The 57153-nt window shown below is 36.5% G+C and carries 56 protein-coding genes, 19 tRNA genes and 1 riboswitch (1 of these 76 cut by a window edge); of the genes, 8 read left to right on the forward strand and 67 right to left on the reverse strand.

Features of this window, described 5'->3' with window-relative positions; genetic code table 11:
- The 13 genes from H3R21_RS03180 to H3R21_RS03240 form a co-directional block, all read right to left on the reverse strand.
- On the reverse strand, nt 1-226 hold the 5' portion of the coding sequence (locus H3R21_RS03180; protein ID WP_046306316.1) for a ClbS/DfsB family four-helix bundle protein. It extends 308 nt beyond the left edge of the window; only the first 226 of its 534 coding nucleotides appear in the window; its start codon is at nt 224-226; the stop codon falls past the left edge of the window.
- A 91-nt stretch (nt 227-317) separates the two neighbouring features.
- A complete protein-coding gene (locus tag H3R21_RS03185; RefSeq protein WP_187157637.1) occupies nt 318-1217 on the reverse strand; it encodes an ABC transporter ATP-binding protein in 900 nt (299 codons plus the stop codon).
- Nucleotides 1207-2286 carry an ABC transporter ATP-binding protein gene (locus H3R21_RS03190; protein WP_198182965.1) on the reverse strand — a complete coding sequence of 360 codons (1080 nt, stop codon included), beginning with the start codon at nt 2284-2286 and terminating at the stop codon, nt 1207-1209. Before H3R21_RS03190 ends, H3R21_RS03185 begins: the two co-directional genes overlap by 11 nt.
- An 8-nt stretch (nt 2287-2294) precedes the next feature.
- Nucleotides 2295-3203 carry an ABC transporter permease gene (locus H3R21_RS03195; RefSeq protein ID WP_074425665.1) on the reverse strand — a complete coding sequence of 303 codons (909 nt, stop codon included), beginning with the start codon at nt 3201-3203 and terminating at the stop codon, nt 2295-2297.
- A 1-nt stretch (nt 3204) separates the two neighbouring features.
- Nucleotides 3205-4137 carry an ABC transporter permease gene (locus H3R21_RS03200; RefSeq protein ID WP_198182967.1) on the reverse strand — a complete coding sequence of 311 codons (933 nt, stop codon included), beginning with the start codon at nt 4135-4137 and terminating at the stop codon, nt 3205-3207.
- A gap of 68 nt (nt 4138-4205) precedes the next feature.
- The gene (locus tag H3R21_RS03205) at nt 4206-5828 is read right to left on the reverse strand and encodes a peptide ABC transporter substrate-binding protein (RefSeq protein ID WP_198182969.1); all 1623 of its coding nucleotides are present in this window, start codon (nt 5826-5828) and stop codon (nt 4206-4208) included.
- 287 nt (nt 5829-6115) lie between these two features.
- Nucleotides 6116-7738 (reverse strand): peptide ABC transporter substrate-binding protein, encoded by a 1623-nt coding sequence (locus H3R21_RS03210; RefSeq protein ID WP_198182971.1) that lies wholly within the window; start codon nt 7736-7738, stop codon nt 6116-6118.
- Nucleotides 7739-7753: 15 nt separating this feature from the next.
- On the reverse strand, nt 7754-8569 hold the full coding sequence (locus H3R21_RS03215) for a PfkB family carbohydrate kinase (protein ID WP_198182973.1): 816 nt from the start codon (nt 8567-8569) through the stop codon (nt 7754-7756).
- 10 nt (nt 8570-8579) lie between these two features.
- Nucleotides 8580-9557, reverse strand: a complete 978-nt coding sequence (locus H3R21_RS03220) for an SIS domain-containing protein (protein WP_198182975.1) — start codon at nt 9555-9557, stop codon at nt 8580-8582.
- Nucleotides 9558-9773: 216 nt separating this feature from the next.
- Entirely contained in the window at nt 9774-10427 is a 654-nt protein-coding gene (locus H3R21_RS03225; RefSeq protein ID WP_046306301.1) for an amino acid ABC transporter permease, read from the reverse strand.
- Nucleotides 10428-10443: 16 nt separating this feature from the next.
- A complete protein-coding gene (locus H3R21_RS03230; protein WP_074425671.1) occupies nt 10444-11082 on the reverse strand; it encodes an amino acid ABC transporter permease in 639 nt (212 codons plus the stop codon).
- A complete protein-coding gene (locus H3R21_RS03235) occupies nt 11079-11894 on the reverse strand; it encodes a glutamate ABC transporter substrate-binding protein (protein ID WP_074425672.1) in 816 nt (271 codons plus the stop codon). Before H3R21_RS03235 ends, H3R21_RS03230 begins: the two co-directional genes overlap by 4 nt.
- A gap of 11 nt (nt 11895-11905) precedes the next feature.
- Nucleotides 11906-12643 carry an amino acid ABC transporter ATP-binding protein gene (locus H3R21_RS03240; RefSeq protein WP_046306293.1) on the reverse strand — a complete coding sequence of 246 codons (738 nt, stop codon included), beginning with the start codon at nt 12641-12643 and terminating at the stop codon, nt 11906-11908.
- Nucleotides 12644-12972: 329 nt separating this feature from the next.
- Between H3R21_RS03240 and H3R21_RS03245 the strand changes: the two genes are divergently transcribed.
- Nucleotides 12973-13416, forward strand: coding sequence for a GAF domain-containing protein (locus H3R21_RS03245; RefSeq protein WP_198182977.1), 444 nt, complete (start codon nt 12973-12975; stop codon nt 13414-13416).
- Between the two features lie 92 nt (nt 13417-13508).
- Here the strand turns inward: H3R21_RS03245 and H3R21_RS03250 are convergent, their stop codons facing one another.
- From H3R21_RS03250 to H3R21_RS03260, 3 genes are all read right to left on the reverse strand, one after another.
- Nucleotides 13509-16178 (reverse strand): calcium-translocating P-type ATPase, PMCA-type, encoded by a 2670-nt coding sequence (locus H3R21_RS03250; RefSeq protein ID WP_198182979.1) that lies wholly within the window; start codon nt 16176-16178, stop codon nt 13509-13511.
- A 178-nt stretch (nt 16179-16356) separates the two neighbouring features.
- Nucleotides 16357-17529 carry a nucleoside transporter C-terminal domain-containing protein gene (locus H3R21_RS03255; RefSeq protein WP_198182981.1) on the reverse strand — a complete coding sequence of 391 codons (1173 nt, stop codon included), beginning with the start codon at nt 17527-17529 and terminating at the stop codon, nt 16357-16359.
- A 10-nt stretch (nt 17530-17539) separates the two neighbouring features.
- Entirely contained in the window at nt 17540-18733 is a 1194-nt protein-coding gene (locus tag H3R21_RS03260; RefSeq protein WP_198182983.1) for a metallophosphoesterase, read from the reverse strand.
- A gap of 207 nt (nt 18734-18940) precedes the next feature.
- Here H3R21_RS03260 and H3R21_RS03265 point away from each other — a divergent pair, with 207 nt between their 5' ends.
- The gene (locus tag H3R21_RS03265; protein WP_198182985.1) at nt 18941-20302 is read left to right on the forward strand and encodes a PTS transporter subunit EIIC; all 1362 of its coding nucleotides are present in this window, start codon (nt 18941-18943) and stop codon (nt 20300-20302) included.
- A gap of 75 nt (nt 20303-20377) precedes the next feature.
- On the opposite strand, the gene H3R21_RS03270 is transcribed toward H3R21_RS03265, so the two are convergent.
- A complete protein-coding gene (locus tag H3R21_RS03270) occupies nt 20378-22780 on the reverse strand; it encodes a phosphoketolase family protein (protein WP_198182987.1) in 2403 nt (800 codons plus the stop codon).
- Between the two features lie 256 nt (nt 22781-23036).
- Between H3R21_RS03270 and H3R21_RS03275 the strand changes: the two genes are divergently transcribed.
- Complete coding sequence (locus tag H3R21_RS03275; RefSeq protein ID WP_198182989.1) at nt 23037-23801, forward strand: DeoR/GlpR family DNA-binding transcription regulator; 765 nt, start codon at nt 23037-23039, stop codon at nt 23799-23801.
- Between the two features lie 4 nt (nt 23802-23805).
- Entirely contained in the window at nt 23806-24183 is a 378-nt protein-coding gene (locus H3R21_RS03280; RefSeq protein ID WP_198182991.1) for a bacteriocin immunity protein, read from the forward strand.
- A gap of 60 nt (nt 24184-24243) precedes the next feature.
- On the opposite strand, the gene H3R21_RS03285 is transcribed toward H3R21_RS03280, so the two are convergent.
- From H3R21_RS03285 to H3R21_RS03310, 6 genes are all read right to left on the reverse strand, one after another.
- A complete protein-coding gene (locus H3R21_RS03285) occupies nt 24244-24969 on the reverse strand; it encodes a GntR family transcriptional regulator (RefSeq protein ID WP_046306281.1) in 726 nt (241 codons plus the stop codon).
- Nucleotides 24970-24981: 12 nt separating this feature from the next.
- Nucleotides 24982-25902, reverse strand: a complete 921-nt coding sequence (locus tag H3R21_RS03290) for a nucleoside hydrolase (protein WP_198182993.1) — start codon at nt 25900-25902, stop codon at nt 24982-24984.
- Nucleotides 25903-25965: 63 nt separating this feature from the next.
- Nucleotides 25966-26661, reverse strand: a complete 696-nt coding sequence (gene rpiA / locus H3R21_RS03295) for a ribose-5-phosphate isomerase RpiA (protein ID WP_198182995.1) — start codon at nt 26659-26661, stop codon at nt 25966-25968.
- Between the two features lie 124 nt (nt 26662-26785).
- Entirely contained in the window at nt 26786-27256 is a 471-nt protein-coding gene (locus tag H3R21_RS03300) for a DNA starvation/stationary phase protection protein (protein WP_046306275.1), read from the reverse strand.
- Nucleotides 27257-27361: 105 nt separating this feature from the next.
- A complete protein-coding gene (locus tag H3R21_RS03305; RefSeq protein WP_198182997.1) occupies nt 27362-27946 on the reverse strand; it encodes a hypothetical protein in 585 nt (194 codons plus the stop codon).
- A 110-nt stretch (nt 27947-28056) separates the two neighbouring features.
- On the reverse strand, nt 28057-28674 hold the full coding sequence (locus tag H3R21_RS03310) for a nitroreductase family protein (RefSeq protein WP_198182999.1): 618 nt from the start codon (nt 28672-28674) through the stop codon (nt 28057-28059).
- Nucleotides 28675-28772: 98 nt separating this feature from the next.
- Between H3R21_RS03310 and H3R21_RS03315 the strand changes: the two genes are divergently transcribed.
- The gene (locus H3R21_RS03315; RefSeq protein ID WP_046306268.1) at nt 28773-29087 is read left to right on the forward strand and encodes a helix-turn-helix domain-containing protein; all 315 of its coding nucleotides are present in this window, start codon (nt 28773-28775) and stop codon (nt 29085-29087) included.
- An 86-nt stretch (nt 29088-29173) separates the two neighbouring features.
- Here H3R21_RS03315 and celB read toward each other — a convergent pair whose 3' ends face one another.
- Both celB and H3R21_RS03325 read right to left on the reverse strand, forming a co-directional pair.
- Nucleotides 29174-30535, reverse strand: a complete 1362-nt coding sequence (gene celB, locus H3R21_RS03320) for a PTS cellobiose transporter subunit IIC (protein WP_198183001.1) — start codon at nt 30533-30535, stop codon at nt 29174-29176.
- Between the two features lie 84 nt (nt 30536-30619).
- Nucleotides 30620-31120 carry a PTS cellobiose transporter subunit IIA gene (locus tag H3R21_RS03325; RefSeq protein ID WP_198183003.1) on the reverse strand — a complete coding sequence of 167 codons (501 nt, stop codon included), beginning with the start codon at nt 31118-31120 and terminating at the stop codon, nt 30620-30622.
- Nucleotides 31121-31271: 151 nt separating this feature from the next.
- On the opposite strand from H3R21_RS03325, the gene H3R21_RS03330 reads away from it, so the two are divergent.
- Nucleotides 31272-32717: a 6-phospho-beta-glucosidase gene (locus tag H3R21_RS03330; RefSeq protein WP_074425688.1), complete on the forward strand. Its 1446-nt coding sequence runs from the start codon at nt 31272-31274 to the stop codon at nt 32715-32717.
- Nucleotides 32718-32899: 182 nt separating this feature from the next.
- Here H3R21_RS03330 and H3R21_RS03335 read toward each other — a convergent pair whose 3' ends face one another.
- The 10 genes from H3R21_RS03335 to H3R21_RS03380 form a co-directional block, all read right to left on the reverse strand.
- Complete coding sequence (locus tag H3R21_RS03335) at nt 32900-33259, reverse strand: PTS lactose/cellobiose transporter subunit IIA (protein WP_046306262.1); 360 nt, start codon at nt 33257-33259, stop codon at nt 32900-32902.
- Nucleotides 33260-33273: 14 nt separating this feature from the next.
- Nucleotides 33274-33609, reverse strand: coding sequence for a PTS sugar transporter subunit IIB (locus H3R21_RS03340; RefSeq protein ID WP_046306261.1), 336 nt, complete (start codon nt 33607-33609; stop codon nt 33274-33276).
- A 127-nt stretch (nt 33610-33736) separates the two neighbouring features.
- The gene (locus H3R21_RS03345) at nt 33737-33973 is read right to left on the reverse strand and encodes a hypothetical protein (protein WP_198183005.1); all 237 of its coding nucleotides are present in this window, start codon (nt 33971-33973) and stop codon (nt 33737-33739) included.
- A gap of 228 nt (nt 33974-34201) precedes the next feature.
- The gene (locus H3R21_RS03350) at nt 34202-35206 is read right to left on the reverse strand and encodes an SIS domain-containing protein (protein ID WP_198183007.1); all 1005 of its coding nucleotides are present in this window, start codon (nt 35204-35206) and stop codon (nt 34202-34204) included.
- 21 nt (nt 35207-35227) lie between these two features.
- Nucleotides 35228-36064 (reverse strand): PTS system mannose/fructose/sorbose family transporter subunit IID, encoded by an 837-nt coding sequence (locus H3R21_RS03355; RefSeq protein WP_198183009.1) that lies wholly within the window; start codon nt 36062-36064, stop codon nt 35228-35230.
- A complete protein-coding gene (locus tag H3R21_RS03360; protein ID WP_109715199.1) occupies nt 36054-36839 on the reverse strand; it encodes a PTS sugar transporter subunit IIC in 786 nt (261 codons plus the stop codon). The genes H3R21_RS03355 and H3R21_RS03360 overlap by 11 nt, the downstream gene beginning before the upstream one ends.
- Nucleotides 36840-36851: 12 nt before the next feature.
- Nucleotides 36852-37325: a PTS sugar transporter subunit IIB gene (locus tag H3R21_RS03365; protein ID WP_198183011.1), complete on the reverse strand. Its 474-nt coding sequence runs from the start codon at nt 37323-37325 to the stop codon at nt 36852-36854.
- 21 nt (nt 37326-37346) lie between these two features.
- Entirely contained in the window at nt 37347-37772 is a 426-nt protein-coding gene (locus tag H3R21_RS03370; RefSeq protein ID WP_198183013.1) for a PTS sugar transporter subunit IIA, read from the reverse strand.
- 121 nt (nt 37773-37893) lie between these two features.
- On the reverse strand, nt 37894-38622 hold the full coding sequence (locus H3R21_RS03375) for a GntR family transcriptional regulator (protein WP_198183015.1): 729 nt from the start codon (nt 38620-38622) through the stop codon (nt 37894-37896).
- Between the two features lie 2 nt (nt 38623-38624).
- A complete protein-coding gene (locus H3R21_RS03380) occupies nt 38625-39095 on the reverse strand; it encodes a hypothetical protein (RefSeq protein ID WP_198183017.1) in 471 nt (156 codons plus the stop codon).
- 292 nt (nt 39096-39387) lie between these two features.
- On the opposite strand from H3R21_RS03380, the gene udk reads away from it, so the two are divergent.
- Complete coding sequence (udk, locus tag H3R21_RS03385; RefSeq protein ID WP_046306251.1) at nt 39388-40029, forward strand: uridine kinase; 642 nt, start codon at nt 39388-39390, stop codon at nt 40027-40029.
- Between the two features lie 47 nt (nt 40030-40076).
- Here udk and H3R21_RS03390 read toward each other — a convergent pair whose 3' ends face one another.
- From H3R21_RS03390 to H3R21_RS03405, 4 genes are all read right to left on the reverse strand, one after another.
- A complete protein-coding gene (locus H3R21_RS03390) occupies nt 40077-40565 on the reverse strand; it encodes a cupin domain-containing protein (protein WP_198183019.1) in 489 nt (162 codons plus the stop codon).
- A gap of 42 nt (nt 40566-40607) precedes the next feature.
- Nucleotides 40608-41354, reverse strand: a complete 747-nt coding sequence (locus H3R21_RS03395) for a tyrosine-protein phosphatase (RefSeq protein WP_198183021.1) — start codon at nt 41352-41354, stop codon at nt 40608-40610.
- 127 nt (nt 41355-41481) lie between these two features.
- Nucleotides 41482-42060 (reverse strand): ECF transporter S component, encoded by a 579-nt coding sequence (locus tag H3R21_RS03400; RefSeq protein ID WP_198183023.1) that lies wholly within the window; start codon nt 42058-42060, stop codon nt 41482-41484.
- A 45-nt stretch (nt 42061-42105) separates the two neighbouring features.
- Nucleotides 42106-42196: riboswitch (TPP riboswitch) on the reverse strand.
- A 59-nt stretch (nt 42197-42255) separates the two neighbouring features.
- Nucleotides 42256-43338: a M42 family metallopeptidase gene (locus H3R21_RS03405; RefSeq protein WP_046306244.1), complete on the reverse strand. Its 1083-nt coding sequence runs from the start codon at nt 43336-43338 to the stop codon at nt 42256-42258.
- 245 nt (nt 43339-43583) lie between these two features.
- Here H3R21_RS03405 and hpt point away from each other — a divergent pair, with 245 nt between their 5' ends.
- Entirely contained in the window at nt 43584-44150 is a 567-nt protein-coding gene (hpt, locus tag H3R21_RS03410) for a hypoxanthine phosphoribosyltransferase (protein ID WP_046306242.1), read from the forward strand.
- Nucleotides 44151-44203: 53 nt separating this feature from the next.
- On the opposite strand, the gene H3R21_RS03415 is transcribed toward hpt, so the two are convergent.
- The 28 genes from H3R21_RS03415 to H3R21_RS03550 form a co-directional block, all read right to left on the reverse strand.
- Nucleotides 44204-45541 carry a hemolysin family protein gene (locus H3R21_RS03415; protein WP_046306240.1) on the reverse strand — a complete coding sequence of 446 codons (1338 nt, stop codon included), beginning with the start codon at nt 45539-45541 and terminating at the stop codon, nt 44204-44206.
- Nucleotides 45542-45617: 76 nt separating this feature from the next.
- Nucleotides 45618-46274 (reverse strand): nitroreductase, encoded by a 657-nt coding sequence (locus H3R21_RS03420; protein ID WP_198183025.1) that lies wholly within the window; start codon nt 46272-46274, stop codon nt 45618-45620.
- Between the two features lie 429 nt (nt 46275-46703).
- Complete coding sequence (gene smpB / locus H3R21_RS03425) at nt 46704-47162, reverse strand: SsrA-binding protein SmpB (RefSeq protein WP_198183027.1); 459 nt, start codon at nt 47160-47162, stop codon at nt 46704-46706.
- A 9-nt stretch (nt 47163-47171) separates the two neighbouring features.
- Entirely contained in the window at nt 47172-49502 is a 2331-nt protein-coding gene (gene rnr / locus H3R21_RS03430; RefSeq protein ID WP_198183029.1) for a ribonuclease R, read from the reverse strand.
- Between the two features lie 71 nt (nt 49503-49573).
- Nucleotides 49574-49807 carry a preprotein translocase subunit SecG gene (gene secG, locus H3R21_RS03435; protein WP_046306231.1) on the reverse strand — a complete coding sequence of 78 codons (234 nt, stop codon included), beginning with the start codon at nt 49805-49807 and terminating at the stop codon, nt 49574-49576.
- A gap of 70 nt (nt 49808-49877) precedes the next feature.
- Nucleotides 49878-51941 carry an LTA synthase family protein gene (locus tag H3R21_RS03440; protein ID WP_198183031.1) on the reverse strand — a complete coding sequence of 688 codons (2064 nt, stop codon included), beginning with the start codon at nt 51939-51941 and terminating at the stop codon, nt 49878-49880.
- A gap of 69 nt (nt 51942-52010) precedes the next feature.
- The gene (locus tag H3R21_RS03445; RefSeq protein WP_198183033.1) at nt 52011-53036 is read right to left on the reverse strand and encodes a lysylphosphatidylglycerol synthase transmembrane domain-containing protein; all 1026 of its coding nucleotides are present in this window, start codon (nt 53034-53036) and stop codon (nt 52011-52013) included.
- Nucleotides 53036-54079: a glycosyltransferase family 4 protein gene (locus tag H3R21_RS03450; RefSeq protein ID WP_122034422.1), complete on the reverse strand. Its 1044-nt coding sequence runs from the start codon at nt 54077-54079 to the stop codon at nt 53036-53038. Before H3R21_RS03450 ends, H3R21_RS03445 begins: the two co-directional genes overlap by 1 nt.
- On the reverse strand, nt 54072-55247 hold the full coding sequence (locus H3R21_RS03455) for a glycosyltransferase family 4 protein (protein ID WP_198183035.1): 1176 nt from the start codon (nt 55245-55247) through the stop codon (nt 54072-54074). Before H3R21_RS03455 ends, H3R21_RS03450 begins: the two co-directional genes overlap by 8 nt.
- 117 nt (nt 55248-55364) lie before the next feature.
- Nucleotides 55365-55449, reverse strand: a tRNA-Leu gene (locus H3R21_RS03460).
- Nucleotides 55450-55493: 44 nt separating this feature from the next.
- A tRNA-Cys gene (locus H3R21_RS03465) sits at nt 55494-55564 on the reverse strand.
- Nucleotides 55565-55585: 21 nt separating this feature from the next.
- A tRNA-Gln gene (locus tag H3R21_RS03470) sits at nt 55586-55657 on the reverse strand.
- Nucleotides 55658-55664: 7 nt separating this feature from the next.
- Nucleotides 55665-55737, reverse strand: a tRNA-His gene (locus tag H3R21_RS03475).
- 13 nt (nt 55738-55750) lie between these two features.
- A tRNA-Trp gene (locus H3R21_RS03480) sits at nt 55751-55821 on the reverse strand.
- A 4-nt stretch (nt 55822-55825) separates the two neighbouring features.
- Nucleotides 55826-55907, reverse strand: a tRNA-Tyr gene (locus H3R21_RS03485).
- Nucleotides 55908-55914: 7 nt separating this feature from the next.
- A tRNA-Phe gene (locus H3R21_RS03490) sits at nt 55915-55987 on the reverse strand.
- 6 nt (nt 55988-55993) lie between these two features.
- Nucleotides 55994-56067: transfer RNA gene (locus tag H3R21_RS03495), tRNA-Asp, on the reverse strand.
- A gap of 3 nt (nt 56068-56070) precedes the next feature.
- Nucleotides 56071-56144, reverse strand: a tRNA-Met gene (locus H3R21_RS03500).
- Nucleotides 56145-56181: 37 nt separating this feature from the next.
- Nucleotides 56182-56255 (reverse strand) — tRNA-Ile (locus tag H3R21_RS03505).
- 13 nt (nt 56256-56268) lie between these two features.
- Nucleotides 56269-56342 (reverse strand) — tRNA-Met (locus H3R21_RS03510).
- Nucleotides 56343-56372: 30 nt separating this feature from the next.
- Nucleotides 56373-56446 (reverse strand) — tRNA-Pro (locus H3R21_RS03515).
- 5 nt (nt 56447-56451) lie between these two features.
- Nucleotides 56452-56525: transfer RNA gene (locus H3R21_RS03520), tRNA-Arg, on the reverse strand.
- Between the two features lie 9 nt (nt 56526-56534).
- A tRNA-Leu gene (locus H3R21_RS03525) sits at nt 56535-56620 on the reverse strand.
- A 10-nt stretch (nt 56621-56630) separates the two neighbouring features.
- Nucleotides 56631-56702, reverse strand: a tRNA-Gly gene (locus H3R21_RS03530).
- A gap of 11 nt (nt 56703-56713) precedes the next feature.
- Nucleotides 56714-56786, reverse strand: a tRNA-Thr gene (locus H3R21_RS03535).
- Between the two features lie 36 nt (nt 56787-56822).
- Nucleotides 56823-56904, reverse strand: a tRNA-Leu gene (locus H3R21_RS03540).
- 12 nt (nt 56905-56916) lie between these two features.
- Nucleotides 56917-56989 (reverse strand) — tRNA-Lys (locus H3R21_RS03545).
- A gap of 4 nt (nt 56990-56993) precedes the next feature.
- Nucleotides 56994-57066: transfer RNA gene (locus tag H3R21_RS03550), tRNA-Val, on the reverse strand.
- Between the last annotated feature and the right edge of the window lie 87 nt (nt 57067-57153).

The following is a 57153-nucleotide window of genomic DNA, read 5'->3' on the forward strand; positions in this document are numbered from 1 at the left end:
TACTATCAATCCAGTCAATTAATAATTTTTGCCATTCATATAAATGAGCTAATACATCTCTAACGTTGTGGTCGCGTTTCCAATGTGCTTCTTTTAATTTACTAGTATCAAAATCAAAGTCAGCTGTACGTGCCTCTTCAGGTAATGAAGCAATTAAATCAACTATCTTTTGATATGCTGTATTACTTGCTTCAATTAAATCAGTTTTATTTGTTGGTCGTGCCATCGATAAACTCTCCTATAAACTTGTTTTACGTTTCGACCAGCCAAGTATAATTAAATAAGTAAACTTTTGCAATTGTTATTTAACCGTACTTCTACGACCACGAGCCATCATCCAAAACCATGTGTCCGTTGCCAAGATCAACCATCGTCTTATTTACATATTGATGCCGATGTGCATGATAATCAGACAGCTGCTTTTTCTGCTCAGCAATCGGATCTGTAATCGGAATTGCGGTCAACAAACTTTTAGTATAGGGATGCTTCGGGTGATCAAAGATTTCATCTGTAGGACCTGACTCAACGATGTGCCCTAAGTGAATAACGCCAATGTGACTTGAAATGTGCTTAACCATTGCTAAATCATGCGCAATAAATAGCATCGCACTTCCAGTTTCTTCTTGAATATGTTGCAGCAAGTTAACAACCTGAGCTTGAACAGAAACGTCAAGGGCTGAAATTGCTTCATCGGCAATAATTAAGCGGGGCTGCATAATAACAACACGTGCAATGCCGACTCTTTGTCTCTGCCCACCAGATAGTTCTTGTGGGTAACGGTTGATAAAAGAGCTATCGAGACCAACGACTTTTAGCATTTTGAGAACGCGCTCTTGCTTTTCCTCTTTACTTAATTCTGGATAATGGATATCTAGGCCAAGCTTTATAATGTCGCCAACTTTTTTCCTTGGATTTAACGATGACATCGGATCTTGAAAGATCATCTGCATATCTTTACGTAATTTTGAAGTACGCTTTTTATCTAAAGTGCCACCTATCTGTTCACCTTCAAAAATCACTTCACCGTATGTTGGTTTGTAAAGTCTGATAATTGAACGACCAATTGTCGTTTTCCCACTACCGGATTCACCAACAAGGCCAAAAGTTTCCCCGCTAGCAATATTAAAAGAAACATCATCAACGGCTTTAACTACTTTTTTCTTCCCAATTGGAAAATACTGTTTTAAATGGTGTACTTCAAGAATATTATTCGCCATCAGTTTCAGCTTCTTTCTTCATTTTTTCAATTCTCCTTTTAAGTACCGTCGGTATTTCTACTTTAGGTGCTCTTTTATCGAGAAGCCAAGTAGCAGCATAATGATGATCATTAATTTCAAACATTGGAGGTTGTTCTTTAAAGTCAATATTTAATGCATACTTGTTTCGTGGTGCAAAAGCATCACCAACAACTGGTTGGGTTAAGTCTGGAATTGTCCCAGCAATTGTTGGCAATTCTTTAACCGATTCATTTACATCAGGTACTGATTCAAGTAGTCCCCAAGTATATGGATGACGTGGGTCAAAGAAAATATCTTCAGTTGTGCCAGTTTCGACAATCTTACCAGCGTACATAACATTAACATTAGTAGCAATATTGGCCACAACACCAAGGTTATGTGTAATAAAAATCACTGATAACTTACGGCTTTTTTGAATGTCCTTAATCAAATTTAGAATTTTAGCTTGAATTGTTACATCAAGGCCTGTTGTCGGTTCGTCACAAATCAATAAACTAGGATTACCCGATAACGCAATCGCAATAACAATTCTTTGCCTCATCCCTCCTGACAGTTGATGTGGATACTGTTTCTTTACCACGTCAGCATTTTGAATTCCGACTGTCTCAATTAATTCTAGAACACGTTTATTTAATTGTTCCTTATTAATTTGGGGATTCGATGCTTTTACTGCCTCGGCAATCTGCTTTTCAATTTTCATTGTTGGATCAAGTGAAGTCATTGGGTCTTGAAAGACCATGGCAATTTCCTTACCCTTAATCTGACTTTGGACTTCTTTAGGACTTATCTTTAAAAGGTCAACTGTCTTTTGTCCATTTTCAGTTTGGTAGGTAAAGTTAATTTCACCTGATTTAATTACTTGATTGGCTTCCTTTTCACCCATAATCGGTTTAACGCTAGCTGACTTCCCACAACCAGATTCACCAACTAAAGCAACAGTTTCCCCTTTATTTACCTTGTAGTTAATCCCTCTAACTGCTTGTACATCACCGTGTTCGGTATGATACTCAACTTGTAAGTTTTTTATTTCTAGAACTGTTTCAGTCATGGTTTCACCTAGCTTCCTTCAATCGCATCACGTAAGCCATCAGCAATGATATTGAAACTTAACATGATTAAGGCCAAAAATAGGACTGGGAAGAATACCATGTAAGGATAAACGATCGCCTGCGTATAACCATCATTAATCATTGTTCCCAATGAAGCTAGTGGAGCAGGAACACCTAAACCAATAAAGGCCAAGAATGCTTCCAAAAAGATTGCATTTGGAATTGACAGCATGAAAGTTGTAATAATCTGACCAAGTGTATTGGGCAAAATTTGCGAGAAAATAATCTTAAAATTAGATTCCCCCATTGTTCTGGCCGACAAAACATATTCGCGCGACTTCAATTCAAGTACTTGAGCCCGAACTATTCTACTCATGTTAATCCAACCAACAATCATCATCGCCGTAATAATACTAATTAGTCCTGGTTTCATTACCAAAACTAAAAGCGTAACGATAATAATCATTGGAATTGTACTTAAAATTTCAGTAATTCGTTGCATGAATAAATCAATCTTGCCACCAAAGTATCCTGAAATAAGTCCGTAGCTCGTACCTATTACTAAGTCGATAGCCATCGCAACCAAGGCAACTCGTAATGAAACGGAGGTTCCGGCTGCTACCCTAACAAAAATATCTCTCCCTAAATTGTCTGTACCAAACCAATGGCCATTTGTACCTGGAGCTAAATTTGATTGATTTGGATAAGGTGTAGTTGGAGAAAACTGGCTAAAATGCGGTGCCAAAAAGGCAATTAACGTAATAATAACCAGTACCACAACACTGACAACTGCTCCCTTATTTCTTAAAAAGCGATGCCAAATTAATTGACCGTATGAATATGACTTACCCGAATAATGGTCCTCGACTTCGGGATTTTGGGCAAATTCAAAATCATTGTTTTTATTATCTGTCATCTTATTCACCCTCATCTAATCTAATCCGTGGATCAATTAAACCGTATAAAATGTCAACAACTAGCATGATACCAATGAACAAAACTGCATAGAAAAATGTGATTCCCAAAACAACATTGTAATCATTAGCTTGAATTGCACTGATGTACAAAGTTCCTAAGCCAGGAATAGCAAAAGCTTTTTCAATAACCATACTACCGGCAATTAAATCGATCATTAATGGTGCTAACACAGTAATTACGGAAATCAAAGTGTTCCTAATTACATGGTGCATAATTAATTGATACTTCTTAATTCCCTTTGAATCTGCTAATCGATAATAGTCTGAATCCATAATCGTAATCATGTCATTACGGACATATCGTTCGATACTTGCCATTGTAAATGTACTCAATGCAATTGTTGGCAAAATACTTGAAACAAATGGTTGAGTTTGTTGGTAAGTTCCAGGTAAAACCATTAATTTGTATGAGAAGATTAGCGAGATAATCAAGGCCACAACGAAGTTGGGTAAACTAATTCCTAATACCGAGATTCCTGTCATTAGGTTATCCCAGATGGTGCCTTTTTTAACTGCTGCAAGAACACCCATGAAGAAACCAATAATTGAACCTAATACAGTTGCTTGTAAACCAATTTGTAATGAAATCTTGAAGTGTTGAAAAATCATGGTTGTTACTGGAGTGTTTACTTGAACTGTGTATGAAACACCAAAATCACCAGTAATCATATTTTTCAAATAATTAAAGAACTGTAGCCAAATCGGTCCATCTAGCCCGTATTTGCGGTAAAGGGCAGCAACTTGAGCGTGTGACATTTTTTCATCATTAAATGGAGAACCTGGCATCGCCTTTTCCATTACAAATAAAATTAATGTAATTAAGAATAAGGTTACTACCGCGATTAAAAGTCTTTTCAAGACATATTTCTTCAAGTTCTTCCCTCCCTTTCATCTAATCAAACAGAGCTGAGATTAAATCCCAGTTCTATTTGTTTTCTAATTTATTTTATATATACATATTTAAAGACTAGTGGGACACCAGAGATATGCATTGGCATATCTTTAATGTTTGTTCGTCTTAAGACTGGTGCACCTGCTTGATATAATGGTGGACAAGCTGCGCTATCAACTAAAATATTATTTGCTTTTAATAGTAGTTGATATCTCTTAGAAAGATCAGTTTCTTTGTTTGCTTGTGCAATCAAACAATCGTATTCCGGATCTGACCATTTCGCATAGTTGCTAGCGTTACCAGTAACATACATATTTAATACTGCTGATATATCACCATAGTCTGGTGCCCAACGAGAAATACCAGCATCAAAGTTAGATTTGGCCATTTTATCTAACCTAGTTTTCTTTGAAACCTGCTGTAAGTTTACCTTCATTCCAGGTAAGTTTTTCTCAACTTGAGCTTTAATATAAGCAGCAACATTTGAATATGACGGATCACTATCATCATAAAGCAAAGTGAATGATTTTAATTTAGTTTCTGATTTAGCCTTATTCCAATACTTTTTAGCGTCAGCTGGGGAATACTGTGATAAATTAGTTGTTGATTCATCAGCAAAGTCTTTACCAGTTTTTGGATTTTTGCCAAGTTTTCTCATTACCATCGAATGAACAGGAACTGAACCATCTTTCAAAATATGAGTAGTAATTTCTTTCCTATTAAGGCTAACTGAAATTGCTTTACGCAAATTAGCATTATTTATGCCAGGTTCTTTCATATTAAATATTAAGTAGTGGTTGAAGTTGCTAATCTCATCAACAAAGTTCTTATCTTTATGATATTTTGAAACCAGTTGGCCACTCAGACGTACATGGTCAGCATTACCGTTCTCAAAAGCAATCGCTGCTTTTTCTGGATCGGTTATTACATCAAGCTTAATTTCTTTAACCTTAACATTTTTAGCGTCCCAGTATTTTGGATTCTTTACAAGCTGTACTGTATTGTCTCCCAGCTTCCAGTCTTTAATTTTATATGGTCCTGTTGCAATCACATGACTTGAATCTTGACCAAATTTTGTGCCTGTTTTTTCAAAGTACTTTTGATTAACAGGAGCAAATGGCGCAAATGCTAAAATTCTGCTCAAAAATGGAACCGGATGATCAAGTTCAACAACCAAAGTCTTGGGGCCTGTAGCTCTCACACCTAAAGCACTTGTAGGCTTCTTACCTAGAGTAATTGCATCAGCATTTTTAATTCCCGCAGCACCTAGTTCAAAGTTATATGGTGACGCATTTTTAGGATCTGAAAATCTCCGCCAACCAAATACAAAATCGTTAGCTGTCACTGGATCACCATTTGACCACTTAGCATCTTCACGAATTGTAAATGTTTTTGTCAAACCGTGATTACTTGTTTTAACTTTGGATGCTAATCCAAATTGTGGCTTATCATGTGCATCCATTGTATATAAGCCTTCAGTTGTGTTAGCTACGGTAACGATAGCTGACTCTTGATATGCTACTGCGGGATCCAGAGAATCAACAGGAGTATTTTCTACCACCGTAATTTTACTTTGATTTTGTGTGCCTGAATTCGAACTCTTCTGACAACCAGTCAGTAACATTCCAACGCAGGCAATTGCAGTTGAAACGATTGCTGCACTTCTTTTCATAAATTTCACTCTTTTCTAAATGCTTCGAACTAGGGAGAATTACTTAAAACCAAATGACTTTAATTTGATCAGTTTCAAAGAAATAAAGATCTCTTTGAAATCTACCCAAGATCTTAATAATTGTTCAGCGCCTTATATGATAAGATAATAAGATATTTTTAATCTGTCAACCTTATTTCTTAAAATAATTTAATATATTTATTATATTATTTGGTGAGAACTAATTATCTCGATCATATTTTGTGAGTAAAAAAGAGGCCTAGGCCTCTTTTTTACAGTCATTCAATTTACTTAATCGATGCATACTTGAAGAAGTATGGAACACCTGCAATATGCATTGGTAAGTCTTGGATGTTAGCTCTCTTTAAGACTGGAGCACCATTTTGGTACAATGGCGGACAAGAAGCACTATCAATTAAAATATTATTTGCCTTTAGTAAAAGTTGATATCTTTTAGCTTGATCTGTTGTCTTGTTTGACTCTGCCATTAACTTATCAAATTCAGAGTTAGCCCATTTACCGTAGTTACTATCATTCTTACTTTGATACATACTTAAAATTGCTGTTGGATCAGCATAATCTGGCCCCCAACGTGTAAGTGTAACGTCGTAAGTTGCTTTTGACATTTTATCAAGTCTAGTCTTCTTGGAAACTTGTTGTAAATCAACTTTCATTCCTGGAAGATTCTTTTCAACTTGTGCCTTCACATATGCGGCAACGTTAGCGTAAGCAGGATCACTATCATCATACAATAAGGTTATTGATCTTAAGTCAGTCTTTGACTTAGCTTTGTTCCAGTACTTCTTTGCATCAGCAGCTGAGTACTCTGACAAATCAGTCGTAGACTCATCGGCAAAATCCTTACCATTTGAAGGATTCTTAACTAAATCTTTCATTACCATTGAATGAACTGGAATAGAACCGTCTTTCAAAATATGTTTGGTAATTTCCTTACGATTAATGCTACTAGAAATTGCCTTACGTAAATCCTCGTTATCAAGGCCAGGTTTCTTTACATTGAACATAAGGTATTGGGTAAAGTTACCAACTTCATTTTCGTAGTTTTTATCCTTACGATACTTAGCAACAAGTTGTCCGCTAAGGTGAACATAGTCAGCACTACCATTTTCAAAAGCAATAGCTGCTTTTTCAGGATCAACAATTACATCAAGTTTTACTTCGTTTAGCTTAACGTTTTTAGCATCCCAATATTTCTTGTTTTTCACTAATTGGATACTGTTATCGCCAAGTTTCCAGTCCTTAATCTTATATGGACCTGAAGCAATCAAGTGATCTGAATCTTGAGCGAATTTCTTACCTGCTTTTTCGAAGTACTTTTGGTTGACTGGTGCAAAGTCACTAAATGCAAGTAGCTTGTTCATATAAGGTACTACATGATCTAATTCAACAACTAAAGTCTTTTCACTTGTAGCTTTAACGCCTAATGAATTAACAGGTTTCTTTCCTGCAACGATGTCATCAGCATTTTTAATTCCTGCTACACCTGGTTGGAAGTTGAAAGCTGATGCGTTCTTAGGATTAGCTAAGCGACGCCATGCAAAGACAAAATCATTTGCAGTAATTGGATCGCCGTTTGACCACTTAGCATCTTCACGAATCGTAAAGGTCTTCGTCAAACCATGATTACTTGTCTTCACGCTTGAAGCCAAACCAAGCTGAGGCTTATCGTTTGCATCAATTGTATAAAGACCCTCAGTTGTGTTGGCTACAACTACAGACGAGCTGTTTGAATAGGCCAAGATTGGATCTAGCGAATCCACTGGGGCATTTTGTACAACTGTAATTTTATCTTGCTTTTTTGAACTAGAATTGCCTTTGTTCTGACAACCAGTTAACAGCATACCGAAGCATGCAACGGCTGCTGTAGCAAGTACTGCACCTTTTTTCATGTTCATCACTCTTTTCTAAAAAGATTTCTGGTGACCAAAGCCTCCAGATAATTGACAGGTAACTGCAGCATTTTTGCTTGCAGTTTCTGCCGCTAATACTAAATTATTCTTATCTAAGTAAGAAACTAGAAAACCAGCAATAAAACTGTCACCTGCACCCATCGTGTCGACAACTTTTATTTTTTGCGGTTCTTGGTAATAAGATTCTTGTGAAGTTAGCAAAAATGCAGGTTTTTCTCCCCTTGTAATAACAATAACTTCTGGACCTAAGGTTAAATATCTTTTGGCAAATTCTACAGCTTGGTCATCACTCATTTCAGACCCAGAGAAAAATGCAAAATCAACATTAGGAAGTGTCTTTTTAAAGTAGTCCTCATCCCGAGAAATAGAAAAGTCAAAGGAAACTTTTACTCGTTTATGTAATTCTGGTAGATACTCATCAATTCCAGAATCAATTCCTGCATGAACAACGTCGAAACCATCGATTGTTGTAAAGTCATCAGGAGTTAATCGTAAGTTTAATAAGTGTAAGCCTGAGTTCTTCGGACCGGCTTCAAAGGTTCGATCGCCTTCAGCAGTTAGGAAAACTCGTGGCTGCGCCGTAGGAGCATAAACTTTACGACAGTTAACTAATTCAACCTGCTCTTCTTTTAGTGATTCTTCAATATGGCTAGCACGATCGTCATTACCTAAAATGCCGAGATAAGCAGAAACTTCTGCTCCAGCTTTTTTTGCATCAACAGCAACATTGACGCAATTTCCACCAGGAAAATAAATTCTCTGCTTAACATAGGTGTCAGCTACATTATCTCCAATTGAAATTATCTTCATTGGATTAACACTAATAATCTAAGTGCCACATGTAACGACGGGCTTCTAGAGAATGTCCTCTTTCATATGAAAAACCTTCAGCAAGCTGACGGAAGACTACACCTGAAAGAATCTGTGAATAATATTCTTTAAAATCGTCATCAATTTCGTGCATATCAAAGTCTGCATTATCAATTACATAGACTTTGTCACTGTGCTTCTTAGCAAAGTCAACTGCACGTTGGTCCATCTTGCGAGTAACACCCATTCCTTCACAAATAATGAAAGGAACGTCAAAGTCGGTAATTTCAAATGGACCATGGAAGTATTCAGCTGAGTCAATGCAGCTACTGTTAATCCATTGCATTTCTTGGAGCCAGCATGCTGAAAATGAGTATGTCTCACCCAAGTTAATGCCTGAGCCAATTGCGTAAATCAACTTCTCACGCTTTAATTCACTGGTCCACTTCTTAGCTGTATCACCGAATTGTTGGCGAGTTCTTTCAGCAATTGCTTCCAAGTCGTCAAGTGCTTTCAATCCCTTGTCATACTTAGCATCACCAGTCACAGCCTTTAACAGACCAAAAATAAAGCCGTAAAGTACACCGGTGTTTAAATCAGAAGCGTCTGTACCTTTTCCCCAGCTGTAATGCAAAGTATAGTCAGAGTTCTTCTCCAAGTCTGAATCAGGTGTGAAGGCAATTCCAATTGTTAAAGCGCCTTTTTCTTTAGCAAATTTGGCAGCTTCATTAGTTTCTGGAGTACTACCTGAATGAGAACAAGTTACAACTACACTATGCTCGCCCAAGTCATGGGGATCACGTGTGGTAAATTCACGTGATGGCAAAATAGTTGCAGGAATGTCACACTCACGGTTAATAATGTACTCTGCTGGTTGCATGAAAGCCATTGAGCCACCACATGCAGCAAAGTAAATATGATTGATGCCGTCAATTTTTTGACAAGCTTTAATCGCATTTGTTATTTCGTCTTGATATTGTTTCTTCATTGTTTACCTCTTATCTATTAATTGTTATATGATGTTATATAATAAGATAAGTGTATATTTTTAATCTGTCAATACTTTTTCTAAAAAAAATCTAATTAATAGTTTATTTATAATCGGATACTCAGTCATAAAAAGCTTTATATCAACAAAAACACACAAAAAAAGGATTTCACAGTGTGAAATCCTTTTTAAGAAAATAAATCAAAATATTTAATTTTAAGTCAAATGTTTTCCAATTACGTTGCCAATCACTGAAAGTGTAAAGCAGACGATGAAGTATAGTACTGCTAAAGCAGCAAACATTGGCAAAATATAATTAGAATTTTGTCCATAAATAACTTGCGCATGCTGCATCATTTCTGGAACAACGATAATTGTTGCCAATGACGTATCCTTAATTAGCGAAACGAATTGACTAATAATTGTTGGAATCATGTTCTTATATGCCTGTGGCAATACAACATGCCATAATGCTTGAACAAAGGACATTCCCGTTGATCTTGCACCTTCCATTTGTCCGGTAGAAACTGATTGAATTCCCGAACGAACAATTTCTGCAATCATGCTTGATTCAAAGACCGTCATAGCAATAACTGCCGCCGGAATCGTTTCTGGTCTTAACCCAAAGTTTGGCAAGCCAAAGTAGGTAAAGAAGATAATTAAAAGTAACGGCACGTTACGGATAATATCAATTATAAAACCAACGATTTTTGAGACAAACTTGATTTTTGAATATCTAATAATTCCCAAAATTGAGCCAATAATGAAACTCAAAATAACTGAAATTACTGAAATATAGATAGTAACCCAAAGGCCCATTAATAGAAAGTGCACGTTTAGCCATGAAAAGGCGCTAATCCAATTTTGCATTTCACTGAACCTCCTCTCAGGCTAATTTCTTTTCCAAATACTGCATGTAGTAGCTAAGTGGTAATGTAATAATTAAATACAAAACCCCAACGACTAAATAGCTGTTAATCTGGTCAAAAGTAGTCGAAGCAATTGAGTTTGCTTGGTACATTAAATCAAATCCTGCAACGAAGGCAAGAACTGATGAGTTTTTGACTAAGTTAACAAACTGGTTCCCAAGTGGTGGAATAACGATCTTGAATGCTTGTGGCAAAATAATGTAACGCATTGCTTGCCAATAAGTCATACCTGTAGAACGAGCACCCTCCATTTGTCCACCAGAAACAGATTGGATACCTGAACGAATTGTTTCAGCAATAAATGCAGAAGTATAAAGCGTTAAACCAATTGTTCCTGCTGTAAAACCATTAATCTTCATCACGTATTTAGGAATAACAAGATAGAAGAACATCGTAATTACTAGTAAAGGAATGTTACGCAATATTTCTACGTATGCACGTCCAATGAAGCGAGCTATCTTACTAGGAACAACTTCCATAATTGCAAACACAGTTCCTATAATCAAACTGAAGAATAATGCAATCACACTTGAAAGTATCGTCCAGCCCAAACCAACAAATAATTGACCACTGAATTTTGTAAAAATATCAATCATCGGCGATACAGCTCCTTGTACTTAAATCCTGGAACATCGCCAAACCACTTTTTAATTAAGCGATTGTATTCACCATCATGCTGCATCTCAAGAACTGCCTTGTCAACAGCCTTGGTAAATCCGGTTTGTCCCTTATTAACCGCAACACCATAAGGTTCAACGGTGAAGGTGCCACCACGAACTTCATAGCCTGGGTTCTGAACTGCTAACCCAAATAAGATACCATTGTCAGTAGTCAAGGCATCACCTTGACCTGATTTCAGTGCGTTCATAGCTTGAGCATAATCTTGAAGCTCAATAACTTTTGCTCTAGGAGCTATCTTTTTAATGTTTTCTACTGAGTTAGCACCAACTACCCCAATTACAGTCTTACCATTTAAATCTTTGGCACTTTTAATTGAGGAATTTTTAGCAACTAATATTGACTGACCGGCATCAAAGTATGAGTGTGAAAATGAAATAATCTTTTTACGCTCTGGAGTAATCGTCATCGTAGCAATTATTGCATCGACATTACCATTCTTCAGAAGCGGTATTCTTGATTGTGACGTAGTTGTGACAAATTCTGCCTTGCCTTTGGGCCCTAAGATACGCTTAGTAATTGCTTTGGCCATGTCAACATCAAAACCTTTTTGTTGACCATCGCGGACATCAATCAAGCCAAAAAGTTTAACATCACCTTTAACACCCCAAGTAATCGTATTAGACTCTTTAACATTATCTAAAACAGATTGATCACTTAGGCTCTTACCACATCCAGTTAGCATCAATACACATGCTAGTAAAGGAAGCAACCAAAATTTCTTTTTCATAATCGGCCTCCTTAGTGAGAGATGATCTTACTCAAGAATTGTTGTGCCCGTACTGTCTTAGGTTGTTCAAAGAAACTTGCGCTATTCTCATCTTCAACAATTTGACCTTGGTCCATGAAGATAACTCGGTTGGCAACCTCTTTAGCAAAGCCCATTTCGTGGGTAACAATCAAGGATGTCATTCCGCTCTCATTTGTAACTTTCTTAATAACTTGCAAAACATCATCAATCATTTCTGGGTCAAGCGCACTAGTTGGTTCATCGTAAAGAATAAGCTTAGGACGCATGGCCAATGTTCGAGCAATGGCAACACGCTGTTTTTGACCACCTGAAATTTGTGAAGGCATATTGTGTGCCCATTTTTCCAGACCAACCATTTCGAGCAGTTCCATTGCTCGTTTTTTGTTTTCTTCTTCTGGAATATGGCTAACAATTCTTGGTGCCAACATAATATTTTCAAGTACATCTTTATTTTTGTACAGATTGAAGTGCTGGAAAACCATTCCAACATCACTTCTAAGAATGTTAAGGTTAGTCTTTGGATCAGACAAATCATGACCGTTAACAATCAATTGACCTTTTTGGATTGTTTCAAGGCCGTTCACGGTACGTACTAAAGTACTCTTACCTGAACCTGATGGTCCAATTAAAACCACCGTCTCCCCTTCATCAATTTCCAAATTAATGTCGTGCAGTGCATGAAAATGGCCATAATATTTTTGCACGTCATGGAACTCTATCATCGACATTGTTATCGCCCCTTTCATTATCTTGCAATAAAATAAGTCATTGAGACCATTTTACTATAGCCGTTAAGATTTTTAAAAATTATACACCTTTTTTAATGAAAATTTATACAATTTTGTAATTTATTTCTTACAAATCACAAAGTTTCTTAGGTACCAAATCATTGCTAAATCTTATGTTAGCAATGATTTTAGCGCTATCACACATTTCATTATAGCTTCTTTTTAACGGCTTGTTCAATCTTACACATTTGAAATCAAAAAGTAAATACTTTGTTTGACTTTTAAAAGCTACCCACTTAGTTTAGACTTATTCAAAAAGGAGAAAGCAAATGGACAAACTTGAACGTTATCAACTGCTACTTAAACAAGCTCAAAGCTTACTTGAAGATGAGCACGATTTGATTGCCAATATGAGTAATATCAGTGCCCTTCTGTTTAATAATCTGCCTGATGTCAGCTACGCTGGTTTTTATCGTTATCAAAATAACGAATTAATTTTGGGACCTTTTCAGGGTCCTGTTGCATGCATGCACATTGCAATAGGCAAAGGTGTTTGCGGTACAGCCGCCAAAGCAAGAGAAACGCAAATTGTCCCTGATGTTCATAAATTCGCTGGCCATATTGCTTGCGATGCTGCTACCAATTCAGAAATCGTCATTCCAATCATGAAAAATGAAGTTTTGATTGCCGTCTTAGACCTTGATAGCAAGGACTTCGCATGTTTTGATAATATTGACGCTGAATACCTAACTAAAATTGCCAACTGTATTTAAACTAGCTTTTTAAAATTAATAAATGCAAAAGAAAAACTGGTAAACTACTACTTTTATAGCGTAATTTACCAGTTTTTTAGTTATTATTTTGACTATTTTTGACCTGCTTGACGTTGGAAGAATTTGACAATTTCAACAATGATAATCATACAAGTTCCTGCACCTAGGACAATTAACCATTGCATGCCATTTAATTCAGTAACATCAAAGAACTTAGTCATAAATGGTAGTTCTACTGCAGCCATTACTATTGCTGAAATAAGGATAGCCCAGTTAAACCATCTATTTGTAAGTGTATGCTTAGAAAATATTGATTGATGGATATATTTTGAGTTAATCGCATGGAATAATTGGATTAATCCTAAAGTCAAGAATGCCATAGTCAATGCATCCGCATGCTGTAAGTTAGCACTGTTAACATGAGGACCAAATTTCAAGCCTAATTGATAAGTTGCTAAAACTAAAATACCTTCCAAAATTCCTTGGTAGACGATTGAACTAGAAACACCACCACTAAAGAAATTGGATTTTCGACCACGTGGAGCCCTCTTCATGATGCCTTTTTCCACTGGTTCAAGTCCAAGCGCAATAGCTGGTAATGTGTCAGTAACAAGGTTGATCCAAAGAAGTTGAACGGGTGCCAAAATGTCCCAACCAAGCATCGTCATCATAAACACTGTCAAAACTTCACCAACATTACAACTCATCAAGTACAGAATTGCCTTTTGAATATTGCTGAAAACTTTACGACCTTGCTTAACAGCTTCAACGATTGTGGCAAAGTTATCGTCGGCCAAAATCATATCGCTAGCACCCTTGGAAACTTCAGTACCTGTAATACCCATACCGATACCAATATCGGCTTGCTTCAAACTAGGAGCGTCATTAACACCATCACCTGTCATCGCAACAATTTTGCCTCGGGCTTGCCATGCCTTAACAATTCGAACCTTGTGCTCTGGCGAAACACGAGCATAAACGCTGTAATCAGGTACATGTTCTTGCAAGTATTCATCGCTAACCTCATCAAGTTGAGCACCAGTAACCACACGTTCATCTTGGCCTGGTTTTAGAATTCCAAGTCGCTCAGCGATTGCTTGTGCAGTCACTTGGAAGTCTCCAGTAATCATAACTGTTCTGATTCCTGCATCATGTGCTTCTGCGATTGCTTTTTTAGCTTCAGGTCTTTCTGGATCGATCATTCCAACCAAACCGACAAAAATCAAATCTTGTTCAACGTTATCAGTTGAAGGAGCATCGTATAGCTGATCAACTGTCTTATACGCTAAACCTAAGACTCTTAAGGCTCTTCTTGCCATTTTTTGGTTAGAAAGTAAAATTTCTTCTTTTTGTTCAGCAGAAATCGGTTCTACCTTGCCATTAACTTCGATTTTAGTAACTCGTTTAAGTAATTGATCAGGGGCACCCTTAACGGCAACAAAATATTGTCCACCATTTTCATTAACCGTACTCATTAACTTACGGCCAGAATCAAAAGGAACTTCTTGAACTCGCTTGTGCTGGTCAAGTAGCTGATGAACATCAATCTTTTGATCTAAAGCATATTGAATAAGTGCAGTTTCAGTTGGATCTCCCAGCAATCTATTTGTGTCATCGAGCTTAGAGTCGTTAGCTAAAACCATTGATAACAACGTAGGGTTATCTTCAGAAATCTTCTGGTCCGCTTGATGAGCTTCATTGTCATAGTAGACCTGCTCAACTGTCATCTTATTTTGAGTTAATGTACCAGTTTTATCTGAACAGATAATATCAGTTGCACCCAAAGTTTCAACTGCAGGTAATTTACGCACAATCGAATTGTGCTTAGCCATTACTTGCGTTCCCAGCGCCAAAATGATGGTAACAATTGCAGGTAATCCTTCTGGGATTGCCGCAACTGCTAACGAAACTGCAACTAAGAACATATCAATTGCTAATTTTTGTGTTGGCTCTGTACCCTGCTTGGTAAAGAAACCGACAACGAAAACAACCGCACAAATCAGCAAGATCATAATAGTTAATGTCTTACCTAATTGGTTAAGGTTGCGCTTAAGTGGTGTATCGGTTTCATCGGTATTATTAAGCATAGTAGCAATTTTACCGACCTCAGTATTCATTCCAATTTCAGTGACAATTCCTTCACCACGACCGTAGGTAACATTTGTATTGGCAAACGCCATATTATCCTGATCGGCTAAAGCAACTTTATCCTCATCAATTTGGTCGTGCTCTTTATCAACTGGTACTGATTCCCCAGTTAATGCAGACTCCTCAATCTTCAAGCTTTCAGTGATTGTCAAACGCAAGTCTGCGGGAACGACATCTCCAGCTTCAAGTAAAACAATATCACCTTGCACTAATTCGGTACTTGGAATCTCAACCACTTGCCCATTTCTTCGCACATGCGCATTCGGCGTGGCCATTTTTTTCAGAGCATTAATTGCTTCTTCAGAACGAGTTTCTTGGAAAACACCCAAAACAGCGTTCAGGATAACAACAACCATGATAATCGCAGCGTCTGTCCACTCTTGAGCGACAAAACCTGATAAAAGCGCAGCAATGATCAAAACAATGATCATAAAGTCTTTAAATTGTGCAATAAAGCGTTGCAACATACTGGTTTTCTTCTTAGCAGCAAGACTATTAGGACCATATTTTTCCTGAAGCTGCTTTACTTGCTCCGAATTTAGACCATTTTCACAAGATGTTGAAAGCTCTTTTTCAATATCTTTAATTGATTGATTATAAAAATTTTGGGGCATTTTTTCCTCCTAAAAATAAAAAAGAGACTTATATGCTTAACACACACAAGTCTCACTAATTAAGATAAGTCCAGAAGTATATCTTCGGTTGTTGGGCTTATCGCAGGTAATTGCTGTTACTCCCTTATGATGTTTTTATTATAAATAAAAATCTTCAGATTAACAAGGAGAAAGCTAATTAAAATGAATAAAATAGACCAGCCAATGCCCCATTAAGAATGCTGACTGCTGTTGCCACCAAAAATAGTCTTAATGCATGACTTGCAATAGCTTCACCATGCTCTTCGTCAACCATTGTATGCATAATACCTAGGGTAGTACCTAAGTTTGGTAAGTTAGCAAAAGAGATCAAGAAAACACTAACGATTGCTTGCGTCTTAAGCGGAACTGCGTGCATATTAATTTGGTTTATTGCGACAAAAATATTGGTAAATGCTTTGGTAGCCAGAACTGTACCAGCACTAACAATTGAATGTGGATCTACTCCCATGATAAAAGCTACAGGAGCACAAACATAACCAATTAAGGCCGTTAAGGTTTTACCACAAACTGATTTGAAAATAATGTTGACAAAAGTAATTAACGAAACAAAACCAATAATTGAGATTGAAATGTTAATTGCCAGCTTAAATCCAAGGTTCATACTGTCAATCAAGCGCGTAATCAATGACTTTTGATTAGTATTCTTAGTTGAAATTTCATAATTGACTTGTGAAATATCGTATGGCGCAACTATTTTAGCAACAATAATCGAGGTGAAGAGGTTAAGTATCAAAGCAACAATAATAAATTCAGATTTAATAATATGCATATATGAAGCAATCATTGTTACTGTAGTATTTGATAAAGTATAAATTGAAAGTGTAAATAATTGATTTGGTGACATATCTTTCATTTGATCCTTGAAAGGAACAAAAACACCATTACTTACAAAAGGATAACTCAAAATTGTAAACGCATTAATCTCATCAATGTGGAACAGCTTTTTTAGAACTTTACCAACATATTTAATAATAAAAGGTAAAATACGCAAATACTGCAACAATTCAATCAGTGCACAAATAAAAATCAATGGTAATAAGACATTTAAGAAAAATTGTGAAGTAGCACCGGGATTTTTTAAATCACCAAAAACGAAGTTTACACCCTTACTACTAGACTGACTGATAATGTCTAAACTACCGGATAATCCCTTAATGATCCAATTACCAATTGTTGTCTTTAAAATCAAAAACAGGATTACTAATTCTGTTACAAAAAGATAAATAAGTGATTTGTAGTCGATGTGCTTGCGATCAAAACTTACCAGATAAAGTAGACCCAACACTATAATAATTCCAATTACTCCCATTACTTTCTCCCTAATTGCGCTGCGTTAAATAGTATGAATATTCATCAAAAATATTATCAACAAATTGATCCGTCAGCCGATATTCTGGTACTTCATAAGAATTCGTCAGAACTAAAAAGTCGTGAGCATTAGAATCATAATTTTCTTGCTTAAGGGCCCAATCTTGTTGGCTAAAAACCTGATATTCGGACGAAGTCAGGCGATAAATTCTAACACCATATGGAATGGTAAAAGAATCTATTACTTGCTGCCTAGTTTTCTCTTTTAAGCTAATAAAAATTCCTAAATGCTCGCGAGCAAATTTTTGTTTTAAAAACTCTACTAAATGACTGAGATCAAAATCTTCTGCAAGCCAATTTCGATAATCTTCTTCAGAATAAAAATTACCTGTTTTGGCTGGCAGAGTCTCAGTTAAGACGATTTCTTCTTGACGTTTTACAATTTCATTTTGATCGTTAAATTCAAACATCATGTGACCAAAACAATTGCCTCGGTAACCGCCCTGAACAACAAGGGTATCACCTATTTGACCATGATTGATACGATGCTGGTGACCACAACTAAAACCATCGATACCTGGTGTTTGCGATACTAATTTAAAAGTTTCGTCCTCACCTGTTGCATAGTTAGTTTCAGCGTGTGTCTTCAAATCCCGTTCAATTCCACCGTGATAGCCGACTAAAATTAAATCGACTTGATCACGCAAAGCTTCTACCTGCTTTTGTAATTCAGGTAATGCTTCCTTAACAACTACTCCCGTGGTTACATCAAAGTCACTGATCATTGACATTCTACTTGTCAGTAAGCCAATTACTCCCACTTTGATTCCATCAATTTCTTTAATGGTAGACGGTGAAAAAATCCAATTTCCCTCTTCATCAAAAACATTACAACAAACATAGTCAGCATTTAAATGGCTAACCTGACGCTTTAAATAATTCAGTCCATGATCAAAATCATGGTTACCAGGTACCATGACATCAAAACCGACTTTATTGGCATAATCTACCATTGGAGATACTTGCATCTGATCACAAAAATAAGTGGTCAAAGGGTTGCCAACAAAAAAGTCTCCACTATCCATTAACAGCGAGTTAGGATATTTTGCCTTTATTCCTTGCAACGCCAAGGCAGGTGGCTGCCCCTCATTAGAAATAAAGCCATGGATATCTGTCGTAGTTAACACATTTACTAGTTTATTCACTGTTTCCTCCTTTTTTAAATTTGTTAAAAATTACCAACAATTTAATTTTATACTGAAGGATTTATAAATGGCAATATACTTCTAAAATGTTCTTTTTAAGTTCATTGACAATTACTATAAAGTTAAATTATAATATTGCTTATTTTTTAAAATATAATGAGATAATCCAAAAGTTATTCTCATTAATTTTTATAAGTGGGAGAATGTATGAATAATATTAATGGTGAATCAGAGGCAATTTTAAAATATGTTGGCGGACCAGATAACGTCAATAATTTGGTCCATTGCGTAACTAGATTGCGCTTTGACGTAAAAGACGATAGTAAAGTCGATAAAGACAAATTGAATTCCTTGCCTTGCGTTTTAAGTGTCGTTAAAAGTGGTGGTCAAGAGCAGGTCGTAATTGGTACTAATGTGGCAGTTTATTATGACTTCATTCAGAAAAAACTAAGTGATCACAAGACAGCTAACTCTAAAGAAGAAAAAACAGATAAAAAAGCTAAGTTGTCAATAACTAAAACTATTTCCGGGGCTTTCATGCCACTTCTTTCGGTGATGGCTGGGGCTGGAATGGTAAAGGCTGTTCTAACAGTTTTAGCTAATTTGCATTGGTTACCTGAAACTAGTACAGCCTATCTTGTCTTATCTGCAGCTGGGAACTCAGTCTTTTACTTCCTACCTATTTTCGTCGGCATTACTTTAGCCAAAGAATTTAAAGCAGACCCATTTGTCGGTGGAGCTTTGGGTGCAGCACTGTTAGAACCAAATTTTACTCAATTGGTCGGAAAGCACGGGCTTAGTCTTTTTGGCATGCCATTAGACGCAATTGACTATTCCACCACAGTATTTCCAATTTTCGTTATCATTGGAGTTTACATTTTACTTGATTGTTTATTGAAAAAGATTATTCCGCAACAGGTTCAGATTTTCCTGAATTCAATGATTTGTTTAATTATCTTAGTACCAGCAACTGTACTAATCTTTGGTCCATTTGGTGATACTGTAGGTAAATGGATTTCAGCTATTATCATGTGGCTATTCGGTAAAAGCAGATTAGTTGCTGGCTTGCTGCTAGGAATGGTCTATCCTTTCTTAACCGTACTTGGTTTACACTGGGGCCTAGTGCCAATCACATTGCAAAACCTCAAAATGTACGGTGGTGATGTAATTGGTGGTGTGGCAGTTGCAGCCGTTTGGGCACAAATCGGTGTTTCCCTCGGTATCTTTTTATACAGTTTACTCAAAAAGAAAGATGCCAAACTCAAGGGACTATCAGGATCTGTTACAATTACAGGTATTTTTGCCGGTGTAACTGAACCTATTTTGTACGGTTTAATTATGCCCTCAAAGAGATTAATGATCATCACAGCAATTGCAGGTGGCATTGGTGGTGCCATCAATGCCTCACTTCACGTAGTTGTTCGAGCATTCCAAATTGACAACATTTTCTCAATCTTGATGCTAATGTATAAGCCAATTGGCTTTATGATTTTAGGCTCCGCAATATCTCTAATTACGGCAGCAATATTAACCTTCTTTTGGGGAATCAATCCAAAAGATCAACAATAATTTTCAAAGCAAAAAACGTGGTTCCGAGTGGAATCACGTTTTTTATTTATAAGTAAAATGAGATGTACACTTAATTTATTTTAAGCCTGTCCATTTCCATTCTGTTACTTCTGGCATATCTTTACCATTGTCACGAATGTATTGGTGGTGCTTAGCTAATAAGCGGTCCATTTCTGCAACAAAGCCTGTGCTCTTTTCTGCGTATTCTGGCATACTCAAGACTGCATCCTTTGCTAAATGGAAACGATCAAGTTCATTAACAACTCTCATATCAAATGGAGTAGTAATGTCGCCTTCTTCTTCATAGCAGTGAATATGAACATTGCTACGATTACGACCAAACCAGATTGATTGCATCATTGCCTTGTAGCCGTGCCATGCAAAAATTACTGGCACATCAGTAGGGAATAATTCTTCAAATTCCTTGTCGGAAATTGCTTCTGGATTATCTGTTGTATTCATTAACTTCATTACATCAATGACATTAATGTAACGAATTTTCATTTCTGGGAAATTCTTATGCAAAATATCAATAGCAGCTAAAGACTCCATAGTTGGCTCAGTTTCAGTTGAAGCAAAGACAACATCAGGCTTAGCATTTTGATCAGTTGAAGCCCAATCAATATATGATAAACCGTGGTTAGCAATCTTAGTTGCTTCATCAATTGAGAACCATTGTGGACGTTCTTGCTTAGAAGTAACCAAAACGTTGATACATTCACGATCAGTAAATGCTTTTTGCGATACTGCTAACAAAGAGTTCGTATCAGCTGGTAAGTACTCGTGAATCAAATCTGGACGATTCTTTTCATATAAGTGAGTTAAGATACCAGGATCTTGGTGAGTATAACCATTGTGATCTTGTTGGAAAACAGTTGAAGTTGCAACAAAGTTCAAAGATGGGTAATCCTTACGCCAATATTGTTCCTTGGCTTTTCTTAACCACTTCATGTGCTGGGTTAACATCGAGTCAACAACACGTCCAAATGATTCGTAAGTTGCAAAGAAACCATGACGACCAGATAAAACATAGCCTTCAAGCCAGCCTTCGTCTTGATGCTCGGATAATTGAGAATCAATTAAACGACCACTTGGTGCTAAGTTCTCATCGTTTGGTGTATGAACTGAGCCTTCCCATTGACGCTTTTGCTCATCAATAAATTTGAACAAACGGTTTGATTTGGTTTCATCAGGTCCAAAACCACGGAAATTGTCTGGGTTAAGTTCTGCAATTTCATTCAAATATTTTGCCCATTCAGTCATATCTTCTGCTTCAACTGAACCAGGTTGATCAAACTCTAAGGCATATTTACGATAATCTGGAAGGCTGAGACGCTTAGCCTTGTCGCCACCACCATTTGTAATTGGGTTGACTGCCATTCTGCTATCACCAGTAACATTATCAGCAGTTACCAATTCAGTTGGTACACCATTTTCATCAAACAATTCTGCTGGTTTATAGCTTTCAAGCCAATCAACCAACATATCTTTATGTTCCATGTCATCTTGAGCAACAGGAATTGGAATTTGGTGTGCTCTAAATGAGTTTTCAATAGGATTACCGTCAAGATCAGTTGTAGGTCCTGTCCATCCCTTTGGAACGCGGAAGATAATCATTGGCCAATGTGGCAAAGTCTCATCATTATTTTCACGAGCATTCTTTTGAATGGCTTTAATTTCTTCAATTACAGTATCCATTAATTTTGCCATTTCTTCGTGAACTTGCATGTGATCTTTATAGCCGTCAAATTCACCACCATTATATGCAGAAATAATGTAAGGATGCCAACCCATGCCTTCAAAGTACTTGGTTAATTCTTCATCTGACATTCTTGAAACGATGGTTGGGTTAGAAATTTTAAAACCGTTGATTTGTAAAATTGGTAGTACAGCACCATCTTTGATTGGGTTAATGAACTTATCACTAAACCAACTTGCAGCTAACGGGCCAGTCTCAGCTTCACCATCACCGATTTCAACTGCTGCAATCACATCAGGATTGTCTAAAATTGCACCGGTACCATGTGAAAGTGAGTAGCCAAGCTCGCCACCTTCATGCATTGAACCTGGAGTTTCAGGAGCAGCGTGAGAAGCAGAACCACCAGGAAAACTAAAGCGTTTGAATAACTTAGCCATTCCCTTTTCATCTTGTTGAATTTCCGGGTAAAGCTCACTGTATGAACCGTCAAGATATGAGTTAGAAACCATTACTTGACCACCGTGACCGGAGCCTTCGATATAAAACATATCCAAGCCATACTTCTTAATGACACGGTTTAAATGTGCATAAATAAAGTTTTGTGGTGAGATTGTTCCCCAGTGTCCGATTGGTTTAGGCTTAACTTCACTTGCTTTAAGGTCATGCTTTAAAAGCGGGTTATCCATCAAAAAGAGTTGACCAACTGACAAATAGTTAGCTGCACGCCAATGGGCATCTACGCTCTTTAAAAATTCCTTTGAATCATAATCTACTGCCATATTATTTCTCCTATTTAGAAATCATTTACTTAAACTTTCTTTATACGGTTATTATACCAATTTCGCATTCAATATCAACCATTTCGTAAATTGGTTCGTTCCAATTTTCAAAATCCTGATTTATCAGCCTTTTTGACTTTAAACTTCAGTATAATTTTAGTTAAACACAAATAAACACATAAAATCCAATATGAAATACTGACTATTTAATTCTTTAAAAAATAAAAAATGCTAGATTATTTTTAGGAGAAATATTATGACTCAAGAAGAACGAATTCGCGAAATCAAAAAATTATTAGAGCAAAAACATCACTTAGTTACAAAAGATTTAACTGACTACTTTAATGTTTCGTTTGATACAGCCCGGCGAGATGTTCGTAGATTAACTTCCACGGGTCAAGCGATTCGAGTTCACGGTGGGTTACTGGCTAACAGTCACGACAATGTACCTAATTTCATTACCAGGAATCACATCGATTCCCCTATTAAAACGAAAATGGCACAGATGGCGCTCCGCTTTGTTCATCCAAATCAATACGATTTTATTGGTGCTTCAACTACGCTGAAAAAGCTATGCGAATTAATTTGTGGTATGGATTTGCAGATTGTGACAAATTCAATTGATAATTCCCTGGAATTGATGCAATCAAGACTCCCTGATGTTCGTCTTTTAGGTGGAAAAATCGACAAAGAACATCGCTTTAATTATTCAGTCACATCGATTGATACTTTAAAGCGAATGAGCTTTAATACAGCATTTTTTGGCACATCAAACGTCAAAGAAGATGGTGCTTATCTCACAAAGATGAGTGATGCAGAATTAACTCGTGTCGCTGCTTCGAGGGCAAAACAAGTTGTGGTAATCGCAGAAAATTATAAGTTCAACAGTCAAAATACTTCTCCGTTTATGTCAATCCCCTTGAGTCAGATCGATGTACTTATTACTGATGATCCGTTACCCCAAGAACTAAAAGAAAAATTTGCGCCTAAAACACAAATTATTTCTGTACTAAGGAAGTGATGTAATGAGTGTTCACTTAATCTGTGCTTCATCTCCAAAAGAAAAAAAGCTGATTAATGAAACATACAAAGAATTAGATCAATTTTATCGTAGTTTTTTTAATAATATTTATAACGAATTAAATATTGCAAAATATCGGCCAATTCGCGATGCAATCGGACTAGTTATGCAAAAATTCGAGTCAAATGATCATCCGCTACAATATACTGGGAAATTAGTGCTGTATATTCAGGCTAACACTGCGCTTAATCATTTGCGCTTAACTAATTTTCAGCAAAGGCTCCTACAAAGTTTAAGTAACAAAACCAAACAGATAAGTTTAAATTTTGTTTACATTAGTCCCATCACGGACATAAGCCAATTTAAACTTAGTAATATTTAATTTCCTTCTTTTAAATAGAATGTATCCAAAAAAGAGCTAAGCAACTGCTTAGCTCTTTTTCTATTTATTTAAATTTACGAACGTGTTGAACTTCATGTATTGGTAATGAATACGCATCGTTGATACCTCAAATGGTGTACCATCATCCAAAAAGAAGATACCCTCAATCACTCCAACAGGTTCTGTTTCTTTCAACTTTAATTTCTCTTGATCCTCACTACTTGAAGGCTCAACTGTGATATTGAGAAAGGCTTTAGTAACAACCTTATTTTGAGAATCCTCTAAGTAATTAAACAGAGATTTTTTCAAATGTTCAGGCTTTAATTCAGGAACAATTTTAATCGGAAGGTAGCCTGTCTCAATTAAAAATGGCTGTTCATCAAGAAATCTTAATCTCTTAAACTCATAAACAAAATCATCTTCATTTAAAAACAGATCTTGCCTGATTGCCTCTGGAGCTTTGATGACATTATAGTCTAGTAATTTAATGCTCTGCTTTTTGCCAGGGACTTTTAGACTATCAGTTAACCCTAAATTAGAGCCCTCATAGCGAAATAAGGATTGGTTCTTTAAATATAAAGGATTAATGAAAGTCCCACTTCCCCTTTTTTTAAAAACAATCCCTTGCTGAGATAGAAGTTCCATTGCTCGTTTCATTGAAGAACGACTAACCTGATAATGTTCAGCAAGACTTCGCTCGTCTGGAAGACGCATCCCTTCATATTTGTTATCCAATATATTTTGTTTTATATCGTGCATTACTGTGCGATAAACGAAATCTGCCATTTGCTACCTCAATTACTTTGCCTTTTTAATTGCACTAATAAACCAGTCTTCAAAAGCTTGACGATCAACTTTCACACCGACTTCTGCATTAGCAGGCTGATGATAAAAATCGTCAAAATCAATTAGTGAAGCTCCATAAGAGTACATGCTTTTGGTGTCAACTGCAACATATGCAGACTTAAAGGTGTACATTTCTGGCTTGATTAACATTCCAGCTGCAAGGGCGTCGTATATTTCGCGTCCATCACCTTCTGTTTCATCGTGCAAATCAGTCAAAATCTGATATAACATTTCTCCAGTCTGATTCAATGTTTTGATTTGCTTTAGCGTATCAGGTGTAATAAAAGCTTGATGTCCTAGTTCTAGTGGTGCAAGCAAAATTTTCAATCCACTAGAAAAAACAATCTGTGCTGCTTCAGGATCACCAGCAACATTGTACTCACTATACGGACTCCAATTGCCGCGACCTATTGCGCCACCCATTATTACCAGCTGCTCAATATTAGCTAAATCCTCTGGGTATTGTCTGAAATACAAGGCAAAATCAGTTGCTGGTCCAATCTGCATTAAAGTTACTTTTTCACTGCTATTTGCAACTACCTCATGAATGGCATCTGCCGCTATCCCAGTTTTTAATAGCGACATATCCGGTTCAGGAAATTCATAGCCACCTAAGCCGCTTTTACCATGAACATCTGAAGCATCAATTTGTTGTCTCAGAAGCGGACATGAAGCGCCTGAAACTACAGGCACATTCGTATTCAAAAAAGCCTCTAATTTCAATGTATTAGTCAATGTTTTTTCAAGTGGCACATTGCCCCAAGTTGCGGCAATTAGCTTAACATCAAGCATATCTGAAAACAGAGCAATTATAATTGCTGCAACATCGTCAATACCAGGATCAGTACTGATAATTAATGGTTTTTTAGTCATTAAAATCCTCTTCTTTAAAGCGAACGCAATTCATCATGCATAATATGCAGAATTTCACTACATTTACTGCTTCTTTCGATCTTCAATTTGGCCGTTTGAATGCGCAATAATCACTTCATCACATACTTCAAGGAAAAGCCCGTGTTCAACTACACCAACAACTTTATCTAGATAATCCGCTAAACCGTATGGGTCTGGAATTGGATCAATATTCAAATCAATGATGTAGTTACCATAATGAGTAACAAAGCGCTTTTCGCCATTCATACGCCATTGTGGCTTCAAGCCATCTTCTTTAAACAAACGGAAATTCTGCTCGCAAGAAATTGGCAAAACTTCGACAGGTAATGGAAAATCCCCCAATTGATCAACGAGTTTTGATTCATCCACAATCCACATGTTTCTTTCCGAATTAACGGCAACGTTTTTTTCTAGTGTCAGTGCGCCACCGCCGCCCTTAATCCCATCAAAATTACTTGCAAACCGGTCGGCTCCATCAATTGTTAAGTCAAGATGGTCAACTTCAGCCAATTCACTAACTTTAAAACCGCAGCTTTCCAATTGTTTCTTACTTCTACTGGAAGTTGTCACTACTGCGTCCAAGTCTAGGCCTTCTTGGTCCTTACGTTTTCCAAGCTCATCAATCAAAAAGGCAACAGTTGAACCTGTTCCAACGCCTAATTTCATTCCATTTTCTACTAAACTAGCTGCCTTTTCGGCTGCTTTTTGCTTTAATTTGTCCTGTTCCTGCTTATCCATTGTTTTTGCTTTCTTTTCATCAACTATTTGTCATTGAGTAAGTTAATTTCATTATAGCAAAAATAGTTTTAAAAGAAGACAACAAAAAAGGCAGTTAGAAAAAACTGCCTTTTAAAACTGTTTTTTATTCGGGATCAATTTCAGGTGCTTTATTTATTTCTCCTGACATCATCCAAATCCGTTTTTCAACATCAGCAAGGAAGCCTGTTAGTAAATCATTTGTCGCATAGTCGCCTTCTTCATCACTAACCTTTATTCCCTCACGATAAAGATTTTCAAGGTAGTGGTAGCCATCGATGATTTTAGCGTAGCGCTCATCAATTGTTTCATCCCAGTTTCCTTTTTCATCCTTAATATTTGTTTTTGCTGCGATCTCACTCAAAGTAGATACTGGCGAACCGTCTAACGTGATTAAACGTTCAGAAACTTCATCCAGTTGATCAGCTAATTCATCCATTACCTTATCTAAATATGGGTGCAATTTCAAAAAACGGTTGCCACGCATATACCAATGATGTTGATGAACAATCATGTGTAATTGTGTCAAATCAGCAACTAATTGATTTAAAACTTCTTTAGTCTTTGGATATTTCATGTAAAAGTGCCTCCCAAATCTAATAAATTTGTTACACCTTTATTATATCGAGTGCACCTTGTTAATACTAAAATATTGATTGTAAATCGTGTTAAAGCAAAAATATTAAGCTAATTGCCTGCCATAGATGCTCTTTTGAATCAAGTCCAGTGCTGCCTTAGTCTTAGCAGTACAAGTTTGATTGTCATAAACCTTATCACGAGCAGATGAAATATATTCCTTTTGCCCACCATCAAGTTCCAATTCAATTCCATAAGGGTTTTTAATAACAGAAACTTTTGTCAGGAACGGTAAAGAAATAATTGGATCAAACAAAGCAACAGAAGGTAGCTTTTCTACACCACTTTCACCAAAAGTTTTTGCATCTTCAACTTCATCCATGTTTAAGCTCTTCATTGGGGTATTAGGTCCTAAAAAAATCATCTCAAACTTTTTCAGTCGAGTACTAAAGTCATAGTATCTAATTTGGTTAGCAGAAATTTCATAGTAACTGTAATCATATTGAAGTGCTGTTGGGTAATAAATGCCTGAAACAAATAGAAAAACTGCCACCGAAACACCTAAAGACCAAATAACTGCATTAACACCAGTTGTCTGGAAGAGAACTAATGCAAATGGAAATACAAAAAGTGCCCAAAAAATTGAGAAAAACAATGGCCAGTAATTCATCTTTTTACCAAAAGTGATCATATAAATCGCTCCCTTCTATCTAATTTACCAGTATTCTAGTCCCTTTTAATAGAAAGTTAAAGCAGTATAACAACTTTTTTAAAATAATCCCGATATGTTCTTCAAGGCGATTAAATTATAAACCTAGTAAACTCAGCAACAGGTTTGCGAACTTTTGGCCTTCCAGGCTCATTTGCTTTCCCAAATGGAATAATTAATATTGGCAACCAATCTTCAGGAATAGATAAAAGCTCCTTAATTCCAGCAAAATTTACACCTCTCATTGGGGCGCCATCATAGCCATATGCACGAATGGCGGATAATAAGTTCATTGAGAATAAACCACAATCTAATTTAAGCGCTTCTGGACCTTTGTCGATTGGGGACATTTCATAAAATTTCGTCATTTTTTCTTTGAATTTTTCTATTTCTTCAGGAGATAAATGCTCATTACGCGCTTTATAATCTGCTAAATGATCCACATCATATTCAAGTGGATCCCCAAAAACGATAAATATTGCTGCTGCATCTTCAATCTGACTTTGATTAAAAGATAGGGGTACCAATTGTTTTTGTACTTCCTTGTTCATAACTGTAACGACTTTCCAAGGTTGTGTGTTATTTCCTGACGGCGCTTTTGCTGCCAGAGATAGTATTTCTTCTATTTCCTGCTTTGAAATACGATGACTAGTATCAAATTTTCTAATTGATTTTCTCTCAGCTAAAAAATCAATAAAATCTTTCTTCATAGTTTATTCTCCTTATATTATTTGATATAGTAACTTTAAACTACAGTAAAAAATAAACAAGTACCAATCTTTTTGTTACTGTAAATGGAGGAATACTAATGAATCAAGTTTCACAGACCAGTTGTGGCATTTCCAAAGTAATGAGTCAGTTAGGTGGAAAATGGAAATTTTTGATAATCTGGCGAATTCATCAGAATGAAGGAATTAGATTTAATCAATTACAACGAGATACTAACGGAATCACTAATGTAATGCTCAATAGATGTCTAAAAGAACTTACCCAAGACGGTTTCGTATTAAGAAAAGACTTTCATTCCGTACCACCTCATGTGGAATATTACCTTACCAAACAAGGAAAGAGTTTCATTAAGATAATGGAAGCTATGAATGATTGGGGTGAAAATAATCTTTAATAGACTTTGGACTTTTTGATATATCTTTACACACAAAAAACACTCTATTTCATGAATAGAGTGTTTTTTACTAGTTAATATTAATTTTATTCAGCGGTAGCAGTAGCTCCTTCTTTTTCTTGTTTTAGTAAAACATTATCATAATGTTTAATGAATGGGTACCAAACAAGGAAAGCAACTATCGCGCAGACAATTGAAAGGACTCCACCTTGCCAACTAGTTGTTGCAATAAAACCACCCAGACCAATAGGTGTTGGCCATGGTTGTTGAACTCTAATTACTGGCACTATATGCGATGTGATAGCAAGATATGCCACAATTCCAGAAGCAAGTGGTGCACAGATAAATGGAATCATTAAATCAATATTGTAAACAATTGGCAACCCAAAAATTAATGGCTCATTGATATTGAAGATAGCTGGTACAATTTCAACTTTACCCAATTCTTTAAGTTGAGTAGATTTTGCGCGAAGAACTAGCCAAATTGCAACACCAAGCATAGCTCCACAACCGCCAGTGGTAACGAATGAATTAGTTGGATCGCCAGCGAAGAAATGTTGTCCACCTCTTTGTGCATTGTCAACCATATTAGCTAAAACGATTGGCGTCGTAAACGAACCAATAATCGTTGCTCCATGAATCCCAAACCACCATAAGAAGTGAGTCAGGAAAACGATAACTAAGAAGCCCCACCATGTGTCTGCTATGTTACTAATGAATGAAAACGGAATAAATAGCAAGTTAAACATGTCGGTGCCAGCCATGACTAAAGCACCATTAAGTACAGCAACTACAATAGCAACGCAAAATGCTGGAATTAAAGCACTAAATGAGTTTGCTACACCTGCAGGAACTGATTCCGGCATTTTAATTTGCCAGTTATGTTTAACTGTATAACGGTAAATTTGGACCGTCAGCCAAGCTATTACCAAACCAACAAAGATACCGACAGCACCTATTCTGTATATACCTGCTGTTGAAGCTTGATAACCACCAACTACCATCTTAGTCTTGGTGATAGATTGCAAAAATTGCATTCTTCCATCTTTCCAGACTAATTGAGCAACGGTGATGAAAAAGCCCATTAAGAACATCATTAATCCGTTCATTGGAACTAAATTGATTTGCTCTTCATCACGATAAATTTTTGTATAAGAAAATGCAAAGGTCCCCGAGAAAACTAATGCAATAATACCCATTGTCGCATTATAAACAGACTGGAATAAATCAGTAAAACGACCAATTGTATTAGCATAAAAGCTGATAAAGCCGTCAACACGGATAACTTGTGGTAATACCGTCAGAATCAAGAAAAATGCGCCAACAATTGAGAACGAGATAACACTGTATCCTGCGTCCATGATTGCTCGAACAAATCTCGTAGCAGCAAATTTGCCGGCAACTTCAGCAAACCGATCTTTCAATGGTTTTTTTGTTGTTTCTGCCATAATAATATAACTCCCCTCTATTCTTAGTTTGTATCCTAACTAAGTTAATACTATTGTAAGCCTTTTCACGAATAAAATAAATACTCATTTTGCTTTTTTGTATGTTTCAATAAGTTTTTTGTACTTATCCTTACCTATTATAATATTGTGGATTCTTCTTTCGCAAATGTAGGCAAGAATTATCTCAGCAAATAAAAAAGCGAGCATCAGATAGAGCGAATCTGAATTGGTAACAAATGGAAAAAATTGTATTCTCATTGGTATAAATAAACATATTGCTAAAATCAAATTTAAACCAATTTGTGTCCAAAAATAGTAACGTGTCAATGGAACGTCAGGTTTGCGATTATGCATCTTGGTTAGCTGCTCAATTCCAGCTGCAGCCGAAAAAAGCGTTACTAGCCCTGATAACACAATACCAATCCATGTCCGATACTGAATTAGGATTAAAAACCAAAATAAATTCACGAATAAGAATATAACTACACTATACCGTAGCATTAAATACCGACTAAAATAGAGATATTTAATGCTATCTGCGCGCCTCTTTTGCTCAACCGTTTTTGGTTGTGAATTATCTGACATTATTTTCTCCTTAACTATGCAATATATTCTGTATTATTATACCGCTAAAAAATAAAATTGATTCCCTTATAATAACTTGATTGGATTATCTTATTTGTTTAAAATATATTTGTTAAGCGCTATCAGTAAAAATATTAAAAAGGAGATTCAAATGTACTCAGCAAAAATGCCGGATGGCTTTTTATGGGGCGGCGCTGTTGCTGCTCATCAATTAGAAGGTGCTTGGGACGTTGACGGCAAAGGTATGTCAGTTGCCGATGTTATGACTGTTGGTTCAGCCACTAAGCCTCGTGAAATTACAGATGGAGTAATTCCAGGTAAAAACTATCCTAACCACAGTGCCATTGATTTTTATCACCACTACGAAGAAGATATTAAGCTAATGGCTGAAATGGGCTTCAAAGCTTTCAGAACATCAATTGCTTGGACAAGAATTTTTCCAAATGGTGACGATGAAAAGCCAAATGAAGCAGGATTGAAGTTCTATGATGATTTATTTGCTACTTGCCATCACTATGGCATCGAGCCAGTTATCACCCTTTCTCACTTTGAAATCCCATACAATTTAGTAAAGAAATATCACGGCTTTACTAACCGTAAGTTGATTGATTACTTTGTTCGCTTTGCAACAGTTTGCTTTAACCGCTACAAAGATAGCGTTAAGTACTGGATGACTTTTAACGAAATTGATAATCAAGCAGCCTATAATGAAGACTTCTTAATGGCTACTAACTCAGGACTTATCCTTGATGGTATGACTGATCAAGAAAAAGAAGCAGCAATGTACCAAGCAGCTCATTATGAACTGGTTGCTTCAGCCTTGGCTGTCAAAATCGGACATAAGATTAATCCTGATTTCCAAATTGGCTGTATGATTAATTACTCACCAGTTCGTCCACTAACTCCTTCATCAGATGATGTATTATTAGCTGACAAGTTTGAGCAAAGACGTGACTGGTTCTCAGATGTTCATGTTTTCGGTGAGTATCCAAAAGAAGTGGAAGCATACATTACTCGTAATGGTTACCGTCCTGATATCACTGATGAAGATCGTGTTGTTTTAAAAGAAGGTACAGTTGATTACGTTGGTTTCAGCTACTACCAGACAACTACTGTATCGGCCGAAAAGGTTAAACCTGATAAATTAAACGATTTATCAAAAGCAATCGCTAAGAATCCAACTTTGGAACGTAGTGACTGGGGCTGGGAAATTGACCCAGAGGGACTTAGAATTGCATTAAACCACTTAACTGATCGTTACCACATCCCACTATTCATTGTTGAAAATGGCTTGGGTGCATATGATAAAGTTGAAGAAGATGGCTCAATTCATGATGATTACCGTGTTGACTACATGAGAAAACATATTTCCGAAATGGAAAAAGCCGTTGAAATTGACGGTGTTGACCTGATGGGTTATCTTCCATGGGGACCAATTGACCTAGTTTCAGCAGGAACTGGACAAATGGACAAGCGCTACGGCTTTATCTATGTTGACAAAAATGATGCTGGTGAAGGAACATTGAAGCGTTCACGCAAAGATTCCTTTAACTGGTATAAAAAAGTTATTAGTTCAAATGGTGAAGATCTAGACTAGTAAATTTAAAAATCAATCAAAAAAGCGAAGTTATTAAGAACTTCGCTTTTTTGTATCTTATGAAATAGAGGAAAAATATTTTTTAGAACTCGATTGCTGTTTAATTAAAACAAAAAATAGATAGCTTTCAAATTAGGCTATCTATTTTTTAGAAGATATAAAAGTTTTACTCTTTAGTTATCTTATTTTTTCAAAGTACCGTTTTCATACAGTTTTTCGTACAAGTCAACCATTTCACCGGCTAAATCTCTGAAAGTAATTGCATTCATTAAATGGTCTTGTGAGTGAACTACTAGCAAGGTGACTTTAGTATGGCCTCCCTGAGCTTCCTTGGTAAGCATACCAGTTTGAGAATTGTGAGCTTCATTTAATGACTCATCTGATTCCTTTAACTTCGCTCTAGCACCTTCAATGTCACCAGTTTTAGCCAAACGAATTGCTTCAAAAGCTAAACTCTTTGCATTACCACCATTGGCAATTAAACCCATTGCTGATTCTAAAGTAGCTTGTTCTTCTTGTTCAGGTGTCATATTTTCTGCCATCGTATTCCTCCGCTTTAACCGTTAATTAAATCTTCTGCTTGTTGTAAAACTTTTACGCCATCCATCATACCATAAGCGCGCATATCAATTACGGCAAAAGGAATGTCTTTACCATCTTTACCTTGACCTTGTACTTTGTTCTTGAAATCACTTTCCATGTAACGAATTTGTGGCCCAAGTAAAATACAATCTGGATGATCCTGCTCAATATGTTGAGTAGCTTCTGAAGCTGGACAAGCAAAAATATTTGCATCAATTCCTTGATCTTTAGCAGCTTGTTGCATCTTTGTTACTAGTAATGATGTGCTCATTCCTGCACTACAATTCAGCATAATAGTTTGTTCTGCCATAATAATTATTTCCTCCTAAAATGTATCCATAATTTAATTACATTATAACACTTTTAGGTTAGCGCTTACTATCAAAAAGATAATATTTAATTCTCTTTTAGTCTTTAATAAAAAATTGGTTTACTACTTAAAAAGTGGCAACAGCAACGAAAATTCCCACAACTAATAAAATCAGCCCGAAGAATAACGAAAAGGCCATCGAAGCAGGGGCGAAGCCATTGTTAGTACCATTTTTAATTATTCCCTTGCTATATCTTAGGCTGAAGAGCAATTCAATTGCACCTAAGACAATTAAAACAATTCCAACTAAGCGACCAGTAACATTGCCCTTTAATAGGGTAGCCAAACTAGAAGTTAAAAGCATGATTCTATCCTCCTTGACTAAGTAAGTATCTCTGGCTTTAGTAAAAGACTAGTAATTGAAAGTTCTTAGGCTTGTACTGTCTTTTTCTAAGGAGTGGTACTAAATTTCTTTATACTTTTATGATAGCACTTCCAGCAAATAATGGCTCATTTTTAGCAAAAAAGCCATATCTCGATCAAGTACCGAAATATAGCTTTTGAGGCATTTTCAGAAAGTGAAAATTATGGTTTAATACTCAAGTAAACGGTAGTAACGTCTTGTTTTAGCAGATCTTCCCGTTTTGATTGAATACATGTTGAAGAGCGTGTCAAAGTAATGGTTTAAGGCATAAGCTTCAATGAACACCTGTAAGTCACTATCAAATTCATTTAGCTTAAAGGCCTTCATATCAATTATCAAAGGATTTTTAGCAAATTGTTTAACAAAGTTTACTACACGCATGTCTTCTTGGCGATTCGAATTACTGTTAACAACAACACTAACACTTTGATTATTATCAATAATTTCAAAAGGTCCATGGAAAAACTCACCAGAGTTAATTGCTTGTGCTTTAATGTGCTGAATTTCTTCCATTAAGTAATTTGCAAAGCAGCAAACTTCTCCCCAAACATTTCCTGAACCAACCCACATTTGCATCTGATCAATATCAGTATTGTTGACGTGATCTAAGGCAGCAGGAACAAGTGCTTCTATCCCTTCGGCTACATTTTGTGCCATTTCTTTAAGTTGCTGTTTTTGGCTTTCTTTTGTTTTATTATCTGTCTCTTGTGCAAAGTGAATTAAAAACCAACCTAATTCAATTAAATTTGCATCCGTATCAAACGATTTAATACGCTCATCAATCAGACTCTCTTTTTCTAAGGTACTATTTTCATCCCCGATAAAACTAATAATCGTTGACTTAGGAAAATCTTTTCTGATTTTTTCAATTGCTTCAACCAATTCTGTCGTTTCACCGGTTTTTGTACCAGCTAAAATTAAACTATCATTGGTTATATCATCATGATATAGGTCACATAATTCTTCAGGTGTAGTGACAACAAAAGGAATAGACAATTTTTTAAACATTAACGGACGTAAGTTAACAAACTTGGTATATGAACCTCCACATCCAGTAAAGAAAATATTTTTGATATCCTTTTTTCTTAATTTTGCTAGAACTTCATCAACGTGATCAAGTTCCTTCACGGCAGAATTATAATTAGTTAAAAACTCATTTTTATCGAAATACATTTATTTTTTCCTTTCAATCCATTAAGGCTTTAAGAAACCACAGAATGTGCCCAAAATACTAATAGCTAAGATTGCTAGCAAAATCCACATCATCTTGACATGCTTTTTCTTTAGTAACCAAGCAATGAAAAAGGTAATTGCTAAAGGCATTAAATCGGGCATAATTGAGTTAAGTAATGACTGAATTGTTTCGGGATTTTTACCACCACTGAGTTGAACAGGGATATTAATAACAACCATTGAAGCCACCATAGCGCCAATAACAGTATTTCCCAAAATATTAATGGCATACGTAATTGAATTCATCAAGCCAGATGCCATCTTGTCTACAAACGTTGTTCCTAACTTGTAACCCCACATTGTGCCATAATATCTAACTAATAAATTTGGAATGTTATAAATTAGAATGAATAAGATCGGTCCTAAAATGCTTCCTTTTTGAGCAAGAGAAACACCAATACCACTCGCGATAATTCTTAGACTACCCCAGAAAATCGAATCACCAATCCCTGAAAGTGGACCCATTAATCCAGTCTTCATTGTATTAATTGAACTAGGATCGAACTCTGGATCATTGGCATTTTTTTCTTCCATTGAGGCCAATACACCAGCAATAAATGGTGATGTGGCTGAAGTACAGTTAAAAAATTCAAGATGGCGCTTGATTGCTTGTTTTCTATCGTCTTTTTTGTCGTAAAGCTTATTAATAATTCCCGTCATAGTATAGGCGAAACCCATACTCATCATTCGTTCATAATTAAATGACGCTTCCATTGGCATGCTACGCCAAAAAATTCCTTTTAAGTCTTTTTTGGTGAGTTTCTTTTCCTGAGTATTCTCTTTAATATTAGAAGTCATCTTCTTGCACCTCCGTAGCGCTATTTGAGTTTCCACCATTACTGTTATGAATTTCTTCAGTAATTAGATACATGATGCCCGCAAAAATAGCTCCAATAATTGATGCTGCAATCATATCTAGCTTCAAATATGCCGCACAAACAAACCCAATAAAGAAGAATGGTGCAACTTTTTTCGAGAAAGTCATGTTAATTAGCATTGCAAAACCAACTGCTGGCAAAATTTGCGTAGCAACAGTTATACCATCGATTAAAAACTTTGGAATCAATTTAACGAATGCACCAACTAAGTTGCTACCAAGAGCAAATGAAACAGTCGTTACCAGTGCCATCATAATGACTCTCGTGAATGATGCCCAAATATGCATGTTTCCTGCTTTAGTTACCTCACCTTGATCTGCATAATTATCTGCTTTATGTGCCATTGCAGGGAAGATAACAACATATAGCAAATTTTTAATTAATAACCCTAGGGTTGCAATTGGTAAAACCAACGTAAGAGCCACACTGACCCCATAACCATTTTTTAATGCTAAAGCTGTTGCTAAAATTCCTCCGATTATTTCATCAGGAGGGACGGTAGCTCCAACACCCATTAAGCCAAGAAAGGCTAATTCAAGTGTTGCTCCAATAATCAATCCTTGTTGGACATTCCCAAAAATCAAGCCAATAAATAAACAAGTAACAATTGGTCGTCCAATAAAAGATGAACCAAGAAAATCTTGCATATTAGCAATTAAGGAAACAAGAAAGATACCAATAATTTGTAAAGCCATTTTTTCTTCCTCCTAATTAATCAGTGAAGAAAATTCTGTATCAGGATCGCCTGGCGCCTGTTTTACAAGAACCTTTACTCCATCATTTTCAAGTTCAGTAAGTTGTTCAATGTCCTTCTTTGTTACATAAACTGACTTTGAAATGTTAGTTGAACCCTCTTTTTCACTCGATAATCCTAAGTCAATTAATTTTATTTCAGGAACAAGTTTAGCTAAACGGTACGCGTCATTGATGGTCTCAACCACGATAAAAACACGATATTTATCAGTTACGCCACTTGCGATTGCTTTAGCAGAATCCTCTATTGTTTTAAATATCAACTTAGCATTCTCTGGTTTAGCCAATTGAAATGTCTTTTTACGAAAACTATCTCCTGCAACCTCATCATTTGCAATTAAAACTGCATTAGCCGATAGGTTATTGGTCCATGCAAAAGCAACCTGTCCGTGTAATAACCGATAATCAATCCTTGTCATCGCAATCATAATTTATAATCCCCTTTCAAATTAAAAATCTTCTTCTTCATTTTGCTCGTTTAATTCAACTAGCTGTAATCCTTCTCTACCTGTTTCAACTAAAGAAGCCAACTTACCTTTAATTTCTTCCAGATTGTCATCTGGATAAGCAATTGAATAATTAAGCAGTTCTAATACAAAAGGCAAATTCATACCAGAAACAAGAAACCAATTTGGTTTTTCAGCAATAAATTTCGTAATCTCATTATTAACAGAACCACCCACAACATCAGTAACAAAAACAATTTTTTGATTTGAAATCTCATCAGTTGTTTCTTTCAATTGGTCGCAAAAGTTAACACTATCATCTAAATATGCAGTTATGTAGTGCAGGTTTTTTGACTTTCCCATAATAAGCGAAGCAGTATCATACATTCCACGAGCTAAAGTGGAATGGCTTGCTAATACTATTTCCATGCGACTTTCCTCCCTTCTTTTCTTCATAACTTTAATTTAGTACTTAATATTATTTTAGGCAACAGAAAAAGGAACCGCTTTCTAAAGTAGTTCCTTTTTTGCAACCAATTTTAAGACCAATTTATCTTTTTACTTTTATTTTATAGCTAATAAAATCGGGGTTATACCATGACTTTGTGTATTCAATCATCTCTTTTTTATCTGAAAAGCCGCGATACTCCAAGAATAATAAATAGGCGTATTTAGATTTATCTAACTTAATTGTATCCTCTACAAACTGATTGTCACTAATTGGCCGAGCTTCAATTCTAGTCTCAAATTTTGTCGGTTTATGATTCTTAAAGTCCATATAATCGTATAAAGACATATTACTGAAATCATATCGGTGTGCATCTTCAAACAAACTAAAAGGAATATACGATTTCTGAACAGCCACAACAGTATTGTCTACTATGCGTGTTCTAATTAGTTCATAAAAGTCGCTATATTTATTATCAAAAATAATAGCTAAATCTTTATTATCATAGATTAATTTAAACGACTCTACTCTATTGACCACTTCTTGTCGATTAATTTTAACAAGCTGTGTAAATGAATTCGGGGAATCATCTCCTATTTCAAATGAGTTATTTACATTCTCATTCACTAGATACGTTCCATCTCCCCTTCTTTTTTCTAAAATATTATCTTCAACTAATGAATTAATTGCATTTTTTATAGTTGAACGTGTGTAGCCTAATTTCTGGGCAAAAACTCGTTCATTCCAAATTTTAGAGTTTGGTTTAAACTCGCCGCTGGCAATTATGTCCAATATTTTTTTCTTGGCTTCTTGATATAAAAATGAACTCATAGCTACCCCTTTTGCAAACAAAAAACATCAGGTAACATCGCATCTTCCTCATACCTAATTATGTCATTATTCGCATTAACAAAAAGAGCCTTTCGTAAGATAACTTGAAACTTTTCTTGCGTTTGATCGCTTAAAAACAATTTTTCTTCGTCATTACTGGGCCAAGTAAGCATAATATCATTATAAATTTCTGTACTTTTTTGTATTTTGTCTGTTTCCTCTTCAATATCATCAATACATGGATTGCTAATGAACTTTTGTGGGATTATTGAAGTAATTACAGAAACTATTTTTCCATTTTCAATAATTGTAAAAAGCCTTTTCCTTAATGATCCGGTTTCTCCTTTAAAAATGGAATTATAAAATCCAGAAGCCTCAATTGTAGTGTCCGAATATATTTTTACCCTAATATCTTTATCAACTACTTGAAATTCAAATGGTGTTAAATACTTTTTTAAATCAATTATTTTCACTTGGAGGCCCTCCACACATACTTCTCCTGCTGCGCAATAAAAATACTGAATCTTTTATTAGGTTGAAGTTTACCATTATTCATATTTTCTACCAAATACTATTTTATTCTTCCTGAACACAAAAAACCGATAATTTCACTTTATCAAGTTTCTCTAGCTTTAATTACTTTTTAAGCCTGTTGAGTGAAAATAAATTTTAAAAATGAGTACAAGGTCCTTATTTTTCCCTTAAGTATTGGTAATTCAAGGAAAAGTAAAGTAAAATGTTTATTGATAAAAAAGGAGTAGCTCTATGTCTAAACTTGAAAAACCTGTTGTGATTGGAATTACTGGTGGTTCTGGTAGTGGAAAAACAACAATTGCCCATAAAATTGTTGATCAAATGCAAGAAAATGAACATGTCTTGATTATGACGCAAGATTCCTACTACAAAGACAACACAGGCATCCCAATGGATATCAGACAGAACATTAATTATGATCATCCCGATGCCTTTGACGTTCCACTTCTAGAAGAGCAAATCGGTTGCTTATTAAAACATCAACCAATTGAGATGCCTGTTTATGATTTTAAGGAACATACAAGAAGCAAGAAAACAATTCATACGGAGCCGGTAGACATTATCATTTTGGAAGGCATTCTTGTACTAGCTAGCAAGGAAATCCGCGACTTAATGGATATTAAAGTATATGTTGATACTGACGACGATATTCGTTTTATTAGGCGTTTAGAGCGCGATATTAAGGAACGGGGGCGTTCAATTGATTCGGTAATTGAACAATACCTTGATACTGTTAAGCCAATGTACCACCAATTTATTGAGCCAACCAAACGCTATGCGGATATTATCATCCCTGAGGGTGGCGAAAATGACGTTGCAATTGACATGCTGACTACCAAGGTCCATTCTGTCTTAAGTCAAAACGCTAAATAATTAGTTTAAAAGAAAAAAGACCAAGTTCATTAGAACTTGGTCTTTTTTTAGTCAATTGCTAGACGTTCAATTACTTCTGCATATTTTGGATACTGCGTTAACAATTCTTTTTTCTTAAGCATCTCAAAGTCATGATAATCAAAACCTGGTGAAACAACACAACTTACTAAGCAAAAACTGTCTGGCTTAGTTACTTCAGAAGCAAAAATCGTCTCTTTAGGTACTTTAAATTGCATTACTTCGCCCTTGGTAACATCCTTACCTAGTCTAACAGCTCGATACTTTCCTTCGGGTGAAATACAGTGAATGGTAATTGGTTCACCATCATGGTAATACCACAGTTCATCGTGATTTAAACGGTGAAAATGAGAACAGCTGGTATCATCTAGTAGGAAATAAATTGAGGTGTAGTAATAGCGGTCTCCTTTACTATCTTCAGCGTAAAATTGCTCATCACTAGTATAAATTTGACGAAACCAACCACCCTCTTGGTGGGGTTCCAGCTTTAAATTCCTGATATAATCTTCGCGGTTCATTTTTTCTCTTTTCTTCAAATACTATTTATTACGGGCAAAAAGCTAGACTAAGTAAATCTTTTGCATCTGCTCTTTAAAGTCAACTGGCAAGTCGAGGCCTTCCACAAAGTAGCGGTCAAAGTCGCCATAGTTCTTTTGGACAGTTTCAAAGTAACGTTCCAAATACTGACGTTCAACTGTTAAGGCAATCGCAACATCTTTGATATTCTTAGGATCCATTTTGTCTTTTAAATAGTCCAAAATTTCTTGGTTTGCTTCTTTACGATCCTCAATTGTTTTCAAGTAATCTTCAAAAATTTGATCTTCGCTAACATCCAAACTCTTCAAAATTAATGCTGCTGCAACACCGGTTCTGTCTTTTCCAGCAAAACAATGAAATGCAACTGGTACAGGATCATTAATTAGGTCCATCAGAAATTGATGGTAACCTTCACGTGCGGAATTTGACAAGGCTAGCTCTTCGTATGTCTTGAGCATATCAGATTCCACATGACTGTTAGCCGAAACAATTTCATCTACACTTGCCTGATTTGTACCTGAATCTTTTAAAACATCTAAAATCACATAATCTAGATCTGGCCAAACATAGTCTGGATATTCTTTTCGTTCATCATCACCACGTAAATCAACAAGTCTCTTAAGTTGATAATGATTTTGAACCAAATCTTTTTGCTCGTCGGTTAAATCAAATAACTGACCGCAACGAAAAAGCATCCCCTCTTTAACCTTTTTACCTTCGGCACCAACATAGCCACCTAACGAACGCCAATTTGTGATATTCTCTGCCATAATTCTCCTTATATTATCCTTGCACTCTACTTACTCATATAAATAATAATTATAATTTTTCTTCACAATTTAGTCTATGGCTTTTGTGGCATTAAAAAACGCTAATTATCATTAGCGTTTAAACTTATTAGTCAATCTTAGGCTTTAGTGCTCTATCAAACAAGTTCGTAATCAGTTTAACCAATACTCCATCAAAAAACAGCGCCGATAGCATCATTGTCACAAACATAATAATTTGCAGTTTAACGTTGAATTTACTCCAGCCATACAAAAAGTATGTTGGTATAAAACTACCTAAACCTGCAAAAGAGGCACCCGTTAAAACACTTTGCCAAGAAAACTTTTGATATCTTTCTTTTTTAGGGAAAAAGCCAATTTCATTAGTAGCGCCTTGAATTAGTCCAGAAAGGACCGTTGTAGCGCCCCATTGACCACCAATCACCATTTCCACGACTGCAGCCAAAGTTTCACCAACAACACCAGAACCTGCTGTAGGTACAAAGTACATTGCAAGTGGTCCTGCAATTAACCAGAGACCAGAAAAGACTGCATCAGTCACTGGTGCGTAGCCTGTTGGCAATAACATCATTTTTACCAGGTTAAACGCCCAGTTAAACCCATAGGTGTAAATTACCCCTAAAATAATTCCAATTAACGCAAGTAAAATAATCGATTTGACATTCCACTTTGAAGATCTTGTAAACATAAAAATACTCCTAACAAACTTCAACAGTCATTAGGAGTACATGAAAAATCTATTTCAACACTTCCCTAGCGCAGGTATTATCCCGTTCAGGTTCAGAGGGTATTTCTCAGCTAAATTAGCACCCCTAGTGACTTTCTTTTCTATTATAACATAGCCAAGTATGCTTGGCTTAAAAGATTAATATCAACCTTGAATTTAAAATTGACTAAAACTAGCTAATTTTTCTTTGGTTAAATCACGGATAATAGCAACAGTTAAATCAACTGATGCCTTGAAGTCCTGATATGCACTAAAGCAATATGGTGAGTGCTCATAACGTACAGGAATTCCAATAACAATTGTTGGTGCACCATTTTCGTAGTAAATTGCTGCACCATCTTGCCCACCACCAGTACGAACTGAGCGAGTGTAAGGAATATTGTTTTTATCAGCTATATCGCACGCATACTGTTGGAATTTAGGATTAGGTAAAAACGACGTATCCATGTCTCGAAGCATTGGTCCACGCTTTAATCCTGTTTGAGATAACCATTCCGGAGTAAAGGTGTCATCAGCAGGACATGATTCGAGAACGATTGCTAAATCAGGTTTAACAGCTTTAGCAGTAACATATGCCCCCCTTAAGCCAACCTCTTCTTGACTGGATAAGGCAGCAACCACATTAAAGTCAACCTGTTCGCCATTTAAATTGTCAAGTACGTCAGCCATTGCAGCAGCACCAAAACGATCGTCAAAATCTTTACCAAAGAAAAGACCGGTTTTTTCATTGTACTCGCATTTTACATCGACAAAGATTGGACAACCGGTGTCAATTTGATAGTCATTAATCGTTTCTTCACGTGAACTTGAACCAACGTCAATCGACATATCAGCAACATCGGGAACATTATTACGTTCTTCTTCAGTCATAAAGTGAGGTGGCTTAGTGGCAACAACTCCAGGAACATATTCGCCAGCACGATTTAAAATTTTAACCCGCAAAGCTGGAATATTATATTTTACCCAACCACCAAGTGGAACAAATTTAATCATTCCATTTGGTCGAACAGCCTGAGTGATAAAGCCAACGGAATCTGAGTGTGCATCAAGCTGAATAACTGGACGATCTGGTTGATTTTCCTTTTTTGAAGCATATACGTTCAACATTCCATCCACTTTAACATCGGCAATGTCTTTAACAGTTTCAGTAAATAATTTTACAAACTCTTCTTCAAAGCCAGAAGTTGAATTGGCATCTGAAAAAGCCTTAAGCATTTTAATTTCTTGATCTTTTTTCATACTTTTAATTACCTTTCGCTTGATCTAATTACTTCTTACATTGTAGCAAAAACTACCAGCCCGTAACCATTAAATTAAAGAGCATTAATAATAATCTTACTATTTTTTATTTGATTTAACTTTTTGTACGTAAAATAGGTATTAAGCTGCGAAAAAGTCTAAATTACCAGTACTTTTTTATATGAAAAATGATATAATCGGTTTTATCAAGTAATTTTGAGTTTATTTAAGTGAAGGGTAGATAAATGCCGAAAAACGACAATATTGATAATATTATTGATCACAAATTATTTTCTGAAGATGATATTCATCAAATGTGTGTAAGACTAGGTCAACAACTGACTAAAGACTATGCTGGAAAGAATCCATTAATTGTTGGAGCACTTAAAGGTGCAATTTTCTTTTTAACCGATCTAGTTCGTGAAATGGACGTAAAAGAACAAATCGATTTCATGGATGTTTCAAGTTATGGCGATGGTCTTGAGTCTTCAGGCAATGTTAAGATTGTTTCCGACTTAGCAACTGACGTAAAAGATCGCGATGTCTTAATCGTTGAAGATATTGTTGATACAGGGTTAACTTTACAATTTATGAAGGACTTACTCAAAAAGCGTGGCGCTAAAAGCGTAAAATGCTGTGTCCTACTAAATAAAGAAGCTAACCGTAAAAATGATATTGAAGTCGAATACTATGGTTCCAAGGTTGGAAATGAGTTTGTAGTTGGTTATGGTCTCGATTTTATGAGCTTTTACCGTAACCTAAGCTACATTGGCGTTTTAAAGCCTGAGGTTATCAAATTAGCTCAAAAATAATTATTTTTAGCACTTTAAAAGGACTTATCTTCAAGAGATAAGTCCTTTTCTTTTTATTCTTGTTTTTGCTTTTTATCTAACTGCTTAACTACAAACCAACGCATGAAACCTTGCTCAATACTCTCAAGCTTAAACTCAAAGTTCTCTAATTCAACAGTTCCATTCTTCTTTAAGTCAGGATAATGTTCCATCATATATCCACCTATGGTGATGATGTCACTGTTCTGGAAACTCTCTAAGTCCTTGTGGAAATATCGCGCAAAATCATATAACGTGGTTTTGCCGGAAACATGAATATTATCATGCTTATCCTTGATAATGTAATCATCTGAAACATCGTCAATTTCATCTTTAACCGTTCCAAATAATTCTTCATAAATATCTTTATCAGTTACAATTCCACTAGTTCCACCGTACTCATCCACAATCAGCACAATTGGTGTGTGCTTCTTGATCATCAAATGCAAAATGTCTTGAATCGGCATTGATTCTGGAACAGTAATCATCGTCCTAATAATCCGCGTAACTGGAACATTTTCATCAATTTGACTTTGTTGTACCACGTCGAAGGCATAGATATAGCCAACCACTTCGTCTTTATCATTATCACGAACGACTGGAATTCGGCTAGAGCCTTCATCAAGATACATTTTTAACGCTTGCTTAATTGTGTCTTTCGAATTAATGACAACTAGCCTTGTTCGGTCAGTCATAATGTCTTTGGCGACTTTATCATTTAACTCAAAAGCACGTTGCATGTAAGTTAAATCATTCTTATCAAGCGCCCCACCATGAACGGCTTTACGAGAAAGCTTAATAATTTCTGATTGTGAATAAACTTGATTTTCTTCATCAGCCTGATCAAAGCCAAGCAGTTTTAACAGTCCATTAGAACTGGTATTAAGCAACCATACGAATGGATAAACCAGTGTATGGAAAAGCTGAAGTGGTGTACAAATTGCTAGTAAGATTTTTACTGGCATATCAATTGCGATATTCTTGGGAACAATTTCTGTTACCACTACTTCTAAATACGTCAAGAAAATCACTCCTAAAAGTGCACTGATGGAGCGCACAAGAGAATGATTTAGTTGGGTTAAATTAAATAATCTAAAAAATAAAGCCGCAAACGTGTCAGCTGAAAACCAACCTAAAACGACACCAACAAGAGTAGTTCCCACCTGCGTTGTTGATAGATATTCATTTAGGTTGTGAGTCATATGCAAAGCACGCTTAACTTTACGCTTGCTTCCAACATTATTACTCAACATGTCTTCAAGCTGACTTGATCTCGTTTGGACTAAAGCAAATTCTGCAGCAACAAAAAAAGCTGCAAAAACAAAAATTACTAAAGTTGCTATTAAATTAGTAACTATTTGGGTTGTACTCAAATTTATATCACCTTTTTAAAAATCCTTTGATATATATCTTAGCATTAATAGCACTTTATTTTTATAAAAAGAAGATTTATTTTACGAGTTTATAAATCTTTTCAAATGGTAAACGATCTGGAATAAACTTTGGATCATTGACTTCCGCTGTTTTATCTTTATATCCTAAACCAATAGCCATTCCTACAATTTCGCTATTAGGAATTTCTGCATATTTCCGAACCAATTCGGGAAATGAAACCATTGAATGAGCCGGCATAATCGCCAAGCCTTCATCAACTGCTAAAAGCATAATGCTTTGAGAAAAAATGCCCAAGTCAAACACTGACCACGCTGGTGAAGCTTTTGGAATTGTTAGAAAAACAACATCTTGGGCATTGAACATTGTATCATTTGAATTCTTAAATAGATCCATCTTATTGTGAAAAAAATAAGGCTGAGAAGCACCAACCACAGCCATACTCTGACTAGGATATGCATCCCATTGAAGAGATTGCATTCGAGCAAAATCTTCATGAGGTTCTGCTCCATCATCTATTTGCTTTTTAACATCTTTTTTCAGACACTTAAGTGGTTCACCCGTTAGAACATATGCTTTCCACGGCTGTGAATTAAGTAATGAGGGGGATTGCTGTGCTTTCTTAATAATTTTAGCAAGTAATTTTTCATTGACTTTTCTGTTAGTAAATTTACGAGTTACTCGTTCTTGGTCATATACATCATTAAATTCCATTACAATTCAATTCCTTACATACTTTACTCTATACGTAGTGTTCGAACAAAGTTCATTTAGTCAGACAATTCTCCCTTTAAATAACAAAATTAATCATAAAAGCAAAAAACACAACAAATGCAGCGCTTTTTGCATAATTTCACTATATTCAGTTATTATTGCGTCATAAATAACTCTTATCCATACTAATAATATAATAAATATCCATACATAATGCAATGCTTAACAAGAAAGATATCATAAAAAAATTAAGGTTTGTTTTTATTAAATAACAGTTAACTATTATTATTTAAATCTATAATAAATGTTCATGTATACTTATACGCTTGATTATAAAAGACCAAGTTTTTAGCAGCAACCATTTATATACTAAAAATAAGTTCTTTTACAAAAAAGCAGTTTAATTGATTACACAATTAAACTGTTTTTCTAAAATTTGTATTGCCGACGTAATTCACGCTCTTGGTCACGTTTCTTGATCGTCTCACGTTTGTCATATTTTTTCTTTCCTTGGCCCACACCAATAAGAACCTTGGCAAAGCCATGTTTAAGATAGACTTTGAGGGGAATTATTGCAATACCACGCTCTGCTTGTTCTTTAGCCAAGCGTGCAATTTCTTTCTTGTGTAAAAGTAATTGCCTTCTGCGCAGCGGTTCATGATTATAACGATTCCCTTCCTTGTATTCACTGATGTGAACATTTTCTAGATAAGCAGAACCATTAATAACTTGGACATAACCATCGCGAAGATTTATTCGTCTGGCACGAACAGACTTAATTTCTGTACCAGTTAATGCAATACCTGCTTCGAACGTCTCTTTAACAAAATAGTCATGATGCGCTTTTTTGTTTTGCGCAATTAAATTTTCTTGCTTTTCTTTTTTCAATTTTCCGTCCTAATGATTATATTTACTTATATGTGGATGATTACCATTTTTCCGAAAATTGCTACGATTTCTATCATTATTGCGGCGACCGTGGTCATTGTGAAAGCCGCGACTTCCCCGACGACGATTGTTGTTACCCCGATCGTGATGCGCTTTTTTAGGTGCGTTAGGGTCATAAATTTCAAAGTCTAACTGATGTTGTTCAATATTTGCATTAGTCAGCGTTACCTTGATTGGCATCCCAACATTATACTGCTTATGTGTCCCGCGACCAGTTAATGTCATACTCTTTTCATTAAAACTGTAAAAATCATCAGTTAAGTTAGAAATATGAATTAAACCTTCAACAGTGTTAGGTAATTGAATGAACATCCCAAAGCTAGTCACAGAAGAGACAACTGCGTCAAAATGTTGACCCACTTGATCAGCCATATACTCAGTCATCTTCAGATCATTAGTTTCGCGCTCAGTATCAATTGAAACACGCTCCTGGGTTGAAGTTTGTTCGGCAACATCAGGTAAACAATTTGCAAAGTGATCTCTGACTTCCTTATCATTTCCCTCTTCAGCGTATGCATGAATCATCCGGTGCACCATTAAATCAGAATATCTTCTGATTGGAGAAGTAAAGTGCGTATAGAATTTAGCTGCAATACCAAAGTGTCCTAGTGGCTCTTCCGAATAATGAGCTTGCTTTAAGCTACGCAACATCATCATTTGCACAACGGCTTCTTCGGGAGTGCCTGTAGTTTTTGATACCACCTTTTGTAAATCGAGTGGCTTAACATGGTTTGGATCTGCAGTAATATTCAGACCGAATGCGCTACAAAATTCGAAGAAGCTCTTAATTCTTTCGCCGTCCGGAGTTTCGTGCACACGGTAAAGAAATGGTACGTGCTTTTTATAGAAGGCTTCAGCAACTGTCTCGTTAGCAAGCAACATGAAAGATTCAATCATTTTTTCTGCTGTACCACGATCATGCAAGACGATATCGGTTGGTTTGCCTTGATCGTCTACAATGATTTTTGCTTCTGGCTCTTCAAAGTCAATTGCACCACGTTGATGACGTTTTTTATAGAGTGCGTTATGCAATTCAGCCATTTCTTTTAACATTGGCGCTAACTTAACGTACTTATCTTCCAATTCATCATTATTGTCAGGGTCTAACACCTTGTTAACATTATTATACGTCAAACGGCCATGTGAGCGCATGACTGACGGATGAATATCGTAGCTAACTCGATCACCTTCCGGGGTTAATTCCATCTCACACGAAAGCACTAGACGATCAACACCCTCATTTAATGAGCAAATACCATTTGAAAGTCTAAACGGCAACATCGGAATCACGCGATCAACTAGGTAAGTACTATTACCACGTGTATATGCTTCTTTATCCAGTGGCGTATTCTCTTTAACATAATGCGCAACATCAGCAATATGAACACCCAAATGATAATTTCCGTTTGGCAGTTGCCATAAAACAACAGCATCGTCAAAGTCCTTAGAATCGTCCCCATCAATAGTAACAGTTGGTTGATCACGAATATCTTCACGATTAGCTATATCCTCAGGTGTAACGTGATCAGGAATATTGTTTGATTGCTCTAGTGCATCTTCACTCCATTCGGTTTTAACATCATGAGCTGACACAATTGCCATTATGTCAACGCCCGGCAAACTCTTATTACCAATGACCTGAATTACCACACCAGTCATTGAATCAGGATTATCTTGGTCAGGATAATTGCTAATTGAAACCTTGACCATATCACCTTTTTGCGGTTTAAGTCCGTTTTCACCAATGTAAACACGGTAATTTGCTAACTTTTTGTTTGTACTTACTACGTAACCGATAAAGTGACTTGTCTTGACTTGCTCATCCGTCATTGGGTGGAATTCACCAACTAGTGACGTTAAATTACGTTCAATAATTTCCTGAACTTGTCCTTCTGGACCTTTTCCATTCCAAGGATTGCCACCAGCGGTGATTTTCACGCGGACCTGATCGCCATCAACTGCGTATGCAGTATAATCTTTGGCAACAAAAATATCGTCAGTCTCTTCATCTTCAACCCTAACAAAGCCAAAACCTTTGCTATTAGACTTAAAAATTCCGTCAACTATTGTATTTTCTTGAGCCAGTTGATAATGTCCGTTACCATCCGTGATAAGTTTCTTTTCTTGCTCAAGAAATGACAGAGCCTTGACGATATCAGAAAAGTTACCTAAACGGTCTCGTTTAAGCATCCGATCAATCTGTTCTACTTGATATTGTTTTTTAGGGTTGCGGCGAAAGATCTCTAAAACATTTGCGAGAATTTTTTCGTTCTGTGCCATTCACTTAAGCTCCATTCTTTGATAAAAAGATAAAAAAAATCCTCCCATCGTTTGATCGGGAGGAACCATTACTATTTTGAAGACAAATAAGCTAATACAATAGCAAAAATGAAAAAGAGAGCTAGTAATACTGATGTCACTTTCTCCATAAATGCTTCAAAACCACGTTTCTTCGTTTGACCACTAAATACTGCACCGCCGGATAAGGCATTTAATGCATCTTGTTGCTTCTGCGGCTGCATCATTGTTGCAATGATAATTAAAATTGAAACAATAATTAGTAGCGTCATAAATAAATTGTACAATACGCTGCCTCCAATATACAGATACGATTACTGATAAATTTTAGCACAAAATATGTTTTATTTCGAGCTTTTATTTTTCTAACTCTGGCGCATCAGTTTTGAACTGCTTCTGAGTTGTTTTCTTGTGATTTTGATACCACAAAGATGTTTTAGTTTTAGAAGAGTATAGCTGTTTAAGCGCCTTTTTTTCATTATAGTCATAATCATGTGGATTTACTTTTTTGAAGCCTTTAGGCTTATAAAAACGTAGTAAATCACCCGCAATGACACGATCAGACAATGACAATTGAGTAGTTACCTTATTTGAAATTGCTACCAGCTTAGTCTTAAGCTTTTTGTCTGGTTTCTCAATCTCTTCACCGGTTTTGGTGTAGTAATAGGTACTGCCCACCTTAGCATATTCAGGCGTAATAAAGTCACCATTACGCTGGGCAACAATCTGCGGTGCCTTTGAGCTAAGCAAATCGTGCCCGAATTGAATAGTGTCCTTGTCGTTAATGCCAAGCAAGTTTAACAACGTTGGCAAAACATCTATTTCGCCGCCATATGTGTCCTTTATGCCACCTTTTAGTCCCTTCATATGGAACATTAATGGTACACGTTGGAACTTCAAATTGTCAAAATTGGTGAAGTCATCTTGTTTAAGTAATTCAGCACTAGCCTTATGGTGATTCCCAGAAATACCGTAGTGGTCACCATAAAGAACAAGTATTGTCTTCTTATCAAGACCAGTTTTCTTCATCCATTGCAAAAATTCACCAATTGCCTGATCCAGATAATGCGCCGTTTGAACATAACCGTCAACAGTTTCATCCCTAGTGTCAGTTGGATCAATTGACTGATTCTTTTTATCCAAATCATATGGATAATGATTAGTGACAGTAATTAACTTAAGGTAAAACGGTTGAGGCAAACGCTCAATATACTTGATTGATTGCGATAAAAAGATTTTATCCTTTAGACCGTAACCAATATAGTACTTTGGCTTGTTCTCGTAATAAGACAGTGGCATAAAGTAATGGTAGCCGAATTGCTTATAGGCATTATTTCGGTTCCAAAATGATCCTGCACCACCGTGCATTACAGCAGTAGTATAGCCTCCAGCTTGATTTAAAATTGCTGGTGCACTTTCAAATGTGTTTGAAGTACCATAACTCGACATTGCTGAACCTGATTGCAGCCCATATAAAGAGTTCTCTAGCATCATTTCAGCGTCAGAAGTCTTACCTTGACCAACCTGGTTATAGAAATTGGAGAAACTCAAAGTATTCTTCGAATGATACAGCTTATTTAGGTTAGGTGTTACTTCCTTACCTTTCCATTTATAGCCAATCAAAAACTGTTGGAAACTCTCCAAGTGAATTACAATTACGTTTTTGCCTTTAGCTACACCGGTATATTCAGGATTAGGTTTAACATAATTAACCTTCAAGTACTTTTTAACAGAACTTAAATCAGAAACATTTGCCTTGGCCATCTGTTCACTTGTTTGCGCGGTTTTAAAGGCATCATACACAGCATATTGATTCATCCCTAGATACTTAACAATATAGCTGTTATCAAACGTTCTAGTCAAAAGCCCTGAGCGATCTTTTTGCGCCATCATCAGATTAACGCCGATTAAAGCCACGGCTAATCCTTCAAGTAAAAGATTAAATTTCAGTTTTAAAGGCCTTAAATCGTATTTGATAACTTTACTTGCCATCAAACCTATAATGACTGCTACATCAAGAAAAGTTAAAAAATCACTTATTTTTGTTATGCCAACAATACTTTTACCTAGATTATCTGCAGTTGAACCAGACGTCTTAATAATTGAAAGTGACAAAAAATTGGAAAATTCACGGTAATATAAAATATTCGCAAATAACCATGTACTAAGGATTAGATCAATTGCAATAATAATCCAATACGATTTTCGCCCTTTGAAGAAAAGACCTATCCCTAGTAGCAATAGTGCAGCAGGCAGTGGGTTAATAAACAAAAGAAAGTTTTGCATCGCTCCGACTGCACCGAGATTGAATTTAGTTAAATAAATCAAATACGTTTTTAGCCAAAACGTTATCAAGACAATGGTGAAAAAACCTAGCTTATTAGTAACTAACCATTGAAAGAAAGACTTAATCCGTGTCATTCCATTCTCCTCTCACTATGATAATATAGTACCCTTTAGGCCAATTATGCATAGTGGTTTTAGTAAAAATTAATCATTTGGTGTATTAGTGATTTTCTTCGGCTTAAAAATCCAACCAAAAATTCCCAGAATCATTCCTAAAAAGTAGGTTACAAACCGCCATAAGAACATCCCCAAAACTAGCGCTCCTTTTGAAGAAACAAAAGTCGCAAACAAAGTCTGGAAGCTGTATTCAGCTCCACCAGAAGCTCCAGGAATTGGAATAATTGCCATAAACATGATAATCATAATGTTCATTTGTGTTACACTCGCCCAGCTTGCAGGCACACCTAAGGTAACTAACACCATGTAAGGAACTGAGTAAAAACACAAAAGCTGTAAAATAGTCAAAAGACCACTAAGAAACAATTTCTTTTTCTCGCGTTTGAGTTTTTGACTTTCAGTATAGAAAGTATCAATTTTATCAACTGTATTTTTTCGCCATACTTCAACGCGATTTGTTGAAATAAACTTTGCTAATAAATCCATTATCCAATTGGCAGCTTTTTTGGTCCAGTTATAGACAAATAAAATAGCTAATAAAAAGACAATCGAGCTCACATGAATTAAAAAGCCAATTCCAATAAAGAATGCCAGACCAGCAAACTTCGTTGCAACCATCTTAAAGCCTGTGATTATTGTTACCACATAAGCGAGAAAAACCACGATTTGATAAATAATGAACTTCATTAAAAGAAGCGATGTTGCTCGGCCACCCTCAATTCCCATTTGAACCATTGCTGCAAGCTGAGAAGGCTGTCCGCCAGTTGACATTGGCGTAATAGCATTGAACAGCGCCTGAATGATAGGAATTCGAAAAAAGGACCATTTTGAACGTTTTGGTTCGTCTTTGCGATGAGCTAAAACTGCCAAAATGCTTGCTTCAAACACATAAGAAAGTATCATCAATGCAAATACTAAAATTAACGCACCGTAATTGATTCCATGAGCTGCATTAGCCAGCTGCGTAACTGGAGTATCCTTAAGATCAACGTACAATACACCGCAGCTGATTAGTAAAACAATGGCAATGCCCCATAAATGTTTCTTATTCATTAGTGAATTTGTCCTAGTCTTCTGCCAATTTCATATTGCTCATGATAAAAATCATTCCAAATCTTGGCTAAATTATCTTCTGAATATTTTTCACTGGCCATATTTGATAAGTTAGCGTACTTATTTAGCATTGTCTTATCATACGCTACTCGACGCAGTTGCTCATTCATTTCCTCAAAGTTTTCGCCCTTCATGTAGTAGCCATCGATAATTGCTTTATATAAATCAAGATCTCTCAGTAGCACCGGCGTACCACAGCTAAAAGCTTCAAGAACTGACATCGGAAATAGTTCATCAAAAGATGGTAAAACGAATAAATCTGCAATATTTAAATAATCAACTAATTTTTGCCGATCAATTATTCCTGTAAAAATCAGGTTTTGTGGCGGATTATCGACTAGCTCTTTAAAGTGATCGTAACCATCCGTAATTTTTCCAAAAGAAAAGCCACCAGCCCAGATGAACTGAATTTCCGGATTCGCTTCAGCCATCTTTGCAAAGTCATCAACACCTTTTCTAGCTTGAACTTGACCGTCACCAAAAACAACAAATTTATCTAATGGAATTCCCAATTGATTTCGAAAGGCATTTTTTTCAGCCTGTTGTTCAGGATAAAACTCTTCTTTTGAAACGAAGTTAGGAATATATTTTACCTTTTCGCGTCTAATACCATACTTAACTAATTTATCAATAAAAATAGGATTAACGACAACGATTTGATCCATTCGCTTATAGAAGTCTATTACGTAATTATAAAAGACTTTTTTAGCTGGAGCGGGTAACTTGATTGAGCCTTCAAGTGTTTCAGGTAGAAAGTGAACATAACCAATTTTTCGCCCACGTGCTGGAGAAAAACTATTAGCATAATAAGTTGGGTTAATTGTATGATAGTGCGTTAAATCACTTCGACCATACTTATTATTCGTAACATAAAATTCTTCTACTAAATGCGTTCTTAATAAGCTAATTAATTCATTGTAGGCAGAACCGACTCCCTGGCCTTTAACTGAATCAGCTTGCGAAAACATATTGATTCTAATCATTGGTATCCTCTTCTTCGAGATCCTCTTGGTAATTTTCAATTACCTCTTCATAAAATTGATGAACATCACTACCAAAACGTTTAGCGGAAATTTGATCTAGCTTTTTAACTAGCTTATCAGCTGGAATTTCGCTTGGACCTTCTCTTAAGTAATCTAAAATTTCATCACGCATCTCACTTGGTCGTGTGAAAACTTCACCAAAACATTTATCATCAAATACCCGTTCAGTGTAATCAGTGTCATAAACAACACACCTAGTGCCCGAAGCAAGAGCTTCAATATAAGTTAGTCCTTGTGTTTCAGTATCACTAGCAGAAACAAATAAGTCTGCCATTTTGTAGAATGAGCCAACATCTTCATGAGGAACATCTCCTGCAAAAATGACATTATCTTCTAGTGTCAAACGCTCAACCTGCTCTTGTAGGACTTCTAAATCAGGACCGTCGCCTGCAATTACTAAACATGCTTTTGGAAATTCATCTACAATTTCCGGCAAAACATTCAATATCCGGTTAATTTTCTTTTCTCCAGCAATTCTGCTTAGGGTCAAAAGTACTTGTGCGTCCGGTTCAATTCCTAAATCGTGACGAACGTCGTTAGTAATAGGCTGATTTAGGCTCTCAATGTCCACTCCCGTTGGAATTACCTTCATAGGGATAGATACCTTATAGCGCTTTAAAAGCTTCTCTACGCGCTCGCTAGGGGCAATAACGCCATCCATATTTTTGAGGTAGACATTGGTAAATTGCTTAACATGGTATGGGCGCAAAAGATGACCATTGAGCACATAATGTAAATAGTCTTCATACATCGTATGATACGTGTGAATGGCCGGAATCTTTAATTGATGCGCAACATATTTCCCAATCATTCCCAGTGCAAACTCCGTCTGCGTGTGAACAATATCAAGTTTTACTTCACGAGCAACCTTAGTTGCTTCAAAAAAGCCTCTAAAAGCTACACGTCGATCAGTAAAAGAAATAAACGGTACACTACTGAAGCGAAAAACATTTGCTTCAACTGCTCCCTTTTGTACATGTGGATCAGTAGTCGTAAAAATAAAAACATTATGCCCCTGTTTTTCAAGGGCATCCTTTAATGTTTTGATTGATGTTGCTACACCACTAATTTGCGGAAAATACGTATCGGTAAAAATACCAATATTCATTTGAATACCTCCATAAAAGGTATTATAAAGATTACACTCTGCATGTGCAATTTTTATAAAAACAAAAGCAAAAAAATATAAAAGAAAAGCAGCTCCTAACAAGAAGCTGCCATATAATAGCGGTGATCGGGGTCGAACCGATACGTCCTAAACGGACACCAGATTTTGAGTCTGGCGCGTCTGCCAATTCCGCCACACCGCCGTAGTAAAACAAAAAAATAATAGTTCAATGGAATGAACCTTTAAAGGCGGGGATCGGATTTGAACCGACGATTAAGGTTTTGCAGACCTCTGCCTTACCACTTGGCTACACCGCCATTGAATATTCTCATAATAGATTGGGATAGCTGGATTCGAACCAGCGCATAATAGAGTCAAAGTCTAGTGCCTTACCGCTTGGCTATATCCCAATGCTAGGGCGGAATATGGGATTCGAACCCATGTATGCCGGATCCACAAACCGGTGTGTTAACCCCTTCACCAATTCCGCCATGAAGTTTTAACAGGGATAGTAGGAATTGAACCCACACTAGCGGTTTTGGAGACCGATGTACTACCTTTATACGATATCCCTATTATGGAGGAGGGTGGATTCGAACCGCCGAACTCAGAGAGAGCGGTTTTACAGACCGCCGCGTTTAGCCACTTCGCTACTCCTCCAGGCTGATGGCGCGGGACGGAATCGAACCGCCGACACAAGGAGCTTCAATCCTTTGCTCTACCAACTGAGCTACCGAGCCATCCTACGGTCCATATCAGATTTGAACTGATGATCTTCTCCGTGACAGGGAGACGAGATAAACCACTGCTCCAATGGACCATATTGCGGGAGGTGGATTTGAACCACCGGCCTTCGGGTTATGAGCCCGACGAGCTACCAGACTGCTCCATCCCGCGATTATAATAATAAATAAATGTACAAAACCCAGTTTAATGGACCTTGTAGGACTCGAACCTACGACAGGACGGTTATGAGCCGTCTGCTCTAACCAACTGAGCTAAAGGTCCGAGCTCTAGCAAATAGCGGCGGGGGGGATCGAACCCTCGACCTCCCGGGTATGAACCGGACGCTCTAGCCAGCTGAGCTACACCGCCAACAAAATGTAATCGTTATTCAATTACAAATCGGGAAGACAGGATTCGAACCTGCGACCCCCTGGTCCCAAACCAGGTGCTCTACCAAACTGAGCCACTTCCCGGGATATGCGCCCTGAAGGATTTGAACCTTCAACCTTCTGATTCGTAGTCAGACACTCTATCCAGTTGCGCTAAGGGCGCATCATTAGATGCCGAGGACCGGAGTCGAACCGGTACGGTTGAAACCAACCGCGGGATTTTAAGTCCCGTGCGTCTGCCAATTCCGCCACCCCGGCATGTAATGAAAGCGGAAGACGGGATTCGAACCCGCGACCCCCACCATGGCAAGGTGATGTTCTACCACTGAACTACTTCCGCATAATTATGAATGCCGATTATACGATTTGAACGTACGACCCCCTGTTTACAAGACAGATGCTCTACCAACTGAGCTAAATCGGCAAAAATGTAAATATGGTATTAATAAAATTTGGCGAATACGGGTGGTGGGACTTGAACCCACACGTCCGAAAACACTAGAACCTAAATCTAGCGCGTCTGCCAATTCCGCCACACCCGCAAAATGGGGCCATGAGTCGTGACGGGCTTGAACCGTCGACCCTCTGATTAAAAGTCAGATGCTCTACCGACTGAGCTAACGACTCGATATGGAGGATACAGGGCTCGAACCTGTGACCTCCTGCTTGTAAGGCAGATGCTCTCCCAGCTGAGCTAATCCTCCATAAAGCACGGCAGCGTCCTACCCTCGCAGGCAGTCTCCCACCAACTACTCTCGGCGTGAAGAAGCTTAACTGCTGTGTTCGGCATG

Source organism: Lactobacillus sp. W8172, from assembly GCF_016102055.1.
GTDB lineage: Bacteria > Bacillota > Bacilli > Lactobacillales > Lactobacillaceae > Lactobacillus > Lactobacillus apis_A.

Bases quoted from the DNA above. Each gene is read 5' to 3' on its own strand.
- H3R21_RS03370 (WP_198183013.1), bottom strand. From the start codon at position 37,772: ATGGAAATAGTATTAGCAAGCCATTCCACTTTAGCTCGTGGAATGTAT.
- H3R21_RS03345 (WP_198183005.1), bottom strand. From the start codon at position 33,973: ATGCTTTTAACTTCTAGTTTGGCTACCCTATTAAAGGGCAATGTTACT.
- hpt (WP_046306242.1), top strand. From the start codon at position 43,584: ATGCCGAAAAACGACAATATTGATAATATTATTGATCACAAATTATTT.
- H3R21_RS03400 (WP_198183023.1), bottom strand. From the start codon at position 42,060: ATGTTTACAAGATCTTCAAAGTGGAATGTCAAATCGATTATTTTACTT.
- H3R21_RS03335 (WP_046306262.1), bottom strand. From the start codon at position 33,259: ATGGCAGAAAATATGACACCTGAACAAGAAGAACAAGCTACTTTAGAA.
- H3R21_RS03315 (WP_046306268.1), top strand. From the start codon at position 28,773: ATGAATCAAGTTTCACAGACCAGTTGTGGCATTTCCAAAGTAATGAGT.
- H3R21_RS03455 (WP_198183035.1), bottom strand. From the start codon at position 55,247: ATGAATATTGGTATTTTTACCGATACGTATTTTCCGCAAATTAGTGGT.
- H3R21_RS03305 (WP_198182997.1), bottom strand. From the start codon at position 27,946: ATGATCACTTTTGGTAAAAAGATGAATTACTGGCCATTGTTTTTCTCA.
- rpiA (WP_198182995.1), bottom strand. From the start codon at position 26,661: ATGGATAAGCAGGAACAGGACAAATTAAAGCAAAAAGCAGCCGAAAAG.
- H3R21_RS03450 (WP_122034422.1), bottom strand. From the start codon at position 54,079: ATGATTAGAATCAATATGTTTTCGCAAGCTGATTCAGTTAAAGGCCAG.
- udk (WP_046306251.1), top strand. From the start codon at position 39,388: ATGTCTAAACTTGAAAAACCTGTTGTGATTGGAATTACTGGTGGTTCT.
- H3R21_RS03290 (WP_198182993.1), bottom strand. From the start codon at position 25,902: ATGACTAAAAAACCATTAATTATCAGTACTGATCCTGGTATTGACGAT.
- H3R21_RS03245 (WP_198182977.1), top strand. From the start codon at position 12,973: ATGGACAAACTTGAACGTTATCAACTGCTACTTAAACAAGCTCAAAGC.
- H3R21_RS03300 (WP_046306275.1), bottom strand. From the start codon at position 27,256: ATGAAATATCCAAAGACTAAAGAAGTTTTAAATCAATTAGTTGCTGAT.
- celB (WP_198183001.1), bottom strand. From the start codon at position 30,535: ATGGCAGAAACAACAAAAAAACCATTGAAAGATCGGTTTGCTGAAGTT.
- H3R21_RS03440 (WP_198183031.1), bottom strand. From the start codon at position 51,941: ATGACACGGATTAAGTCTTTCTTTCAATGGTTAGTTACTAATAAGCTA.
- H3R21_RS03265 (WP_198182985.1), top strand. From the start codon at position 18,941: ATGAATAATATTAATGGTGAATCAGAGGCAATTTTAAAATATGTTGGC.
- H3R21_RS03190 (WP_198182965.1), bottom strand. From the start codon at position 2,286: ATGACTGAAACAGTTCTAGAAATAAAAAACTTACAAGTTGAGTATCAT.
- H3R21_RS03275 (WP_198182989.1), top strand. From the start codon at position 23,037: ATGACTCAAGAAGAACGAATTCGCGAAATCAAAAAATTATTAGAGCAA.
- H3R21_RS03365 (WP_198183011.1), bottom strand. From the start codon at position 37,325: ATGATTGCGATGACAAGGATTGATTATCGGTTATTACACGGACAGGTT.
- H3R21_RS03220 (WP_198182975.1), bottom strand. From the start codon at position 9,557: ATGAAGAAACAATATCAAGACGAAATAACAAATGCGATTAAAGCTTGT.
- H3R21_RS03420 (WP_198183025.1), bottom strand. From the start codon at position 46,274: ATGGAATTTAATGATGTATATGACCAAGAACGAGTAACTCGTAAATTT.
- H3R21_RS03255 (WP_198182981.1), bottom strand. From the start codon at position 17,529: ATGGGAGTAATTGGAATTATTATAGTGTTGGGTCTACTTTATCTGGTA.
- H3R21_RS03330 (WP_074425688.1), top strand. From the start codon at position 31,272: ATGTACTCAGCAAAAATGCCGGATGGCTTTTTATGGGGCGGCGCTGTT.
- H3R21_RS03405 (WP_046306244.1), bottom strand. From the start codon at position 43,338: ATGAAAAAAGATCAAGAAATTAAAATGCTTAAGGCTTTTTCAGATGCC.
- H3R21_RS03395 (WP_198183021.1), bottom strand. From the start codon at position 41,354: ATGGCAGAGAATATCACAAATTGGCGTTCGTTAGGTGGCTATGTTGGT.
- H3R21_RS03240 (WP_046306293.1), bottom strand. From the start codon at position 12,643: ATGTCGATGATAGAGTTCCATGACGTGCAAAAATATTATGGCCATTTT.
- H3R21_RS03215 (WP_198182973.1), bottom strand. From the start codon at position 8,569: ATGAAGATAATTTCAATTGGAGATAATGTAGCTGACACCTATGTTAAG.
- H3R21_RS03355 (WP_198183009.1), bottom strand. From the start codon at position 36,064: ATGACTTCTAATATTAAAGAGAATACTCAGGAAAAGAAACTCACCAAA.
- H3R21_RS03225 (WP_046306301.1), bottom strand. From the start codon at position 10,427: ATGCAAAATTGGATTAGCGCCTTTTCATGGCTAAACGTGCACTTTCTA.
- H3R21_RS03185 (WP_187157637.1), bottom strand. From the start codon at position 1,217: ATGGCGAATAATATTCTTGAAGTACACCATTTAAAACAGTATTTTCCA.
- H3R21_RS03350 (WP_198183007.1), bottom strand. From the start codon at position 35,206: ATGTATTTCGATAAAAATGAGTTTTTAACTAATTATAATTCTGCCGTG.
- H3R21_RS03270 (WP_198182987.1), bottom strand. From the start codon at position 22,780: ATGGCAGTAGATTATGATTCAAAGGAATTTTTAAAGAGCGTAGATGCC.
- H3R21_RS03340 (WP_046306261.1), bottom strand. From the start codon at position 33,609: ATGGCAGAACAAACTATTATGCTGAATTGTAGTGCAGGAATGAGCACA.
- H3R21_RS03445 (WP_198183033.1), bottom strand. From the start codon at position 53,036: ATGAATAAGAAACATTTATGGGGCATTGCCATTGTTTTACTAATCAGC.
- rnr (WP_198183029.1), bottom strand. From the start codon at position 49,502: ATGGCACAGAACGAAAAAATTCTCGCAAATGTTTTAGAGATCTTTCGC.
- H3R21_RS03205 (WP_198182969.1), bottom strand. From the start codon at position 5,828: ATGAAAAGAAGTGCAGCAATCGTTTCAACTGCAATTGCCTGCGTTGGA.
- H3R21_RS03310 (WP_198182999.1), bottom strand. From the start codon at position 28,674: ATGAAGAAAGATTTTATTGATTTTTTAGCTGAGAGAAAATCAATTAGA.
- H3R21_RS03360 (WP_109715199.1), bottom strand. From the start codon at position 36,839: ATGGCTTTACAAATTATTGGTATCTTTCTTGTTTCCTTAATTGCTAAT.
- H3R21_RS03250 (WP_198182979.1), bottom strand. From the start codon at position 16,178: ATGCCCCAAAATTTTTATAATCAATCAATTAAAGATATTGAAAAAGAG.
- H3R21_RS03390 (WP_198183019.1), bottom strand. From the start codon at position 40,565: ATGAACCGCGAAGATTATATCAGGAATTTAAAGCTGGAACCCCACCAA.
- H3R21_RS03285 (WP_046306281.1), bottom strand. From the start codon at position 24,969: ATGGCAGATTTCGTTTATCGCACAGTAATGCACGATATAAAACAAAAT.
- H3R21_RS03230 (WP_074425671.1), bottom strand. From the start codon at position 11,082: ATGATTGATATTTTTACAAAATTCAGTGGTCAATTATTTGTTGGTTTG.
- H3R21_RS03375 (WP_198183015.1), bottom strand. From the start codon at position 38,622: ATGAGTTCATTTTTATATCAAGAAGCCAAGAAAAAAATATTGGACATA.
- H3R21_RS03280 (WP_198182991.1), top strand. From the start codon at position 23,806: ATGAGTGTTCACTTAATCTGTGCTTCATCTCCAAAAGAAAAAAAGCTG.
- H3R21_RS03210 (WP_198182971.1), bottom strand. From the start codon at position 7,738: ATGAAAAAAGGTGCAGTACTTGCTACAGCAGCCGTTGCATGCTTCGGT.
- H3R21_RS03235 (WP_074425672.1), bottom strand. From the start codon at position 11,894: ATGAAAAAGAAATTTTGGTTGCTTCCTTTACTAGCATGTGTATTGATG.
- H3R21_RS03195 (WP_074425665.1), bottom strand. From the start codon at position 3,203: ATGACAGATAATAAAAACAATGATTTTGAATTTGCCCAAAATCCCGAA.
- H3R21_RS03325 (WP_198183003.1), bottom strand. From the start codon at position 31,120: ATGTCAGATAATTCACAACCAAAAACGGTTGAGCAAAAGAGGCGCGCA.